Annotated in this window: 53 protein-coding genes and 1 pseudogene (2 of these 54 cut by a window edge); 26 read left to right on the top strand and 28 right to left on the bottom strand. The window is 64.5% G+C overall.

Annotation, left to right across the window (positions count from 1 at the left end; translation table 11 throughout):
- The 8 genes from RBA40_RS09170 to RBA40_RS09135 all read left to right on the top strand — a co-directional run.
- A protein-coding gene (locus RBA40_RS09170) for a MerR family transcriptional regulator (protein ID WP_099881878.1) crosses the window boundary here: on the top strand, positions 1-120 show its 3' end. It extends 273 nt beyond the left edge of the window; 120 of the gene's 393 nt are visible here — the last part of the coding sequence; the start codon falls outside the window, past its left edge; it ends in the stop codon at positions 118-120.
- A gap of 103 nt (positions 121-223) precedes the next feature.
- Positions 224-1,408 (top strand): isovaleryl-CoA dehydrogenase, encoded by a 1,185-nt coding sequence (locus tag RBA40_RS09165; RefSeq protein ID WP_306647626.1) that lies wholly within the window; start codon positions 224-226, stop codon positions 1,406-1,408.
- 91 nt (positions 1,409-1,499) lie between these two features.
- The gene (gene aceK, locus RBA40_RS09160) at positions 1,500-3,326 is read left to right on the top strand and encodes a bifunctional isocitrate dehydrogenase kinase/phosphatase (protein ID WP_306647625.1); all 1,827 of its coding nucleotides are present in this window, start codon (positions 1,500-1,502) and stop codon (positions 3,324-3,326) included.
- Positions 3,319-4,518, top strand: coding sequence for an acetyl-CoA C-acyltransferase (locus tag RBA40_RS09155; protein WP_306647624.1), 1,200 nt, complete (start codon positions 3,319-3,321; stop codon positions 4,516-4,518). The genes aceK and RBA40_RS09155 overlap by 8 nt, the downstream gene beginning before the upstream one ends.
- A 106-nt stretch (positions 4,519-4,624) precedes the next feature.
- Positions 4,625-5,293, top strand: a complete 669-nt coding sequence (locus tag RBA40_RS09150; RefSeq protein WP_306647623.1) for an SDR family oxidoreductase — start codon at positions 4,625-4,627, stop codon at positions 5,291-5,293.
- Positions 5,294-5,312: 19 nt separating this feature from the next.
- Positions 5,313-6,440 carry an acyl-CoA dehydrogenase family protein gene (locus tag RBA40_RS09145; protein ID WP_306647622.1) on the top strand — a complete coding sequence of 376 codons (1,128 nt, stop codon included), beginning with the start codon at positions 5,313-5,315 and terminating at the stop codon, positions 6,438-6,440.
- A gap of 2 nt (positions 6,441-6,442) precedes the next feature.
- Entirely contained in the window at positions 6,443-6,997 is a 555-nt protein-coding gene (locus RBA40_RS09140) for a GNAT family N-acetyltransferase (protein WP_306647621.1), read from the top strand.
- Positions 6,998-7,124: 127 nt separating this feature from the next.
- Entirely contained in the window at positions 7,125-8,174 is a 1,050-nt protein-coding gene (locus RBA40_RS09135; protein ID WP_306647620.1) for an MORN repeat-containing protein, read from the top strand.
- A gap of 159 nt (positions 8,175-8,333) precedes the next feature.
- On the opposite strand, the gene RBA40_RS09130 is transcribed toward RBA40_RS09135, so the two are convergent.
- The 11 genes from RBA40_RS09130 to RBA40_RS09080 form a co-directional block, all read right to left on the bottom strand.
- Positions 8,334-8,900 (bottom strand): type II secretion system protein, encoded by a 567-nt coding sequence (locus RBA40_RS09130; RefSeq protein WP_306647619.1) that lies wholly within the window; start codon positions 8,898-8,900, stop codon positions 8,334-8,336.
- A complete protein-coding gene (locus RBA40_RS09125) occupies positions 8,887-9,270 on the bottom strand; it encodes a type II secretion system protein (RefSeq protein ID WP_306647618.1) in 384 nt (127 codons plus the stop codon). Before RBA40_RS09125 ends, RBA40_RS09130 begins: the two co-directional genes overlap by 14 nt.
- Before the next feature lie 5 nt (positions 9,271-9,275).
- The gene (locus RBA40_RS09120; protein ID WP_267876226.1) at positions 9,276-9,746 is read right to left on the bottom strand and encodes a type IV pilin protein; all 471 of its coding nucleotides are present in this window, start codon (positions 9,744-9,746) and stop codon (positions 9,276-9,278) included.
- Positions 9,743-11,776, bottom strand: coding sequence for a secretin GspD/PilQ domain-containing protein (locus tag RBA40_RS09115; protein WP_306647617.1), 2,034 nt, complete (start codon positions 11,774-11,776; stop codon positions 9,743-9,745). The genes RBA40_RS09120 and RBA40_RS09115 overlap by 4 nt, the downstream gene beginning before the upstream one ends.
- Positions 11,773-12,306: a flagellar biosynthesis protein FlhF gene (locus tag RBA40_RS09110; RefSeq protein WP_306647616.1), complete on the bottom strand. Its 534-nt coding sequence runs from the start codon at positions 12,304-12,306 to the stop codon at positions 11,773-11,775. The genes RBA40_RS09115 and RBA40_RS09110 overlap by 4 nt, the downstream gene beginning before the upstream one ends.
- On the bottom strand, positions 12,303-12,917 hold the full coding sequence (locus tag RBA40_RS09105; protein ID WP_306647615.1) for a type 4a pilus biogenesis protein PilO: 615 nt from the start codon (positions 12,915-12,917) through the stop codon (positions 12,303-12,305). Before RBA40_RS09105 ends, RBA40_RS09110 begins: the two co-directional genes overlap by 4 nt.
- Positions 12,905-13,465 carry a hypothetical protein gene (locus RBA40_RS09100; protein ID WP_306647614.1) on the bottom strand — a complete coding sequence of 187 codons (561 nt, stop codon included), beginning with the start codon at positions 13,463-13,465 and terminating at the stop codon, positions 12,905-12,907. Before RBA40_RS09100 ends, RBA40_RS09105 begins: the two co-directional genes overlap by 13 nt.
- A gap of 1 nt (position 13,466) precedes the next feature.
- Positions 13,467-14,273: a hypothetical protein gene (locus RBA40_RS09095; RefSeq protein ID WP_306647613.1), complete on the bottom strand. Its 807-nt coding sequence runs from the start codon at positions 14,271-14,273 to the stop codon at positions 13,467-13,469.
- Positions 14,260-15,957 (bottom strand): GspE/PulE family protein, encoded by a 1,698-nt coding sequence (locus RBA40_RS09090; protein WP_306647612.1) that lies wholly within the window; start codon positions 15,955-15,957, stop codon positions 14,260-14,262. The genes RBA40_RS09095 and RBA40_RS09090 overlap by 14 nt, the downstream gene beginning before the upstream one ends.
- On the bottom strand, positions 15,954-17,144 hold the full coding sequence (locus RBA40_RS09085; RefSeq protein WP_306647611.1) for a type II secretion system F family protein: 1,191 nt from the start codon (positions 17,142-17,144) through the stop codon (positions 15,954-15,956). Before RBA40_RS09085 ends, RBA40_RS09090 begins: the two co-directional genes overlap by 4 nt.
- 154 nt (positions 17,145-17,298) lie before the next feature.
- Positions 17,299-19,830: a M4 family metallopeptidase gene (locus RBA40_RS09080; protein ID WP_306647610.1), complete on the bottom strand. Its 2,532-nt coding sequence runs from the start codon at positions 19,828-19,830 to the stop codon at positions 17,299-17,301.
- A 748-nt stretch (positions 19,831-20,578) separates the two neighbouring features.
- Between RBA40_RS09080 and RBA40_RS09075 the strand changes: the two genes are divergently transcribed.
- Positions 20,579-21,238 carry a hypothetical protein gene (locus RBA40_RS09075; protein ID WP_157778274.1) on the top strand — a complete coding sequence of 220 codons (660 nt, stop codon included), beginning with the start codon at positions 20,579-20,581 and terminating at the stop codon, positions 21,236-21,238.
- A 29-nt stretch (positions 21,239-21,267) separates the two neighbouring features.
- Here the strand turns inward: RBA40_RS09075 and RBA40_RS09070 are convergent, their stop codons facing one another.
- The 3 genes from RBA40_RS09070 to RBA40_RS09060 all read right to left on the bottom strand — a co-directional run bounded on the left by RBA40_RS09070 (position 21,268) and on the right by RBA40_RS09060 (position 27,062).
- On the bottom strand, positions 21,268-22,320 hold the full coding sequence (locus tag RBA40_RS09070; protein ID WP_306647609.1) for a S66 peptidase family protein: 1,053 nt from the start codon (positions 22,318-22,320) through the stop codon (positions 21,268-21,270).
- 51 nt (positions 22,321-22,371) lie between these two features.
- Positions 22,372-25,200, bottom strand: coding sequence for a TonB-dependent receptor domain-containing protein (locus tag RBA40_RS09065; RefSeq protein WP_306647608.1), 2,829 nt, complete (start codon positions 25,198-25,200; stop codon positions 22,372-22,374).
- A 134-nt stretch (positions 25,201-25,334) separates the two neighbouring features.
- A complete protein-coding gene (locus RBA40_RS09060) occupies positions 25,335-27,062 on the bottom strand; it encodes an ABC transporter substrate-binding protein (RefSeq protein ID WP_306647607.1) in 1,728 nt (575 codons plus the stop codon).
- Positions 27,063-27,224: 162 nt separating this feature from the next.
- Here RBA40_RS09060 and RBA40_RS09055 point away from each other — a divergent pair, with 162 nt between their 5' ends.
- The 5 genes and pseudogenes from RBA40_RS09055 (at position 27,225) to RBA40_RS09035 (ending at position 31,577) form a co-directional block, all read left to right on the top strand.
- Positions 27,225-28,463 carry a spore maturation protein gene (locus RBA40_RS09055; RefSeq protein ID WP_306647606.1) on the top strand — a complete coding sequence of 413 codons (1,239 nt, stop codon included), beginning with the start codon at positions 27,225-27,227 and terminating at the stop codon, positions 28,461-28,463.
- A 14-nt stretch (positions 28,464-28,477) separates the two neighbouring features.
- Complete coding sequence (dacB, locus tag RBA40_RS09050; protein ID WP_306647605.1) at positions 28,478-29,950, top strand: D-alanyl-D-alanine carboxypeptidase/D-alanyl-D-alanine endopeptidase; 1,473 nt, start codon at positions 28,478-28,480, stop codon at positions 29,948-29,950.
- 242 nt (positions 29,951-30,192) lie between these two features.
- A pseudogene (locus tag RBA40_RS09045) lies at positions 30,193-30,303 on the top strand (hypothetical protein); the annotation flags it as partial.
- Positions 30,304-30,921 carry a hypothetical protein gene (locus RBA40_RS09040; RefSeq protein ID WP_306647677.1) on the top strand — a complete coding sequence of 206 codons (618 nt, stop codon included), beginning with the start codon at positions 30,304-30,306 and terminating at the stop codon, positions 30,919-30,921.
- Positions 30,807-31,577: a Fic family protein gene (locus RBA40_RS09035; RefSeq protein WP_306647604.1), complete on the top strand. Its 771-nt coding sequence runs from the start codon at positions 30,807-30,809 to the stop codon at positions 31,575-31,577. The genes RBA40_RS09040 and RBA40_RS09035 overlap by 115 nt, the downstream gene beginning before the upstream one ends.
- Positions 31,578-31,625: 48 nt before the next feature.
- On the opposite strand, the gene RBA40_RS09030 is transcribed toward RBA40_RS09035, so the two are convergent.
- The 10 genes from RBA40_RS09030 to RBA40_RS08985 all read right to left on the bottom strand — a co-directional run bounded on the left by RBA40_RS09030 (position 31,626) and on the right by RBA40_RS08985 (position 41,204).
- Complete coding sequence (locus tag RBA40_RS09030) at positions 31,626-32,027, bottom strand: GNAT family N-acetyltransferase (RefSeq protein WP_306647603.1); 402 nt, start codon at positions 32,025-32,027, stop codon at positions 31,626-31,628.
- A gap of 76 nt (positions 32,028-32,103) precedes the next feature.
- Positions 32,104-32,739, bottom strand: a complete 636-nt coding sequence (locus RBA40_RS09025; protein ID WP_306647602.1) for a M15 family metallopeptidase — start codon at positions 32,737-32,739, stop codon at positions 32,104-32,106.
- A complete protein-coding gene (locus tag RBA40_RS09020) occupies positions 32,712-33,620 on the bottom strand; it encodes a LysR family transcriptional regulator (protein ID WP_306647601.1) in 909 nt (302 codons plus the stop codon). The genes RBA40_RS09025 and RBA40_RS09020 overlap by 28 nt, the downstream gene beginning before the upstream one ends.
- A gap of 18 nt (positions 33,621-33,638) precedes the next feature.
- Positions 33,639-34,433: an N-acetylmuramoyl-L-alanine amidase gene (locus tag RBA40_RS09015; protein WP_306647600.1), complete on the bottom strand. Its 795-nt coding sequence runs from the start codon at positions 34,431-34,433 to the stop codon at positions 33,639-33,641.
- A 26-nt stretch (positions 34,434-34,459) separates the two neighbouring features.
- Positions 34,460-35,395, bottom strand: coding sequence for an N-acetylglucosamine kinase (locus RBA40_RS09010; RefSeq protein ID WP_306647599.1), 936 nt, complete (start codon positions 35,393-35,395; stop codon positions 34,460-34,462).
- Positions 35,392-36,972 (bottom strand): glycoside hydrolase family 10-like protein, encoded by a 1,581-nt coding sequence (locus RBA40_RS09005; RefSeq protein ID WP_306647674.1) that lies wholly within the window; start codon positions 36,970-36,972, stop codon positions 35,392-35,394. Before RBA40_RS09005 ends, RBA40_RS09010 begins: the two co-directional genes overlap by 4 nt.
- A gap of 67 nt (positions 36,973-37,039) precedes the next feature.
- A complete protein-coding gene (locus tag RBA40_RS09000; RefSeq protein ID WP_306647598.1) occupies positions 37,040-38,164 on the bottom strand; it encodes an acyltransferase family protein in 1,125 nt (374 codons plus the stop codon).
- Positions 38,161-39,435 (bottom strand): MFS transporter, encoded by a 1,275-nt coding sequence (locus RBA40_RS08995; protein WP_306647597.1) that lies wholly within the window; start codon positions 39,433-39,435, stop codon positions 38,161-38,163. The genes RBA40_RS09000 and RBA40_RS08995 overlap by 4 nt, the downstream gene beginning before the upstream one ends.
- Before the next feature lie 67 nt (positions 39,436-39,502).
- Positions 39,503-40,384 (bottom strand): N-acetylmuramic acid 6-phosphate etherase, encoded by an 882-nt coding sequence (locus tag RBA40_RS08990; RefSeq protein ID WP_306647596.1) that lies wholly within the window; start codon positions 40,382-40,384, stop codon positions 39,503-39,505.
- Positions 40,385-40,463: 79 nt separating this feature from the next.
- Entirely contained in the window at positions 40,464-41,204 is a 741-nt protein-coding gene (locus RBA40_RS08985; RefSeq protein ID WP_099873080.1) for a GntR family transcriptional regulator, read from the bottom strand.
- Between the two features lie 346 nt (positions 41,205-41,550).
- Between RBA40_RS08985 and RBA40_RS08980 the strand changes: the two genes are divergently transcribed.
- Positions 41,551-42,801: a D-amino acid dehydrogenase gene (locus tag RBA40_RS08980; protein WP_306647595.1), complete on the top strand. Its 1,251-nt coding sequence runs from the start codon at positions 41,551-41,553 to the stop codon at positions 42,799-42,801.
- 71 nt (positions 42,802-42,872) lie between these two features.
- Here the strand turns inward: RBA40_RS08980 and RBA40_RS08975 are convergent, their stop codons facing one another.
- From RBA40_RS08975 to RBA40_RS08965, 3 genes are all read right to left on the bottom strand, one after another.
- The gene (locus RBA40_RS08975; RefSeq protein WP_306647594.1) at positions 42,873-43,109 is read right to left on the bottom strand and encodes a hypothetical protein; all 237 of its coding nucleotides are present in this window, start codon (positions 43,107-43,109) and stop codon (positions 42,873-42,875) included.
- A gap of 103 nt (positions 43,110-43,212) precedes the next feature.
- Positions 43,213-43,479 carry a hypothetical protein gene (locus RBA40_RS08970; protein WP_306647593.1) on the bottom strand — a complete coding sequence of 89 codons (267 nt, stop codon included), beginning with the start codon at positions 43,477-43,479 and terminating at the stop codon, positions 43,213-43,215.
- Positions 43,476-44,426 (bottom strand): zeta toxin family protein, encoded by a 951-nt coding sequence (locus RBA40_RS08965; protein WP_306647592.1) that lies wholly within the window; start codon positions 44,424-44,426, stop codon positions 43,476-43,478. Before RBA40_RS08965 ends, RBA40_RS08970 begins: the two co-directional genes overlap by 4 nt.
- A 153-nt stretch (positions 44,427-44,579) precedes the next feature.
- Here RBA40_RS08965 and RBA40_RS08960 point away from each other — a divergent pair, with 153 nt between their 5' ends.
- From RBA40_RS08960 to RBA40_RS08915, 10 genes are read left to right on the top strand one after another with little or no spacing between them, the layout of a single operon-like run.
- A complete protein-coding gene (locus RBA40_RS08960) occupies positions 44,580-45,005 on the top strand; it encodes a YchJ family protein (protein ID WP_306647591.1) in 426 nt (141 codons plus the stop codon).
- Between the two features lie 12 nt (positions 45,006-45,017).
- Entirely contained in the window at positions 45,018-46,625 is a 1,608-nt protein-coding gene (locus RBA40_RS08955; RefSeq protein WP_306647590.1) for a carboxyl transferase domain-containing protein, read from the top strand.
- Between the two features lie 21 nt (positions 46,626-46,646).
- Positions 46,647-47,432 (top strand): enoyl-CoA hydratase/isomerase family protein, encoded by a 786-nt coding sequence (locus tag RBA40_RS08950; RefSeq protein ID WP_306647589.1) that lies wholly within the window; start codon positions 46,647-46,649, stop codon positions 47,430-47,432.
- Positions 47,433-47,436: 4 nt separating this feature from the next.
- Positions 47,437-48,774, top strand: a complete 1,338-nt coding sequence (gene bioA, locus RBA40_RS08945) for an adenosylmethionine--8-amino-7-oxononanoate transaminase (protein ID WP_306647588.1) — start codon at positions 47,437-47,439, stop codon at positions 48,772-48,774.
- A 3-nt stretch (positions 48,775-48,777) separates the two neighbouring features.
- Positions 48,778-49,959, top strand: a complete 1,182-nt coding sequence (bioF, locus tag RBA40_RS08940; RefSeq protein WP_306647587.1) for an 8-amino-7-oxononanoate synthase — start codon at positions 48,778-48,780, stop codon at positions 49,957-49,959.
- A 1-nt stretch (position 49,960) separates the two neighbouring features.
- A complete protein-coding gene (gene bioD, locus RBA40_RS08935; protein ID WP_306647586.1) occupies positions 49,961-50,773 on the top strand; it encodes a dethiobiotin synthase in 813 nt (270 codons plus the stop codon).
- 16 nt (positions 50,774-50,789) lie between these two features.
- Positions 50,790-51,824: a biotin synthase BioB gene (gene bioB, locus RBA40_RS08930; RefSeq protein WP_306647673.1), complete on the top strand. Its 1,035-nt coding sequence runs from the start codon at positions 50,790-50,792 to the stop codon at positions 51,822-51,824.
- 36 nt (positions 51,825-51,860) lie between these two features.
- A complete protein-coding gene (locus RBA40_RS08925) occupies positions 51,861-53,903 on the top strand; it encodes an acetyl/propionyl/methylcrotonyl-CoA carboxylase subunit alpha (RefSeq protein ID WP_306647585.1) in 2,043 nt (680 codons plus the stop codon).
- Positions 53,904-53,932: 29 nt separating this feature from the next.
- Entirely contained in the window at positions 53,933-54,862 is a 930-nt protein-coding gene (locus RBA40_RS08920; protein ID WP_306647584.1) for a 2-hydroxyacid dehydrogenase, read from the top strand.
- 23 nt (positions 54,863-54,885) lie between these two features.
- Positions 54,886-55,797 carry a hydroxymethylglutaryl-CoA lyase gene (locus RBA40_RS08915; RefSeq protein WP_306647583.1) on the top strand — a complete coding sequence of 304 codons (912 nt, stop codon included), beginning with the start codon at positions 54,886-54,888 and terminating at the stop codon, positions 55,795-55,797.
- A gap of 91 nt (positions 55,798-55,888) precedes the next feature.
- On the opposite strand, the gene RBA40_RS08910 is transcribed toward RBA40_RS08915, so the two are convergent.
- Positions 55,889-56,794: a LysR family transcriptional regulator gene (locus RBA40_RS08910; RefSeq protein WP_306647582.1), complete on the bottom strand. Its 906-nt coding sequence runs from the start codon at positions 56,792-56,794 to the stop codon at positions 55,889-55,891.
- Positions 56,795-56,905: 111 nt separating this feature from the next.
- Here RBA40_RS08910 and RBA40_RS08905 point away from each other — a divergent pair, with 111 nt between their 5' ends.
- A protein-coding gene (locus RBA40_RS08905; protein WP_306647581.1) for a cupin domain-containing protein crosses the window boundary here: on the top strand, positions 56,906-57,140 show its beginning. The gene runs 281 nt beyond the window's last position; the window shows 235 of its 516 coding nt (coding positions 1-235); the start codon lies at positions 56,906-56,908; the stop codon falls past the right edge of the window.

Here is a 57,140-nt window from a genome sequence, read left to right as displayed (position 1 = left end):
GCCCACCAGCGCGAAACGCTGGAGCGCCAGCGCGAGGATATCGACATGGCCCTGGCCGAAATTGCCGCCCATGAAGAAGAATGCCGCCGCATGCTGGCCGAGACCACGGCCAATGCCTGAATAACAAGAGCAATGCAAAAAGTGCGGCTGCTTGACGTTTACGTTAACGTCAAACATGCGTATGATGAACTCTTCCCATTCCGACCCCCGCGAGGACGACACAATGCTGCATCTTCCAGGCTTGACCTTTGACCATGGCGAAGACATCGCCGCGCTGCGCGAAGCAGTTCAACAATTCGCCGCGGTAGAGATCGCTCCCCGCGCGGCGGAAATCGACCGCAGCGACCAGTTCCCGATGGACCTGTGGCGCAAGATGGGCGACCTGGGCGTGCTCGGCATCACCGTCGACGAGCAGTACGGCGGCGCCCAGATGGGCTACCTGGCCCACATCGTGGCAATGGAAGAGATCTCGCGCGCCTCGGCTTCGGTCGGCCTGTCGTACGGCGCCCACTCGAATCTGTGCGTCAACCAGATCAAGCGCAACGGCACCGAAGAACAGAAGATGAAGTACCTGCCGAAGCTCATTTCCGGCGAGTACATTGGCGCCCTGGCCATGTCCGAGCCGAACGCCGGATCGGACGTGGTCAGCATGAAGCTGCGCGCCGACTTCAAGGGCGACCGCTGGGTGCTCAACGGCACCAAGATGTGGATCACCAACGGCCCCGACGCCGACGTACTGGTGGTGTACGCCAAGAACGACCTGGAAGCCGGCCCGCGCGGCATGACGGCCTTCATCATCGAAAAAGGCTACAAGGGTTTCTCGATCGCACAAAAGCTCGACAAGCTGGGCATGCGCGGCTCGCACACGGGCGAACTGGTGTTCCAGGATTGCGAAGTGCCGGCCGAAAACGTGCTGGGCGGCCTGGGCAAGGGCGTCAACGTGCTCATGTCGGGCCTCGATTTCGAACGCACCGTGCTCTCGGGCGGTCCGCTGGGCATCATGGCAGCCTGCATGGATGCGGTGGTGCCCTACGTGCACGACCGCAAGCAGTTCGGCCAGCCGATCGGCGAATTCCAGCTCATGCAAGGCAAACTGGCCGATATGTACTCGACCATGATGGCGTGCAAGGCGTATGTGTACGCCGTGGGCCAGGCCTGCGACCGCGCCAAGACGCCGGAAGCGATCCGCAACCTGCGCAAGGATGCCGCCGGCGCGATTCTGTACAGCGCCGAGAAGGCAACCTGGATGGCCGGCGAAGCGATCCAGACGCTGGGCGGCAATGGTTATATCAACGAGTATCCGGTCGGACGTCTGTGGCGCGATGCGAAGCTCTACGAAATCGGTGCAGGCACCAGCGAAATCCGCCGCATGCTGATCGGCCGCGAATTGTTTGCCGAGACCAAGTAAGCCGATCGCGGCGTGCTGGTGGAGCGGGCACGGCTGTGCCGGCTCCACCATATAGAATAGTCTTCCCACAAAAGACTGATCGAGAAGCCAGATGACACAAGTTGCGTTCCCCAAGCTGCTGTCTTCGCAGATTGCTTTCGACATCGCCCGCACTATCCTCGATGGTTTCGACAAGCACTACCGCCTGTTCCGCCAGACCAGCCAGACTGCCAAGCGCCATTTTGAAACCGGTTCCTGGGCCGTGGCCCAGCAGGCGGCGCGCGAGCGCATCGGTTTCTACGACCAGCGCGTGCAGGAATGCGTGCAAGTGCTGGAAGACGAATACGACAACGGCGAGCTGACCGACGAAGTCTGGCGCGAACTCAAGCTGCACTACATCGGCATGCTCTCCGGCCACAAGCAGCCCGAACTGGCCGAAACCTTCTTCAATTCGGTCTGCTGCAACATCCTGCACCGCACCTATTTCCACAACGATTTCATCTTCGTGCGCCCGGTGGTGTCCACCGAGTACATCGAAACCGACGAGCTGCTGCCGACCTACCGCGTGTACTACCCGGCCAAGGATGGCCTGCGTTTCGCGCTCAAGCGCATCGTCACCAATTTCCAGCTCAACTGCAAGTTCGCCAACCTCGACCGCGACATCGCGCTGGTCGAAGGCCGCCTCAAGCTGATCTTCGGCAGCGAAGCGCTGGAACCGAACCACCAGATCCAGGTGCTGTCGAGCCTGTTCTTCCGCAACAAGGGCGCCTACATCGTCGGCAAGGGCATCAACGGCAACCGCGAATATCCCTTCATCGTGCCGATCCTGCACAACCGCCACGGCGAGCTGATTCTCGACACGGTGCTGTTCGACCACGAACAGATCACGATCCTGTTTTCGTTCACGCGCGCCTACTTCCTGGTGGACATGGAAGTGCCGTCGGCCTACGTGCAGTTCCTGCGCAGCCTGCTGCCGCGCAAACCGAGGAGCGAGATCTACACCATCCTCGGCCTGCAAAAACAGGGCAAGACGCTGTTCTACCGCGATTACCTGCAGCACCTGAAACACACCGCCGACCGCTTCGAGATCGCGCCCGGCATCAAGGGCCTGGTGATGCTGGTGTTCGCGCTGCCCTCGTTCCCGTATGTGTTCAAGGTCATCAAGGATTTCTTCCCGGCGCCCAAGGAAACCACGCGCGCCCAGATCAAGGAAAAATACCTGCTGGTCAAGAACCACGACCGCGTGGGCCGCATGGCCGATACCCTGGAATACTCGAACGTGGCGTTCCCGCTGGAACGCTTCTCGGAAGAGCTGATCGCCGAGCTGATGCATCACGCACCGTCGCTGGTCGAATACGAAGGCGACCGCATCATCATCCGCCACCTGTACATCGAACGGCGCATGGTGCCGCTGAACATGTTCCTGAACAAAGCGGAAGTGGCCGGCAACGATAATTTGATCGAACACGGCGTGATCGAATACGGCAATGCCATCAAGGAACTGGTAGCGGCGAATATCTTCCCCGGAGACATGCTGTACAAAAACTTCGGCGTCACCCGCCACGGCCGGGTCGTGTTCTACGATTATGACGAAATCGAATACATCACCGACTGCAATTTCCGCACGATCCCGGAACCGCGCAACGAAGAAGATGAAATGTCGGCCGAGCCGTGGTACTCGATCGGCAAGCACGACGTTTTTCCCGAGCAGTTCGGCGCATTTTTGCTGGGCAACGCGAAAATCCGCCTGTATTTCATGAAGCACCACGCCGATCTGTTGACCAAGGATTTCTGGCAGTCGCGCAAGCAGCGCATCATGGACGGCCATATCGAAGACGTGTTTCCGTATCCGCAGCAGATCCGGTTCTGTAACCAGACGTCCGCCGACAACCCGGCGGTCTATACCCCATCTTATTTGGAGAACTTACACAATGAATGATCCAGTCGTTATCGTCGGCGCCGCCCGCACACCCATGGGCGCGTTTCAGGGCGATTTTTCTTCCAAGTCCGCCAGCGACCTGGGCGCCGTGGCGATCGCCGCGGCCGTCGAGCGTTCCGGCGTCGACGCCAAGCTGGTCGAACACGTTTACTTCGGCAACTGCCTGATGGCGGGCCAGGGCCAGGCTCCGGCGCGCCAGGCGGCCATCAAGGGCGGCTTGCCGCTCTCCGCCGGTGCGGTAACCCTGTCCAAAATGTGCGGCTCTGCCATGCAGGCGGCCATCTTCGCGCATGATTCCCTGCTCGCGGGCAGCGCCGACATCGTCGTCGCCGGCGGCATGGAATCGATGACCAACGCGCCCTACCTCATTCCGAAGGCGCGCGGCGGCTACCGCATCGGCCACGGCATGATGTTCGACCACATGATGTACGACGGTCTGGAAGACGCATACTCGCGCAACGAGAAGACCGGCGAAGGCCGTTCCATGGGCACCTTTGCCGAAGAATGTGTGGCCAAGTATTCCTTCACCCGCGAAGCGCAGGATGCGTTCGCGATTGCCTCGGTCAAGCGCGCGCAGGAAGCGAACAACGAAGGCTACTTCAAGTGGGAAATCGCGCCTGTCACCGTCACCAGCCGCGCCGGCGACTCCGTGATCGACAAGGATGAAGGCCCGGCCAAGGCCAAGCTCGATAAGATCCCTGCGTTGAAGCCCGCCTTCAAGAAGGATGGCACCATCACCGCCGCCTCGTCGTCGTCGATCAACGACGGCGCCGCAGCCTTGGTGCTGATGCGCGAATCGAAGGCGCGCGAACTGGGCCTGACCCCGATCGCCCGCATCGTCGGCCACTCGACCTTTGCGCAGGAACCGAACCTGTTCACCACGGCCCCCATCGGCGCGCTGCAAAAGCTGTTCGCCAAGACCGGCTGGAAGCCATCGGAAGTGGACCTGTACGAAATCAACGAAGCGTTTGCGGCGGTGCCGATGGCGGCGATGCACGAACTCGATATCCCGCACGACAAGGTCAACATCCACGGCGGCGCCTGTGCGCTGGGCCACCCGATCGGCGCCTCCGGCGCGCGCATCATCGTCACCCTGCTCGGCGCCCTGAAGAAAACCGGCGGCAAGCGCGGCGTGGCCTCGCTGTGCATCGGCGGCGGCGAAGCGACGGCGATGGCGTTTGAAATGATGTAGTTACAGCGGCTCGCTTCCAAGAGCCGTCGTTCCCGCCTGCGCGGGAACGACGGATCGGAGGTTAGCGGCAGGCTTGCGTATACGCGATTCCCAACTAAGAGACTAAATGCCAACAGCACTGATCATCGGCGCCTCGCGCGGCATCGGCCGCGAACTGGTGCGCCAGTACCTGACAGACGGCTGGCGCGTGATCGCCACCGCCCGCAAAAGCGAAGACTGCACGGCGCTCGGCGCCATGGGGGTGCACCCGTACCAGCTCGATGTCACCAGCGCCGACTCCATCGCCGCGCTGGGCTGGAACCTGGACGGCGAACTGCTCGACGCCGCGTTCCTCAACGCCGGCGTGTACGGCCCGCGCCACGACGGCTTTCCAACCCAGGCCGACTTTGACACCGTCATGCACACCAACGTGCTCTCCGCCCTGCGCCTGCTGCCCGTGATCGCGCCGATGGTGGCCGAGGCGCGCGGCAAGCTGGCCGTGATCTCCTCGCGCATGGGGTCGATCGGCGCGCGCAGCAGCGCCTCCGGCACCTTGTACCGCGCCAGCAAGGCGGCGTTAAATTCGGTACTGGTCGACACCAGCATCCGCTTCGGCCCCAAGGGCGCGACCTGCGTGGCCTTCCATCCGGGCTGGGTCCAGACCGACATGGGCGGCCGTGACGCCGACATCACGCCCGAACAAAGCGCGGCCGGCCTGCGCGCCACCCTGGCCAGCATCGATGCTGCCGCCAACGGTGCATTCCTCAATTACGACGGCACGCCAATTCCCTGGTAAGCCCAACCTAGCGAAACCTATGATACTGACCGAAGAACACCAGATGATCCGCGACGCCCTGCGCAGCTTTTCGCAGGAGCGCCTTGCTTCCAACGCCGCGCGCTGGGACAAGGAGCACTACTTTCCCAAGGACGAACTGAAGGAACTGGCCGCGCTGGGCGCCTTCGGCGTGGCCGTGCCCGAGGAACTGGGCGGCGCCGGCCTCGATTACGTCTCGCTGGCGCTGGTGCTCGAAGAAATCGCGGCCGGCGACGGCGGTACCTCGACCATCATCTCGGTCAACAACTGCCCGGTGTGCAGCATCGCCATGATGTATGCGAACGACGCTCAAAAAGAGCAGTGGCTGCGGCCCCTCGCCCAAGGCAAGATGCTGGGCGCGTTCGCGTTGACGGAGCCGCATACCGGCAGCGACGCCTCGGCACTGCACACCACCGCCACGCGCGACGGCGACGAGTACGTCTTGAACGGCACCAAGCAGTTCATCACCAGCGGCAAATACGCCGACGTGGTGATCGTCATGGCGGTCACCGACAAGGCGGCCGGCAAGAAGGGCATCAGCGCGTTCTGGGTGCCGACGGCCACCCCCGGCTACATCGTGGCCGGCCTGGAACAGAAGATGGGCCAGCATTCGTCGGACACCGCGCAGATCCTGTTCGAGAACTGCCGCATCCCCGCCGCCAACCTGATTGGCGAAGAAGGCCAGGGCTACAAGATCGCCCTGTCCGGTCTTGAGGGTGGACGCATCGGCATCGCATCGCAGGCGGTCGGCATGGCGCGCGCCGCGTTCGAGGCGGCGCTGGTGTATGCGCGCGAGCGCGAAAGCTTCGGCAAACCCATTTTCGAGCACCAGTCGGTGCAGTTCAAACTGTCCGATATGGCCACGCAGATCGAAGCCGCGCGCCAGCTGATCCGCCACGCCGCGTCGATGAAGGATGCCGGCCTGCCGTGCCTGAAGGAAGCCGCGATGGCCAAGCTGTTCGCCTCCGAAATGGCCGAACGGGTCTGCTCGGATGCGATCCAGGTGCACGGCGGCTACGGCTACGTGAGCGACTTCCCGGTCGAACGCATCTACCGCGACGTGCGCGTGTGCCAGATCTACGAAGGCACCAGCGACATCCAGAAAATCCTGATCGCGCGGGCGCTGTAAGCATGGCGGGCGACGCGGTCATCCGGGCGGCGGCCAGCGAGGATCTGGACGCCTTCTTCGCCTATCTGAACGACCACCTGCGTGACAATGGCAGCGGCGCCACGGCGCTGTTCATGCCGATGGCGCGCGCCGCCTCGCGCTTCGGGCCCGAGCGCGAAAGCGCCTTTCGCAGCGCCACCACGACCGCCCTTGGGCAGCCCGGATGGCGACGCCTGTGGCTCGCGTTCGACGCGCAGGGCGGCATCGCCGGCCACATCGACCTGCGTGCACGTCCTGAAGGGGCTTGCGCGCATCGCGCGCTGCTCGGCATGGGCGTACAGCGCGACGCCCGCAAGCAGGGCCTGGGGGCGCGTCTGATCGACGTGGCGGCCATCTGGGCCGCCGGCGAGGCGGGGCTCGACTGGATCGACCTGGAAGTTCTGTCGGTGAACGTGCCGGCGCGCGAGCTGTATGCGCGCTGCGGTTTCGTGCGGACCGGCGAAATGGCCGACATGTTCCGCATCGACGGCGAGGCGCTGGCCTACACTTTTATGTCGCGCAAGGTACGCAAGCTCTGATACGCTGGGCGGTCAAGCGATATTCCGGTATCCGATGCCGGCGCGATGGCCTTCCCGTACACTATGGTCTTTAACCGCAGCTGGTTCTGACGGAACCGGCGCGCAGCCGGACAATATGCCTGGGGCCGTGCGGAACCATTCCGGAGCGGCAACTCCACTACCTCATCGTCAATCAATGAAAGAACCCGATATGCCCATGCTGCCCCGCCCGATACCGATCCTGATGTGCGCCCTGATGCTTCCGATGGCCGCCAGCGCAGCGGAAACATGCAAGCTCGGCTACCCGGAAGTGGACAAGGTGACGGTCCGCTGGCAGGGGCCATGCCAGGATGGCTATGCCCACGGCAAGGGCATCATCGAAGCGCGCAAGGACGGCGAAGTGAGCATGCTGTATGAGGGCATGGTCGAGCGCGGCATGCCCAACGGCAAAGGCTACATGACATTAAAGTCGGGCATGGAATACAGCGGCGAGTTTCAGAATGGCCGGGTTCACGGCAAGGCGGTATCGGTCAGCCAGTTGGGCGACCGCTACACCGGCGAGTGGAAAAATTTCAAGCGCAGCGGCAAGGGATCCATCGTCTATACCTTGGGCGGGCGCTATGACGGCGAATGGAAAGATAACGACTTTCACGGTCAGGGGGTGGCGCTCTATTCGAGCGGGCGCCGCGTGGAGGGTGAATTCGTCGCAGGACGGCCAGTCGGCGCACCCCCGCGGCCGGCCCCGGCCGCACCGTCCGGAAAACACAGCCTCAAGGAAGAGGTGCCTCATGTGGGCAGCAATATCCCGCGCACCATCGCCGACGGTTCCGCCATCCCGTTCGACGCCTCGTACGACGCGTTGACCGAGGAACAGCGGCATCTCGTCCGGGGCTGGTATCGCATGCTCGACGATAGCGACGAGCCGCCGTACCCGCTGCGCGGTACTGGAAACATTTTTCGCGCCATCCAAAAACTGAATGCCAAAAATCCGGCCGAGGGCGTGCTGTCGATGGTGGTCATGGTCGATAGCGAAGGCAACGCCGAGACGGCAAATATCCACCTGTCGCCCAACCCTGACATAGCGAAACTGGCAGGCTTTGTCGCCATGAAGGAAAAATATAAACCAGCGCGCTGCTCGGGCAAGCCCTGTTCCATGGCCTTTCCTTACACGATGAGCTTTCGGACTAACCTGAACTGAACGCCCCGGCCCACTCCCTGTGCCATGCCTGGGCGGCGGGCGGGCCATTGTTGCGCACCATTTGCCGCAGGCTGGGTACGGACTGATTCATACGGCACTTCTATAATTTTTCAGAGCTACTTCTTCCGCTGCGGTTTGATGTCCCGTTCCCTCCCGGGGTCAGCGCGGCGCGCCCGGCGTGGGCAAGACGCCGATGCGGAGCGGGCCGCCATTCTTGCCTTCCTCGCCCTCCTGCGGCGCGATGAACATATCGTGCGGGTACACGAACACCCAGTCCGCATAGCGCCCCTTGTTGCGAAAGCCGCTGTCGTGCTCGTCGAAATTATCGACCTTCATGGGCGCGCGCTGCGACAGCGAATGCACGCCCACGATGCGGCCCTCGACCTTGATCAAGCCCCACTCGGCCTTGCCGGTGATCGGGTCGGCGTACAGGCGCCGCAGGTGGCGCCTGGCGTTCGGGAAGCGCGGGTCCTTGATCAGTTCCTGCAGGGTCAATGGATACATCTGCGGCCCGCCCGCGGCGCTGTCATGATAGCGCGCGATGGCGGCGCGAAATTCGTGACCGATGAACAGCAGCTCGCGCTCCTTGTCGCGCCGCACCGAGGTCGAATACAGTTCGCTGGCGATGCTGCTGCCGACCCCCATGAAGGCCACCAGCAGCAGGGTCCAGATGTACGCGAACCCGCCATCGGGTCCGCTCCGAGGTCCGCGCTTACAGCTGCTCATACGGTACGCCCGCGCGCGTCTTGCCGCGCGCGCCGCTGCGGATATCGGCCACGCCCGGCTTGTCCGGATCGAGGGACGCCACCGGCTGCCACGTCACGCTCGATTCGGTGATCGGGTCGACCGGCACCGAACGAAAATACTTGTGCGTCACCAGGTCGCTCAGCGAGGCCGGATACACGCCCTTGTCGCCGTAAAATTTGTCGATCCCGAGGCGCAGCACGTTCAGGTTTTCCTGGAGCGCCACTTCCTTCGACTTGTCGACCGAGCCGAAATAGCGCGGCACGGCAATCGTCAGCAAGGTCGCGATGATGGCCATCACCACCAGCAGTTCGACCAGGGTAAATCCACTGTGTTTTCTTCTCATGTTCATCACCCTCACCACAGCTTGTGCGGCACGCCGTTCAATCCCGTCGCCGCCGAACGCGAGCTGACGTCGAACACGTCCTCGCCCTCCCTCGGATTGTCCGGTGGCGACGAATACGAACGCTTGGCCCAGGTATCGGCCGCGCGTCCCTCGTCCTGGACGGCAAACGGATCGCGCGGCAGGCGCCGCAGGAAATAGATGTTCTTCTTGGCGGGACTAAGCTGGTCGGGCACGCCCTCGACCAGTTCCTCCAGCTTTTTCGGATAGCCCGAATCGCCCACCGCGATCTTGATCCGGCCAAGATCGGCGGCCTTCTTGTACGCTTCGAGTCCCTCGCGGATTTCGATCAGCGCGCTGCGCAGGCTGCGCTCCTTTTCGCGCTGCACCGCCACCTGCGCCATCGGCACCGCCACCACCGCCAGCGTCCCCATGATCGCCAGCGTGATCATCAGCTCGATGAAAGTGAAGCCGCGCGCCTTCACTGGATCACCTTGCGCGGCGCATCGGTGCCGGGCGGCTTGCCGGTTCCGGTTCCGGTTCCGGTTCCGGTTCCGGTTCCGGTTCCGGTTCCGGTCGGGCTGTCGCCGGCGGGCGGCTGCGGCGCCGCTTCATCGCCGCCGGTCATGGGCGACGGCCCCGCTTCCGGCTGCGATGGCTGCGCTGGCTGCGCCGGCGGCGGCGCCTCGGGCGCCTGGGCTGCCGGCTGGGGGCCGGCGGCCGGCGATCCGCCGCCAGGACCCGGTCCGCGCCCGCCCACATTCGATTCGGTGCCCGAGTCGAACTGCGCGGTCATCAGGTCGGGCCGGCGCAGGCCGCGCAAGATCCGCGGCGTGATCGACAGCACGATCTCGCTGCGCGAGGTATCGTCCTTCTGGCTGCCGAACAGGCGCTTGAGCACCGGCAGGTCGCCGAAGCCCGGCAGCTTGTCGGCGCTGCGCCGGTCCTCGTCGCTGATCAGGCCCGCCAGCACCTGCGTCTCGCCATCCTTCAGGCGCAGCACCGTGCCTGCCGTGCGCGCGCCGATCTGATAAGCCTGCGTGCCCAGTTTGCTGATGATTTCCTTGACCACCGTGCTCACTTCCAGATTGATCTTGATCGCCACTTCATCGTCGAGATTCACATTCGGTTCGACATCGAGCTTCAGGCCCACGTCGAGGTAATTCACGCTTTCCGAACTGACGCCATTGTTGGTGGTGACGGTGATCACCGGCACCCGGTCGCCAATGTGGATCTTGGCCTTTTCCTTGTTGCGCACGCGGATGCGCGGGTTGGCCAGGATATTGCCGTCGGTGTCGACCTGGTTGGCGTTGATGGTGGCGCTGCCGATGGCAACGTTGATGCGCCCGCGGTTAATCCCGCCCAGACTGGCGACAGTCAGCGGTGAAAGGGACTCGCCCCCGCTGGCCAGGCTCAGGGTGGCCTTGTCGGGCCAGCGGATGCCCAGTTCCATCAGGCGCGTGCGTTTCACTTCCAGCACCTCGACTTCGAGCATCACTTCCGGGTCGGCCATGTCCTGCATGGCGATGATGCGTTCGGCCATGCGGATCATGTCGGGCGTGTCACGCATCATGATGATGCCGAGACGGTCGTCGGTGACGATGTCCTTGGCCTTGAGCAGGGTCTTGATCGAAAACGAGACAGTCTTCGCGTCGGCGTTGGTCAGATAAAAACTGCGCACCACCAGCTGCTGGTAATCCTTCACCTTTTGCGCCGTGTTCGGGTAGATCGTGATGGCGCGCTCGCCGGTCACGGTCTGTTCGAGCTGGTTGGCCGAGAGCAGCATGCGGATCGCTTCTTCCAGGCTGGTATTGCGTACCGAGATGGTAGTGCGCAGGGCCGGGTCGACGTCGCGGTCGAACACGAAGTTCAGCCCCGAGACCTTGCCCAGGAAGTCGAATACCGAGCGCACCGGCGCGTCGCGGAACTCCAGCGTCACCGGTTTGCGGTAGGCGGCGGCCAGCTTGCCGCTGCCCGCGCCCTTCTTGGCCTGTTCGTCGGCGATGCGGCTTTTCAGCGCCAGCGCGTCGCGCTGGTTGGGGCGCTCCTGCAGCACCACGCGCAGCGTGTCGAGGGCCTGCGCCAGGTCGGCCTCGCCGGCGCGCCGCCACGATGCCTCGGCGCCGGCCACCATCTCCTTGTGGCGCTGTTCCAGCGCGATGGCCTGCATGCCCTGCTGCGCGACCGTATTGGCGGGGTCGATCGCCAGCACCTGGGCCGACAGCTTTTCGGCCTCGGCGAAATTGCCCTGCTGGCGCAGCTGCTCGGCGCGCCCGTTGAAGGCATTGACGATGCTGGCCTTGCGGTTCAACAGGCCAATCCGGTATTCGGCGTTGCCGGGTTCCTGGCGCACGGCTTCTTCCAGCTTGGCCAGGCCCTGTTCGATATGCCCCTGTTCGAGCAGGGCTTTGCCTTCCTTGAAGGTCTGCGGGCCGGCGCAGCCGCTCAGCGCCACGGCTAGTGCAAGCATGCGCAAGGGCGTTCCCGCCAGTTTCTTCGCTAATGTGTGATTCAATTCATCTCCCCTACTGCGAGTGTTTGTTTCTTCCGGAGCGGCAGATACGTGAACGTCAGCGTGTCGTCGCCGGCGCTGTCGAAGGTGTAGCTCTCGTCGATCTTATCGCCCACATAGGCCACCACGTTGCGTTCCTCGACCTGCAGGAAGTACGCCTGCCTGCCATCGTCGAGGAAGCGCCCGAGCAGGCGGATCGGCAGCTCCGGCGCGCCGCCCGCGTTGCCGGGCGCGCTGGCCTGCACCGGCTTGGTGACGGCGCTGTCGGCCGGCTTGACCGGTGCGGCGTCGGTCACCTGCGCCTGCCAGCTCTGGCGCGCAAAGGCGTTGCCCAGCTCCTCGTCCTGCGTGCGCGGGCGGATTTCCAGCAGCGGCGCCTCAGGCTCCACCAGCGGTGCCTGCACCACCACCGCCGGTGCCGGCGCGATGGTGCGCGCCTGGGCCGGCGGGATCATGTCGGTATCGTCGTCGGGCGCGAAATAGCAGGCCAGCAGGGTCGCGCCCAGCGCCACCGCCATCGTCATTTTTTTCATCGGCGTCCTCCTTTTGCCACAGCCGTCCTGACCAGCAGGTTGAAATGCACGCGCGCTTCGACCTCGCCGGTGTCGATCTGCTCGCGCTTGAATGTCACGGAATCGAGCGTCAGGGCCGGCATGTCGCGCAAGGCGCCGACGATGAACGCCTGCACCTTCGCGTAGTCGGCCTTGATCGGCAGGGTGATCTGGTAGCGCATGAACGCGGCGCCATCTTCGGCCTGCGCCTTGTAGTCGGCCTTGGCCAGCACCACGCCGTTTTTGGCGGCCACGTCGACCAGCTGCTTGAGCAGGTCGGGAATCGTGTCGTGCGCCGGCAGGTAGGCGTAGAAGGCCGCCACGCGGCGCGCGCCGTCCGGCAGCGCCACCCGCTGCTGCGCCGGTTGGGCTGTGCGCGCGGCGCTGATTTGCTGCGCCAGGTCGTACTGGCGCGCCTGCAGGCGCTGCGACTGCCATGCGCACAGGGCGGCGGCCGCCAGCGCGCAGGCGCCGGCGGCGGCGCCCCAGCCCAGGCGCGCGCCAATGCGCCGCGCTTCCCAGCCCATGCGCGCGGCCAGCATCGACGGCGCCCCCGCCTGCTGTCCGCTGCTGGCGATTTTTAATCCTGCCATTGCGCCTCCAGTTGAAAACGGTACGGCCGGTTCGGCGCCGCGCCGTTCAATTCATGCTTGACCAGGTACACGGAGGTGAACAGGGCCTGCTCGTTGAGATAGGCGACGTAGTTCATCATGTCGCCCGCGGTTTCGGCTTCGGCCGCGATTTTCAGGCCGCCGGCGGCGCTGCCGCCGCCACCCTGCTGCGCGCCCGCCTCCGGCTTGCTGTTGAGGTCCATGCCGAGCAGCGCGACGTGAATGTCGGCCGGGGCCTGCACGGTTTTGACCAGGCGCGTGACCGGCAGGTTGAGCTGGCGCACGGCGTCGCCGATGATGGCCAGCTGGCGGTCCTGGGCGCGCTGGTCGGCTTCCGACAGGCGCGCGCGCGGCGCTTCGCGCGGCTGCACCAGCGCCAGCTGCGCTTCGAGCGCGCCGGCGTGGCGCGCCTGCAGCACCCAGTCGATGCCGGCCACGGCCAGCGCCAGCAGGCCGCCCGCCAGCAGCGCCAGGCGCCAGCCCTTGGGCGTTTGGGCGCCCTGCACGAAATTGAGTTGGGTCAGCGCCATTTCAGCACCCCATCATCGCCACGGCGGCGTAACCGGGCGCCGGCGCCGGCGGCAGCTTGACCGTCTCGAAATAGTCGGGCAAGGCGTGCAGCGCCGGGCGCTCGTCGAGGCTGACCAGCGCCACCTGCGCGATTTCGCCCAGCTCGGGCGCGCGCAGGGTCCAGCGCTGCCAGGCCTGCGGCAGTTCGCTCTCCCACGGGCCGCGCAGGGCTTGCGCCTGCACCGCGTGAATGCGGCCGTTGGCGGCGGCGGCCAGCACCAGGCGGCCCGGTTCGACCAGCGCGAACGCCTGCGGGTGGCTCGAGGCGATGGCGCGCCAGGTGATCGACAACACCGATTCGATCGCCACGCACGGATGGCCGCACTCGCGCGCCACGTCCTGCAAGCCTTGCAGGAAGTCGCGCTCGATGGCGCAGGCCAGGCGCGGCTGGCCGTACGGCGCGTCGTCGCACACGATGGACCAGGCGCGCGCGGCGTCGCCGTAGATGCCGACGAACTGCGCCTGCTGGAAGCGCTGCGCCGAATCCTGGTGCAGCAACGCGTCGCTCCACGGGATCATGGCCAGCTGGCACCAGCGCGTGGTCAGCGCCACCGAGACCGGCACGCCTTTCAGAGTCACGCCGGCGGTGCGCAGGTAAGCGCCGAAGGCGGCCAGCGCGCCATCCCATTTGCCGTCGGCCTGGTCGAGGGGAATTCGTACTTCGCTGTGGGCGACGATGCGCTTGCCGCTGCGGACCACGGCGGTGAGCAGATCTGGGGCGAGGGCCACGCACACGGTGCGGCTGGAGAAGATTTCAGTAAGTGACACGGTTAAGCTCCATCAATGTAGTTTCTCCCTGGCGCACCAGGTCCAACGCGGCTTCGCGCACCAGGCGCAAGCCGGCGCGCGACGCTTCTTCCTTCATGCGGCTGACCGGGGCGCGCGTGGTGATCATTTCGCGCATGGCGTCGTTGAGCATCAGTACTTCGGCCACCGCCTTGCGGCCCTTGTAGCCGGTGCCGCGGCAGTGACCACAGCCCGCGCCGGCCTTGAAGCGCCAGCCGGCTACCAGTGCTGCCGTCAGTCCGCTGTCGCGCAATTCGTCGGCGTCGGGCGGCACTTCCACCGCGCAGTGTTCGCAATTGAGGCGCAGCAGGCGCTGCGCCACGATGCCGTTCAGGGCCGCGGCAAAGCTGTAGGCGTCCACGCCCATGTGCAGGAAGCGCCCGACCACGTCGAACACGTTATTCGCATGCAGGGTGGTAAACACCAGGTGGCCGGTGAGCGCGGCCTGCACCGCGATCTGCGCGGTTTCGTCGTCGCGGATTTCGCCGATCATGATCTTGTCGGGGTCGTGCCGCAAAATCGAGCGCAAGCCGCGCGCGAAGGTCAATCCCTTCTTTTCGTTGACAGGAATTTGCAGCACGCGCGGCAGCCGGTATTCGACCGGGTCTTCGATGGTGACGATCTTGTCGCGTCCCGTGTTGATCTCGGTGATGGCCGCATACAGGGTGGTGGTCTTGCCCGAGCCGGTCGGCCCGGTCACCAGCAGCATGCCGTGCGGCTTGGCCGCCAGGCGCCGGATCAGCACAATGGCGTCGGCGTTCAGGCCCAGGCTTTCCAGGCGCAGCGACTGGGCCGCTTCGGTCAGGGCGCGCCGGTCCAGCAGGCGCAGCACCGCATCTTCACCAAAAATATTCGGCATGATCGAGACGCGGAAATCGATCTCGGCGCCCTTGACGCGCACCTTGAAGCGGCCATCCTGCGGAATGCGGCGCTCGGCGATGTCCAGGTCCGCCATGACCTTGATGCGCGAGATGATCTGTTCGGCCATCTGCAAGCCGTGCACCTGGCCGGCCTGCACCAGTACGCCGTCGACCCGGTATTTGATAATCAGCTTGTCGCCGTCGCATTCGAGGTGGATGTCGCTGGCCTGGAACTTGAGCGCGTCGTAGATGGTGGAGTTGACCAGCTTGACCACCGGGCTGCTGTCTTCGCTGATGCGCACCAGCGAAATGTCTTCGATGCTCTGGTCCAGGCTTTCGACCTGGTCGGCGTCGCCGGCCATGCCGGCCATGGCTTGCTGCACGTTTTCCTGCTGCGCCAGGTAGGCGGTCAGTTCGTCCGGGTGCGTCAGCGCCACGGAAAAGCCGCCGTGCAGGGCGGCGTCGGCCCACTGCAGGGTATCGTCGGCAAACGGGTCGCCCAGCACCAGCACCGGAACGCCGGCGGGACCTTCCATCAGCACGCACTCGCGCTGGGCGCAGTCGGTGTAGGGCATCAGGCCGAAGGCGGGCGTGCCGGCCTGCAGCGCGCTAATGGTCCATAGCGGATAGGAAAACAGCGCGGCCAGCTGGGCGATGAACACCTCCGGCTCGGCGCCGGTCATCTCTTCGAGCACGGCGAGCATCGGCCGGCCCTGGGCCAGCGCTGCCAGGCGCGCCTGCTGCACCAGCGCGGCCGTGAGCGGCGCGCCCAGCACCGGCTTGTGGGGAAAATCAGGGGCGTTCATGACAGGCTCCCGGCAAGTTCGAAGATGGGCATGTACATCAGCACCACCACGCCGCCGATGACCACGCCGATGAAGGTCATCAGCAGCGGTTCGAGCAGGCGCGAGGCCCAGTCGACCCAGCGCGCGAATTCTTCATCGTGAAAACGGGCCGAGCGCTCCAGCATGTCGCCCAGGCGGCCGGTGTTTTCGCCCACTTTCAGCAGCGATTGGGCGACCGGCGTGGCCAGCTGGTTCTGTTCCAGCGCGCTGGAGAACGGCAAGCCTTCCTGCACCGCGCGGCGCGCGGCGTCGAGCTGCTGCTGCTGGCCGGGGAGGAGCATGGCCGAGACCATCGCCAGCCCTTTCGACAAGGGAATGCCCGCATGCAGCAGCAGGCTCAGCGCGCGGTAAAAGCGCGCCAGCCGGAATTCGGCCGCGCGCGAGGACAGCACCGGCAGGCGCAGCAGTGCGAGGATCAGGCGCTGGCGAATGGCCGGGTGGCCGAGGGCAAACACCAGGCCGCCCACCAGCGCGGCCAGCGCTCCGAGAAACAGGAAGGGATGGGCCGACATGACCTGGCCGAAGCCGAGCATCATTTTCGAGGCCCAGGGGATATCGCGCCCCGAGGTTTCGTACACCACGCTGAACTTGGGCACCACGTAGCCGAGCAGGAACAGGGTGACCAGGCTGCCGACCACCAGCAGCATGACCGGGTAGATGGCGGCCGACACCAGCTTCTTGCGGATCGCCTCGAACTGCAGCTGGTAGGCGACAAAACGGCCGAGGGCTTCGGGCAAATTGCCGCAGCGCTCGGCCGCGTGGACGGTGGCGACGTAAATTTCGGGGAAGATGGCGGGGAAGTCGCCCAGGGTATCCGACAGGCTCTTGCCCTGTTGTAGGGTTTGCAAGATGGCGCCGATGGTGGCGCGCGTGCCGGGCTGGGTTTCCTTGTTGTGCAAGGTGGCGATGGCTTCGGTGAGGTTGAGCCCCGCTTCCAGCAGTGCCAGGAGTTCCTGGCTGAACTGCATCAAGGGAAACGCGTGCTTGCGGCGCGGTTCGGCCGGCGCCTGCGGGCGCTCGATCGCGAGAACGCGCCAGCCCTTGCGCGCGGCAATGCGGATGGCATCGGCTTCGCTGGGGGCATCGATGGCGATGTGCTGGCGGCTGCCTGCGGCGGCAGCGGCCTGGACCTGGAGTTGAAACTGCATGGTTGACCCTTTGTACTGATTGACTCCTTGCTTCGCATTCGGCCTGGTTATCCAGGTGACATCACGGCTCCTTAAAAGAAAAATAGCCCCGGCCGAAGCCGGAGCTGAAAAAAGAGGACGGACAGCCAGCCATCCTCTTGTGGGGTCACCCGGTTTATTGGGTAAGCAGGCTTACCTTGTCGACCACGAACGAGGTTTGCAGCGACGAGTCTTCACGCGCCGAGAACGACAGGGTCACGGTCTGGCCCTTGTACGGCAGCAGGTTGAAGGTACGGACCTGGTAACCGGCAGCCTTGTTCAGGTTGGTGTAGGTTGCCAGGGTGCCCAGGGTGGTGCCGGCCGCATTCTTGACCGTGACAGTCATCCTGTCGTAGACCACGTTTTCGTTTTCCGCCGTATCGATGTGCAGCGCGAAGCTCAGCGAAGCCGAGGTGGCCGCGGCCGGAATCGCGACCGACTGGGTGATCGTTTCGGTGCGGGTCACGCCATTACCGCCCAGCCATGCGTAGCGTGCGCCTTCGTAGGCGGACTGGCCGCTGAAGGTACCGATGGCACCGGTGGTGCCGGCCCAGCCGTTGGTCCCCGACTCGAAGCCGCCGTTGACGATGCGCTCGGTGGTACCGCCGCCGCCGCCGCCCACCGTCAGCGTCGCATTCGAGCTGGTGGCGGTGGTCGGGCTGGTGGCCGAATCGGTCACGCGCACGCTGAACACGGCGCCGCTGTCGGCGGTTTGCGCGGTCAGGCTGTAGGTGGCCGAGGTGGCGCCGGCAATGGCCGTGCCGTTACGCAGCCACTGATACTTGTACGGTGCGGTGCCGCCGGTGGCGGTGACCGAGAACGTCGCGGTCGCGCCGGCTGTCACGGTGACGCTCGACGGTTGCGAGCTGATCGTGACGCCGCCGCCCGGCGTGGTGGTTTCATCGATGTCGGCGCCGACATTGATGGCCGCGTAAGCGCGGGTGACGGCAATGGCTTCCTTGCTGCCCACGCCATACAGTTCCTGGGCCGCGGCGAGCACCTTGTTACGCGCATCGGCGTAGTTGGTCGAGGCGGTGAACTTGGTGGTGGCGGCCTTGAACCAGATGCGGAAAGCCTTGTCGGTGCCGATACCGGTCATCGCGGCCGGGCTCTTGACCAGGTACTGGCTGTAGTAGTCGGACGAGGAGGTGGCGTTCGAACCTTGCGACAGGAAATAGAACATGCGGTTGTTCGGGCCGCTGTTGTAGTGGACGTCGAGGTTCTTGATGGTGCTGCTCCAGGCGTTCGGGCTCTTGCCGTCCAGGCTAGGCTTGTACATGTAGCGCAGCGGGTTGCCCGATTTGGCGATTTCCTTGCCCATCATCCAGTCGTTGCCGGTATTCGGAATGACCGAGCCGGTGCCGCCCGCGCGCGCATAGGCTTCCACCACTTCGCCGGTGATGTCCGAGCTCGACTCGTTCAGGCCGCCCGATTCGCCGGAGTAGGTCAGGTCGGAGGTGGCGTTGGTCACGCCGTGGCCCATTTCGTGGCCGATCACGTCGATCGAACCGAGGCTGGTGAACATGCTGCCGCCGTCGCCGATGAACATGCACTTGCAGGCATCGCTGTAGTAGGCGTTGTCATAGTTGCTGTTGACGTGGGCGGCGATGTAGGTCGAGGTGTTGTTGCCATCCAGCGATTGCCAGCCGAGCACGTTTTTCAGCGTGTCGTAGGTGTTCATCAAGCCCCACATGGCGTTCACGGCCGCGGTCTGGCCGTTGGCGTTGGTGGTGCTGCCGCCGTTGTACTGCAAGCCGTCGCCCCAGTCGTTGGTGGAGTTGGTGTAGACCGCGCCGGCGCTGGTGCCCTTGTTGGCGTTGGTGATCGCCATCATGCCGTGGGTGCCGCCGGTGCCGCGCGACGGATCTTTCAGCGAGTAGGTGCTGCCCGACAGGCTGGTGTTGAGCGGCACGGTGCCGTTGTACTGGCTCTTGCCGGTGCCGGCCACGGTCTGCAGCGCTTTCCATTGCTTGATCACGCGGCCGTCGGCGGCGCTGACGATGGTGTCGTAGTAGACCGGATGGATTCCTTCCATCATGCGCGTCTTGACCAGGTAGGCCAGCTCGTAGCCGCTCACTTCCTCGACCAGGTCGAGGGCGTTGAGCTGGGCTTCGGACTTGTTCAGGGCGCCGGGAGCGCGCTTGGTCACGACGGTCGGATAGATGATCAGTTCGGCGCTTGGCGGCGCATGGTGTACACCGTTCGGCGACACTTTTTTGACCACCGTGTCGATCGCGGCGGCGCTCTGGATTTGCGGCACCACATTCAAGCCGGCGCTGCGCGCGCGCAGGGCGGCATTGCCGCCGCTGCCCTGGCCCAGGCCCGAACGGCGGTCGGAAATCGACTCGCTGACGATCTCGCCGGCATCGTTGGTCACCACCACCGACTCGGACTGGAATACACGCACGCCTTTGTAGGTGTGGGCGGCGCGGCTGATGCGCGTGCCGATCACGCCAGGGTGCTGCACGGTAATGGAGAAACCGTGGTCGGCATCGAGGCCGTGGGTGGCGCGGGTGGCGGCCAGCTTGGCGACCAGCGCCTGGCCCTGTTGCGGCGAATGCAGGGCGGTCGGCCCGGCCATGATCGGTGCGCTGGCGAGCGCCTGACCAACCATCATCAAGGGTAAAGCAGCAATCGACGCAGCGAGCAATGTTTTGCGGAAGTTCATTATTTCTCCATTGATAGTTCAGTGATTGAATGAGATAACTGCTGGCCACGTATGCTGTGGCGGCCACCCGAGCGCGCCGATGAGTTGGTCCGGTGAACGCGAGAGAATGCACACTACTCCTGTTTCTTAAGCCAAGTCAAAAAAATGGGTGATTTGGTCGTATGCACACCAAATGTTCAGTTTTAGACATTCTTTTCCAGAAACGTGACGGTCCTTAATGCAATTGCCTGAAGAATGTATTGTTGACCTAGATCAATGTGACGCATTTTTCCTACATCCGCGAGAATTAGACGGCGTACTCTAAGACGTGCGGAAATGTAACAATTCGCACTGTCAACAGCTTCAATTCGATTGCGTTTTAACGGGGATGCGGTCTACACTCGTTCTCAGTTGCCGGGAAAAACTCTCAGGGGACATGGATTAAAGCGCACGGGGCACACTCCGGATAAAGCGCAATCAGTTAACGGGAAAATCATGACGTCACACTTCACCTTCGCATGGGCATGTTTGTCTCCTCCCCCGGTGCTGTTGCCCAAGCCCGATCCCCAGGGACCTCAGTCGACCTGACGATTCACCGACAGCGCACCCGCAGCAGGAACTGGCAACAGGCAGTAGTGCCCAGTAGGGAAATCCAAGAGAACCCATTCACGGTAACAAAGCGACAAACATGCACCGCAGACAGGGCTTGGTCCCGAGTACGTCGCGCGGCTGGATGGGCGGCGGCTACCCAAGTGAGGACCGGAGAGAGATGCTTTCGATCGCGACCAAAGTAGAGCAAATAGTGTCGGAATCGGCGTTCCTGACGGAAGGGATATCGCTCGGGCTGATCAACCTGTCGGAGCTGGCGCGCCAGCTGCGGCCCCAGCTCGAATCGGATTTGTGGAAACCGGTGGGGCAGGCGGCGGTGGTGATGGCGCTGCGCCGGCTGTCCGAGCGGCTGCCGCAGGCGACGGCCTCGCCGCCGATCGTGCTCTCGCCGCGCACCAGCGAGCTGACCACGCGCACCGATCTGACCCTGGTGACCTACCGGCTCTCGGACAACAGCAACGAATGCCAGCGCGAACTGCTGGCCCTGGCCGAGCGCCATCCGGGCAGTTTTGTCTCCGTCACGCGCGGGGTGCATGAAATGCTGGTGGTGTGCAGCCGGCCGCTGATCCACATGGTGGAATCAGCTTTTGCCAGCGAGCGCCATATTGCCCGGGTGGAAAACCTGACGGCGCTGACCCTGCGCCTCAATCCCGACGCCCTGAAAACGCCCGGCATCTATCACGGCGTGCTGAAAAAATTGGCCTGGAACAAAATCAACGTCGTCACCATGATGTGTACCTTCTCGGAGCTGACCGTGCTGCTGGAGCAGCCGCAGACCGGGCCGGCATTTTCGGTGCTGTCGCAGATCGTGTCGCACTGAGCGGCTGAGCGGCCGCTCTGCTCAGCTAATCAGGATACCGCGCTCTCGAGCAGGGTCACCGTCTGGCGCGCCGTATCGAGCCGGGCCATCACGCCGACCGGCAGGGTGAACTGGTGGCGGATATGCCCGAACGAATACCCGCTCACCGCCGGCACCACCAAGGGTTTCAGGTGCTGGTCCAGCGTTTCGTCGAGCGTGAGCGAGGGTTCTTCATCTTCCGGTACGCAATGGTCGCAAATGCCGATCATGACCGCCGCCGCATTGCCCAGGCCAACGGCCAGGTCGAGCTGGGTCAGCCAGCGGTCGATCCGGTAGGGCGCTTCATTCACCTCTTCCAGGAACAGAATCGCTTTGCGGAAGTCGGCCGCGTAAGGCGTGCCCACCAGTGCGCTGACCAGGCTCAGGTTGCCGCCGATGAGCGGGCCGGTGGCTTGCCCGCTGGTCACGGTGCGCAGGGCGAAATGCGGTTCCAGCAGGGCGCGCCGGCTGTTTTCCAGCGCCATCGGGATGGTGTAGCTTTCCTGCGGGTGCATCAGCACGGCCAGCATGTGCTCGGTCGAATACTCCGACACACCCGACGAGGCCACCGGCCCGTGGAAAGTCACCAGCCGCGCCTGTTTCAGGATGGCCAGCTGCAGCGCGCTGATGTCGGAGTAGCCCAGCAATATTTTGGGATTGGCGCGGATCAAGGTGTAATCGATGTGCGCCAACAGCGAAATGCAGCCCGAGCCGCCGCGGATGCACCAGATCGCCCTCACCTCGCGGTCGGCGAACATGCTGTGCAGGTCGTTGACGCGCTGCTGCACCGCGCCGGCATAGCCGCCATGCACGGCGCGCAGATTCGGCCCCAGCCGCACCCGGAAGCCCAGCGCTTCGATGCGCGCCACGGCATAGGCGATGCTCTCGTCATTGGTGCGTCCGCCCGGGGCAATCAGGCCGACCACGTCGCCCGCGCGCAGGCGGGGTGGTTTGATCAGGCTTCGCGGCATGGGACGTGGCGCATGGTGGGCTCCGGCTGGCAGCATGACGGCCGCCGCCAGCGTGGCAAAGGCACGCCGGCTGATCTTGTCGCTACTGGACATGGCTGCTTTCGGGAAAGGCGGCACGGCATAGCCGCCCGCCCGCCTGGTGAATCAAAGGAACTTGTAATTGGCCATCAGGGTCAGCGAACGCCCGCGCGGATCGGCTACCCGCGGTTCCCATGAACTGCCGGCCCCGGTGTTGCCGTCGTAGGTGATCGCAAATGGCGGATCCTTGTCGAACAGGTTCTTGATCCCGGCCGTGAAGCTCAGGTTTTTCACGCCAGTGTAGCTCAGGCTGGCATGAAAGATGGAATACGCGTCGACCTTGGCGTTGTAATTGGACGGCACGATGCGCCCGCTCGCCACGCCCGGCAGCACCTGGTCGGTGTAGCCGCTGCGATACACGTTCTGGAACATGGCGCTCCAGTCGCCCCTGGCAAACGTCACGTAGGCGGTGTGCTTCCACTTCAGGCCCAGGTCGCCGGTGAAGCTGAACACGCCGACTTCATCCTTGCTGTAGGGCGCGGTTTCCAATGGCTTGCTCTTTTTCTTGAGCAAGTAGGAACCATCCACCCCGGCCGCCCAGTTGCCAGCCCACAATTTTCCATTGGTGCGGGCGCCGATTTCGATGCCGCGCGTAATTGCCGCGCCCGTGTTGAGCCAGCGCCGGTCGATCACCGCCAGGTTGCCGTCGGCATCGCGCCCAAATTGGTTTTTAAACAGTTCGTAGTTGGCCAGCATGACCGGCAGATCGACTTCCTTGATGGTGTCGAAGCGCCGCACTTCCCAGATATCCATATTTGCCGAGAAACGCGGGGAGGGCTCGAACACCACTCCGACCGTTCCCTGTTTCGACGTTTCCGGCCCCAGGTTGGCCCTGCCGCCGGTGTAGACGATCGGCATGATCGATTCGCAGCCGGGCTTGGAGGTGTCGACCTTGCCGCTGGCGCACTTGCCCGGATCGGCCAGGTCCTTGCCCGCGTAAGTCGATTCGGTAATGCCGTTGAATAACTGGTTGAACGCCGGTGCACGGAAACCTTCGTTGTAGGAACCGCGGAACAGCACTTGCGTGGTTGGCTGGTAGCGGAACGATACCTTGGGGTTGAGCGTGTTGCCGAAGCCCGAATAATGATCCTGGCGCGCCGCCACCGTCACGTCCAGCTCCCTGGTCACCGGCACCAGCACTTCGGCGTAGACGGCGCGGATGTCGCGGCTCACTTGGGGCAGCACATTGACGTCGTCGAAGGGCGCGTTGAGGATGGCGCGCCGCTCGGAGAGGTTGCGCAGGTCGCCATTGAATTTGTACTCTTCCTTGCGGAGATCGGTGCCCAGCGCGGCCATGATCGGGCCGGCCGGCAGCGTGTATACCTCGCCCGACAGCGAGGCATCAAGGGCCGTCAGGGTGGTCTTGCCGCCGTACAGCACGACGCCGGCGGCCGAGGTGCCGCGGATCAGGTCCAGCGCCTGCTGCGACTGCTTCTCGCCGGCTGTCAGGAACGGATTGATGAGGCCACTGCCGAGCGCGGCCGCCAGCGGAGCGGTGTAGTTGTAGCCATTGCCCAGGGTCGATTCCGATTCGCTGGTGGCGCGCGTCAGGCCGACCTTGTAGTCGTATTTGCCAACCTGGCCATCGGCGCCCAGTTGCAGGCGGCCGGCACGGCTTTCGGTGGCGATTTCGCGGTCGCCGCACTCCATGCAGCGCCAGCGGTAGGCGATCGGCAAGCCGCGGTTGGCCTCGATCGAAGGAAATTCGGCCACCAGGGCATTGAACACCTCGTTGTAGGCCGCGCCCGTGCCCGGATAGAACGAGCTGGCCGGGAAGGTGGCTGCGCCCGGCGAGACCTGGTTGGGCGAGAAGCGCTTGGCCACCTCGGTCTTGGCGCCCACCAGCTCGGCGAAGAATTCGTGCCCGCCGCGGCGCATGGTGGCGCGCGTGACGAAATTGCTGTTTTTCACAGGTTGCTGCAGCACGGCCGCACGTCCGGTATCCCATGCGCAGCCCAGGCCGCCCGACGGCGTGTCCCACAGCTTCTCGTCGTAGGCGCCCATGCCATCGATGGAATTGCAGCCGGCGCCGCCCGGCAAGTCCAGCAGGCTCACGCCCGAATAGGCTTGCGTGGTGCCGCGCCGCACCGGTCCGGTATTGCTGGCGCGGCTGAAAATGGTGTTGCCCAGGCTGGTCGCGAACACATTGGCGAACGGCGTGCCGCGCGTGTCGACCGAGACGCCGCGCTCGGGCTGGAAGGTGTTGACAAAGTCGCGCTGGTCGCCGCGCAAGGCCTTGTTTTCGCCCGTGGAAACGGCGAACAGCAGGTTGAAACCCTGCTCCTGCAAGTCGCCAAAGCCGCCCGTGACCTGGTAGCGGGCGATATTGCCGCCGCCCGCTTCGGTGACATCGGTGAACGCCTGCGCTTCCAGGCCCTTGTAGTTTTTCTTGAGGATAAAGTTGATCACGCCACCGATGGCGTCGGTGCCGTAGATGGCCGAGGCGCCGTCTTTCAGCACTTCCACCCGCTCGACCGCCGCGAAGGGAATCGAATTGAGGTCGACCGCCGAGCCTTTCATGCCGTGGGTGGCCACGCGCCGCCCGTTGAGCAGCACCAGCGTGCTGTCGGCGCCCTGGCCGCGCAGGTTGGCCGAGGACGCGCCGTTGTTGCCGCGCTGCGAGCCGGACGTGACGTCGGCATTGCTGGCCAGGTTGTCGGACCCATTGCCGTTGATGTTCAGGGTGGCGATCAGTTGCTCGGCGTTGACGATGCCCTGGGCTTCGATCTGCTTGCGCGAAATCACTTCGACCGGCAGGGCGCCTTCCTTGGCGATGCGCTTGATGCTGCTGCCGGTGATTTCCACGCGCGCCATCGGCTGGTCCGCCGCCTGCGCCGCAGCCGGACCGGCCACGCACATCAGGGCAATCAGTTGCGCTAGCTTCTTTAACTCCACGGTTTCTCCTTTGTTTTTCTTGGCAAGACGTCATCAATCGAACGAGCGTACGCGGTCGCCGGTAGGCCAGCTAATGAAATTTCCTGAGGCAACTATAACTTCAGGGCATGGCCTGTGGCGCTATTCACCCTGCATTAACGTGCCATTTTACTGGCGCGTTCGCGCTGTTCCGGATCGATGTCGAGGTAGCGCCACGTGGTGAATTCGACAGGATGGCGCTTGTAGTTTTTTAACCACGGATGCTGCAGGTCGGCCGACAGCGGGTGGGTCAGCGGCACCCACGGGTTGTAGGCGTGGATCAACTGATTCATTTCGCCATACAGCTTCTGGCGCGCCGGCGAGTCGCCCAGCTGGCGCGCCTGTTCGTAGCGCTCGTTATAGGCCGGCAAGTTGAAGCGCGCGTAGTTGGCGCGGCCGCGGTTGGCGCCGTACAGCAACTGGTAAAAATTGTCGCCGTCCGGAAAATCGGCGATCCAGTTGCTCTCGAACATTTGCACCTTGCCCAGGCGCGAAGCCTTGATGATCTCGGTCTTCTTGTCGGTCCGAAATACCACGCGCAAGCCGATGGCGTTCAGGTTCTTGCGCCACAGCTCGTCGCGCAGGCGCCCGACGACGGTCGCCTCGCTGTGCATGGTCAGGGTCAGCGGCTTGCCGTCCGGAGCGCGCCGAAACCCGTCCGGGTCGCGCTGGCGGTAGCCGAAGCGCTCCAGCAGCGCCTGCGCCAGCGCCTTGTTGTACGGCACCGGGGTGCGGTAGGCGGGGTCGTAGCCGAGCACATTCGGCGGCAGCGGCGACTCGGCGCGCAGGGCGAAGCCTTTCTTGAGCAGGCCGATATCTTCCGCGCTGTCGTAGCTGAGCGCAATCGCCCGGCGCAGGGCCACCTTGCCGTTGCCGTAGCCGCCCAGCACCGGGTCTTCCATGTTCATCCACATATAATAGGTTTGCAGCACCGGGAAGCGGTTCAGCATGATGCCGCGTGCCGCCAGCGCGGGTTTGAGCTGGCCGTTGCGGATGACCATGTCGGTCAGCGATTCCGGCACCTGCTCCAGATAATCGTACTCGCCGCCCAGGAAACCGAGCATGCGGCCCTGGAATTCCTCGGCGATGCGCACCTCGACCCGGTCCAGCAGCGGCAGGGGCCGGCCGTGCCGGGTGATACCCCAGTCGTGGTTGGCCAGCAACACGATCTTGTCGCTGCGCTTCCACTCACCCAGGCGGAACGGGCCGCTGCCGACCGGATGGTTGCCGGCCTGGCCCGGCCAGGCCTCGATCACTTCGCGCGCCACCACACCCGAGGCCGGCGTCGCCAGGTAAAACAGAAAATTCTTGTCCGGCGCGGCCAGGGTGATGCGCAGGGTGTGGCGATCAGGCGCTTGCAGGCCGGCAATGTCGGCGGCATGGTTGAAGCCGCTCTTGAGCGCGGCGTCGCCCTTGATCTTGCCATCGAACAGGAACAGCCAGGGCGACTTGAGGGCCGGATCGTACAGGCGCTTGAGGCTGTACACATAGTCGGCCGCCGTCACCTCGCGGCGCTGGCCGCGGAAGGCAGGATCGGCGCTAAACAGCATGCCGGGACGCAGGCGGAAGGTATACACCAGGCCATCGGCGCTCACCTCCGGCAGCGCGGCGGCCGCGTTGGCGCGCAGGGCCACCGGCCGGGCGTCGTAATCGTAGCGCAGCAGCGGGTCGAACAGGTTTTCCAGCAGGCTCAGGGTGGCGATGTCGGACGCCACCGCCGGGTCGAGCCCGGTTTCGCTGGTGGTCAGCAAGGTATGCAGGACCTTGCCGGCCGCCTGCGCCGGGCACGGGGCGGCGAGCAGCAGCGCGGCCGCAGCGGCGGCAAGAAGGCGGAAAATCGTCATGGCGGGTCCAGGCGGGTCTGGTACATATCGATGCGTATGATAGGCGAGGATGGCGCGCGCACGTTTTTTACATAGTCAAGCTGCATGGTTTCATTATTTCGCGGTAACCTGCGCCTATACTCTCGCTGCAACATCGGCTCCCTAACGCGAAACGAATACGATATGGCATTAAATTACATCTGGTCCGGCTTTTTCCTGGTCGGCTTCCTGGCGGCGCTGGCGCAGTGGATTTTCCTCGGCGATACCGAGATTTTCAAGAAAATCGTCGACGGCACCTTCGAGTCGGCCAAGATGGGCGTGATGGACATTGCCCTGCCGCTGGCGGGCGTGATGACCTTGTGGCTCGGCATCATGAACATCGGCGAAAAGGCCGGCGCCATCGGCTGGCTGGCCAAGGTGATCTCGCCCTTTTTCTCGCGCATCTTCCCCGACGTGCCGAAGGAACACCCGGCCACCGGCCACATGGTGATGAATTTTTCCGCCAACCTGCTCGGGCTCGACAATGCCGCGACCCCGTTCGGGCTGAAGGCCATGGAAAGCTTGCAAACGCTCAATCCCGACAAGGATACGGCCAGCAATGCCCAGATCATGTTCCTGGTGCTGCACACCTCCGGCCTGACCCTGATTCCCCTGGCAATCATGGCCCAGCGTGCCATTCTCGGCGCCAAGGACCCGTCCGACATCTTTATTCCCTGCATGATCGCCACCTACGTGGCCACCCTGACCGGCATTATCGTGGTGTCGATCAAGCAACGCATCAACCTGCTCAACCGCGTCGTGCTCGGCTGGCTGGGCGGGATGACGGCCGCCATCTGCGCCCTGATCTTCTTTTTCACCAATTACCTGACCAAGCCGGAAATCGAACTGGTGTCGCGCGTGTCGAGCAACCTGATCCTGTTCTCGATCATCATCATCTTCATCCTCGGCGCCATGCGCAAGCAGGTCAACGTGTATGAAGCCTTCATCGAAGGCGCCAAGGGCGGCATCCAGACCTCGCTGACCATCATTCCCTACCTGGTGGGGATGCTGGTGGCGATCAGCGTGATCCGCAATTCGGGCGTGCTCGGCTTTGTCGTGCGCGGGCTGGAGTGGATCTTCATCAGCCTCGGCATGCCGACCGAATTCACCCCGGCGCTGCCCACCGCGCTGATGAAGCCGCTTTCGGGCAGCGGATCGAAGGCGATGATGATCGATGCCATGACCACCTACGGCGTCGATTCCTTCGTCGGGCGCCTGGCCTGCATCTTCCAGGGTTCGGCCGACACCACGTTCTACATCGTGGCGCTGTATTTTGGCTCGGTGGGCATCCGCAAGACGCGCTATGCGATTTCGTGCGGGCTGATTGCCGACTTCGCCGGCATCGTCACGGCCATCTGCGTCGCTTACCTGTTCTTCGGCTGATCGGGAGCATGGCCATGCTACGCCCACTCGCCCTAGCCGTCCTGCTGGCCTTTGCCGGCGCCGCCAGCGCCCAGCTGCCCGCGCCGGTCAGCCAGTTGCTGTTTGATGCCAGCATTCCCGAAGATGCCATGAGCGCGCTGGTGCTGCGCGGCGATGCGACGCTGCTGTCGCATCTGGCCGAGCGTCCGCTCAATCCCGCCTCGACCATGAAACTGGTGACCACGATGGTCGCGCTCGACCAGCTGGGGCCGGCCTTCCGTGGACGCACCGAACTGCGCGCCGGCCCCAGCGTCAGCGGCGACGTGCTGCGCGGCGACCTGGTGCTGCGGGGCGGGGCCGATGCCGACTTCAGCGGCGAGGTGCTCGAACGCATGCTGCAATCGCTGCGCAATCAGGGCATCCGCAAGATCGAGGGGCGCCTGGTACTGGACCGCCAGCTGTTCAACCCGGCCCGGCCCGACATCGGCGCGCCGCAGTTCGACGAATCGCCCGAGGCCTACACCAACGTGATTCCCGACGCGCTGATGGTCAACAAGAACATGCTCGAACTGGACCTGCGCTCGGGGTCGCGCACCCTGGCGGCGGTGGCGTATCCGGAGCTCGACGGCGTGACAATCAGCGCGGCCATGACCCTGGTCGACGCCGACTGCGGCAGCTGGGCCAATGGCTGGAAGCAACCCGACGTGCAGCGCGACCGGCTCGGCAAGATTACGGTGCTGCTCAAGGGCAGCTTTCCAAAGCACTGCACCAAAACCTACCGCGTCAACGTGCTGGACCGCCAAGATTACCTCGACCGCCTGTTCCGCGCCACCTGGAAACGCCTGGGCGGCGTGCTGGTGGGCGAGACCATCGAAGCGGCCAGTCCGCCGGCCACGCGCCTGCTGGCCGAGCATGCGTCGCGCACCCTGCCCGACATCGTGCGCGACTACAACAAGAGCTCCGACAATACCCTGGCGCGCACCGTGTTCCTGACCCTGGGCAGCCTGGAAGCGGACCCGGTGGTGGGCAGCCGCGCGCTGGCCACCATCCCCGGCGAAACCACGGTGGCGCGCGCCGACCGCACCGTGCGCGACTGGATGCGTGCGCGCGGCATCGACGATACGGGGATGGTGCTGGAAAATGGATCGGGCCTGTCGCGCATCGAGCGCATCAGTGCGGTGCAGATGGCTGGCGTGCTGCAAGCGGGGCTGCGCAGCAACTGGTCGCCGGAATTCATGAGCAGCCTGCCGATTGCGGCGGTCGACGGCACCATGCGCCGGCGCCTGGCCGACAGCCCGGCGGCGCAGCGCGCGCGCCTGAAAACCGGCACCTTGCGCAACGTGGTGGCGGTGGCCGGCTACGTGCGCGATGCCACGGGTCAGCAATGCGTGGTGGTGGCCATGATCAACAGCGAGCTGATCGGCAACGGCAAGGGCCGCGCCGTGCTCGATGCGCTGGTGGACTGGGTGGCGCGGTCGGGCTCTACTAATCAGAGCCTGTCTCAGTAGAGCAGGGATGCGAGCCGCACGGGCCTGGTCTACGCTGGCGGAACAAATTTCGCTACGTCGTGCATTGCCCGACCCGCACAAATCGAGCTGATATTCTGAAAATGAGCCGATACTTAAAAATTGAGCCGATGCTCAAAAAGTGAGCCAATACTCAGAAAATGAGCCAATACTCAAAAATTGCGCCGATACTCACCAACGATGCTCAATTTAGCTAAAATCGGCTCATACTATCGGCCCAATTTATGCAAGGTACGCTCCCCCCGACCCTCGTAGTTCTGCTGCAAGCCCTGAGCCGTATGGCCACGGGTGGGAACGGGTTTGTCTCATCGTCTCAGCTCGTCGACGCTACTGGATTGAACAAGTCTTCGGTCAAGCGAATGTTGTCCAGCTTGGTATCGGCCGGGAAGGTTGAGGTCACCGGCAAGGCCCGCGCTACTCGATATCGTCTCCGGCCAACAGATGCTCCTGTTGTCGGTGAACAAGTGGAAAAACAGGTGCCCGCCGTAGCCAAGTCCCCCGGAGTTGGGCCGCGCTGGCGTACCGCAAGCCTTCAGCTCCGGCAACAACTGACAATGCCTCTGGCTGCACGTACACCCGTCACGTATCGTCGGGAATTTGTTGACGACTACAAGCCCAACGAGACGTTCTTGCTGCCACCGGAGCTCGCAGATGAACTGGTGGCGCTCGGTCGTCTTCCGGGCCAACTTCCGGCGGGCACCTATGCTCGGAAGGTGCTGGAGCAATTACTCATCGACCTTTCATGGTCATCCTCTCGCCTCGAAGGCAATCGCTACACCCTTCTCGATACGGAAGAGCTGTTCAAAGCGGCGCTGCCGCTACCGACAGCGATGCTGTCATGCTGCTCAATCACAAAGCTGCCATTGAGTTCATTGTGGATGCTGTTCCCATACAAGGGCTCAACACCGGTTTGGTTCGCAATGTACACGCCGTACTCATGCATGACCTGTTAGTTGATGTTGCGTCACTCGGCGCAATTCGCACGAAAGTAGCCAACCTCAGCGGCAGTACCTATATTCCGAACCAGGTTCCGGCGGTGTTGGAAGAGATGTTCGAGCGCATTATCGTCAAGGCACAGCACATCAAGAATCCTTTGGAGGCAGCCTTTTTCCTCTGGGTAAACTTGGCGTATCTCCAGCCTTTTGAGGACGGCAACAAGCGGGTGAGCCGGGTCGCCGCCAATATTCCACTGATGCTGTACAACCAGGCCCCGCTGTCGTTTCTCGATGTCGACCGTGACGATTATGCGCTGGCGATGATGGGTGTCTACGAAGCTTGCGATGTCTCGATGGCGGTGGACCTCTTCGATTGGACGTATCGACGCTCCCAAACCAAATACAAGGCTATATCGGGATCCCTGGATTCACCAGACCCGTTCCGCGTCAAGTACCGCGAAGCACTCAGCGAAGCGGTGGGATCGGTGGTCCGACGCCGTCAATCAATGGCCAATGCAATAGATTCCCTTGAATTGCCTGCCGAGGACACGCCAAGGTTCCAGCAATTGCTCGCGCAGGAACTGAACGTCCTGGCAGAGTTTAACTGTGCGCGGTACCGGCTCGGCATGAAAGAAACACAGGCCTGGATCGATGACGGACGCCCTGGGCAGTAGCTATCGGCAGTGCTTCGCCGCTATTGCCCACCGGCTGAGGTACGCAGATTAATGTTCGGTGCCGGCGTAGATCCACATTGGCGCGGTGCGGCCGGCGCGGGTGAAGCCCAGCGATTCGTAGAAGGCGATGGCGTCGCCGTCGGCCGTGAGCATCTGCTGGTGAAAGCCGGCGTAGCGCGCGCACAAGGCCTGCATCATCAGGCGCCCGATGCCCTTGCGCTGGTGCGCCGGGTCCACCAAAAAATGCGGGTAGTAGACCACCAGATGGCCATCCGAGATCGCGTTGCCGATGCCGACCAGCACACCATCCTCGCGCGCCGTCACCAGGCTGTGCGAGTTGCGCAGCGCGGCCATCAACTGCTCCGGCTTGTCGGCGGATGACCACGCGTTGGCGCGGTACAGGGCAATGACTTCGGCGTCGCCGATCTCGTCGTCCAGGCTGATATTCATGGGCAGGAAGCGGCGTGCGCCGGGCGTTGAAGGTGCTTTATGGTAACAGGCAGCGAGTCGGCGCGCTGGCGCCGCCTTACAGCACGCGCTGGAAGGTCTGCCGCACCCAGTCGCGGTCGCCGCAATCGAAGTGCCACCATTCGCTGGAAATGCCCACGAAGCCAGCCTGCGCCATCGCTGCGCGCAGCAGTTGCCGGTTTTCCACCTGCGGCAGCGTCAGTTCGCCGCGCGCCAGCAGCAGCGCCTCGCGCGCCGGGTGCGAGCGCTCGCTCATGTCGTCGAAGACGGTGCCCATGTCGAGTTCATGCCCGTGTTCGTCGAGCAGGGTGATATCGAGCGCCATGCCGAAGGAGTGGATGGAACCGCGCTCCGGTGGCGCCAGGTACATGCGCAGGCCGGTGCCGTTGAGCGCGTCCCACAGCGCTTCCTGCACCCGCTGCGGGCGCAGCGCGTCGAGGATCAGCGCGCTGCAGCCGGGCCGCTGCAACGCCAGCCAGGCCACGACGCGCTCCAGCGCCGCTGCGGCGTCGCGGTGCAGCCAGGCGCAGTCGAATGGCGAGTACAGGTCGCGCCCGGTGAAGTTGTCGACGCTCGCATAGCGCAGATCGACGGCGATCCCGCCAATGCTGGATAAATGCCGGAAGTCGGCGCACTGGCCAAGCTGTTCGATCGGCAAGCCCTCGATCATGACGGCGCCCCGTGCGCCAGGCATTGCCGCGCCGCCGCACCGATGCTGGCGACCAGCTCGCGCGCGCCATGCGAGAGCGGCGCATGGCTGGCCGTGAGCAAAAACAATTGCACCGGAATGGCTGGCGCCCAGGCGCGCCGCTGCACCTTGCCATCGTGCGCCGAGGCGGCCGTAAATGGATCGACCACCGCCATGCCGGCGCCAGCCTCGACCAGCGAGCGGGCGATCTGGTAAGTCTGCACCACCGTATGGAACACCGGATGGACGCCCTGCGCCTCGCACGCGGCCACCAGCAGCTGGCCGAGCGGATCGTTGTCGGCGTGGCCGATCAGTTCTCCGCTGAGGCCATCGGCCGAGACCGGCCGGCCGCAGGCTTCCTCGCTCCAGCTGCCGGCCGGGGCGATCACCGTCATCACGCCTTCGGCAATCACTTCGGCCACGATGCCGGGGTGGCGCGGGTCTTGCAGCGACAGGGCCAGGTCGGCTTCGCCCAGGCGCAGGGCATGGACGATCTCGCTGGTGTGGTGGGTGGCCAGCTCGCAGCGCGTGTGCGCGAACGCCTTGCGCCACACCGTCATCGCCTGCGGCAGCACGCTGATGGCAATCGTCGGCGTGGCCACCAGGCGGATGGTTTCGACCGCGCGGCCCTTGAGGCTGGCCGCGAGGCGGCGGATGCCTTGCAGGTCGCGGTGCAGTTTCTCGGTTTCGGCGAACAGGCGGTGCGCCTCGGGCTTGGGATAGAGCTTGCCGCGCACGCGCTCGAACAGCGGCATGCCCAGCTGCAGCTCGCAGTGCTGCAAGACCTTGGTCACGGCCGGCTGCGAAATGTGCAGCACTTGGGCCGCGCCGCTGATGGTGCCCACCTGCATGATGGCGTGGAACACTTCGATGTGGCGCAGGCGCATGGTGCGGTCCCGGTCCTGTTATGCCGCTGGTTTCACGGCCGGGGCGGTCAGCGCGTCGAGCAGGGCCGCCGTTTCGGCGTCCGGGGTGCCGTCGATGGTGGCCGGGCGGTATTTCATCTGGAAGGCGCCGATGACGTTGCGGGTCGCTTCGTCGAGCAGGCCGGTCTGCGGCACCGCGTAGCCGAAGGTGGCCAGGCGCGCCTGGAACCAGGCCACGTCCGGCAGCAGCAGGTCGTACACGGGGCGCGCCGCAGCCACCTTGGCGGCGTCGGGCCAGGCCACCAGGCCGTGCTGGGCCAGCTGGAACCACGGGAACATCGGGCCCGGGTCCTGCTTGCGCTGGGGGGCGATGTCGCTGTGGCCGAGGATGTTTTCGGGCGGGACGTTGTGGCGTTTGACGATGTCTTTGAGCAGCACGATCAGGCGGTCCACCTGCGCTTGCGGGAAGGGGTACCAGATGCGGCCGTTGGGAGTTTCGGTGAAGCCGGGGTTGACGATTTCGATGCCGACCGAGCTGCCGTTGAGCAGGGTGTAGTTTTTCCAGTGCGATACGCCGGCGTGGTTGGACTGGCGCGTTTCATCGACCAGTCCGTAGACGATGGGGGATGTTTCGTCGGTCAGCAGGTAGTGGCTGCTGACGGTCTGCTCGGTCAATACCTTGATCGATTGCGGCAGGTTGATGGCCGTGTAGTGCAGGATGACGAACTTGACGCGGCTGCTCTGGCCCTTGGCCGAGTAGGTGCGGTCGATGGTTGGGCCGGTGGCGCAGCCGGAAAGCAGGGCGATCAAGAGCGTGGCGAGCAGGGTTTTCATCGGCAAAAGTAGAAGTAACGGTAGCGTTAAATTTTCCCCGTCGCTCCCGCCTGCGCGGGAGCGATGGAGGCGGTGGTGGCGGCTAAACGCGCCGCTGCATGATGAGCGCGGGCCGTCGTCTGCGTCAAGCTTAGCGCATCCGGCAAGCCGGCGCGCATCGTGTTCACAATCAGGGGATGCAGCGCGGCGGCGCGCCCGGCCAGCACCACCGGGCGCGCACCAAAACGCGCCGTCAAGGCCAGTGCCAGGCGCGCCAGCTCGCGTCCCGCTTCCGCAAGAATCGCGGCCGCCACCGGATCGGCCTCGGCACTCGCAGCGACGGCCAGCGCCAGCCGGCCCATCTCGCCGCGTTCCTGCCCGTACATGAACTGGCGCGACAGCGCCCAGTCGTCGCCGCCGATCTGCGCGAACACGGCCTGCGCCATGGGCGACCCTCGCCAGCGGCCCGGTTCTTCATCCTCATTGCGCCAGATGTGGCGCAGCGCCTCGCGCGCGATCCAGAAGCCGCCACCGCCATCGTCGAGCATCACGCCACGCCCGCCCGCGCGCTGGAACACGCCATCGGCATCGATCCACGCGCCGATCGAGCCGGTCCCGGCATACACCAGGTAACCCTCGCCCGGCGCAAAGCTGGCCAGGTAAGCAATCTCGATATCGCTGCACAGCACGACCTTTTCATCCGGCAAGCCGAGCGGGCCGGCCAGCCACTGCTGCAACTGCGCGCCATCGCCACCGAAGCCGGTCAGCCCGGCGCGCACCGCCCGCGGACGGCCATGGGCAAGCACGGTGGCCGCGAGCGCCGCGAAACTGGCTTGCACGCTGGCGCGGCCAGCCGCGCTGCCCATCTGCAAGGCGGACAAACCGGCCACGTCGCCCTCGGCCACGATGGACCCGTCGGCCGCCGCCAGCGCCCAGCGCGTGCGGGTGCCGCCGGCATCGATGCCGAGGCCCAGGCCACTCATGGCTTGAGGACGGAGATGCGTTCGCCCTCGTTACCCAGGCGGTCCACCGCGCTGACGAACACGGCGCTGGCCGGGCCGAGTCTGGCGTCGTCAAGCACGGTCCAGTCGGCGTGTGAAGCGGGCACGACAGCAAAGCGCCATTCGCCGCCATGGCGCGACCAGATCGCATAGTGCGCATTGGCCTTGCCGGCCGTAAGCTTGAGGGCCACGCCGTTGCCCTCGCGCCGCGCGGCGACTGTCGGCAGGCCCGGCGCGTCGTTACCCAGCCACGGCGACGCCGGCACCAGCGCCGGGGCGACGTAGTGGCCGGTCTTGAGCTGGTCGCTGAGGCCCTGGCGGTTTTCCATCAATGCCACCATGCTGAAATGCACGTGGCCGCCGGCGCCCGGACGGCTGCGCGTCACGCCGATCTGCTGCACGATTTCCCTGGCCTGGAAGCCCTTGCTGGCGGCGCCGATGCGGCTGGTGAACAAACCGGGCCAGATATGGCGCCGCTTGCCGTTCTGTCCCACCCAGTAATCGAGCAGCACGTCGTACGCTTGCGGGGCCTGGCCGATGGCCCAGTACAGCTGGGGCGAAAGATAGTCGAGCCAGCCGTTGGCGAGCCACAGTTCGGCGTCGGCATAGAGCTTGTCGTACTGGCTGAAACCGACGATGCCGCGCGGGCGCCGGTCTGGACGGCCGATGCCGAAAGGGCTGATGCCGAGCCGGACCCAGCTTTTCTCGCGGTGGATGCCGTTGTACATCGCCTCGATCAGCTTGTTGACGTTCTGGCGGCGCCAGTCGGCACGCGTGAGCGTGCCGCCGGAGAGCAGGTAGCGCTGCCAGGCCGGCTGGTCGGGAAAATCCAGCTCGGCCTTGGGCACGTAAGCGCCGTCGAGCGCCGCCGTTTCCGCGCCGCTGGCGCCGGGCGCCTCGATCGGATACGGATAGAAATAGTCGTCCAGGTGCACGCCGTCGATGTCGTAGCGCCGCACCACGTCGAGAATCACGTCCAGGGTGTGCTTGGACGCCGATTCTTCGCCCGGGTCCATCCACAAAAAGCGCCCGTAACTCTTCACGGCCGCCGGATTGGCCGTGGAAATATGGTCGTGCGCGGGTGGCGACTTGGCCGTGGCGTGGCGCGCGCGGTAGGGGTTGAACCAGGCGTGCAGTTCCAGCCCGCGCGCATGGGCCTGGGTGACCCAGAACTTGAGCGGGTCGTACCACGGCTGCGGCGCCTGGCCCTGGGTGCCGCTCAGGTACTCGGTCCACGGTCCCAGCTTGGACGGATAGATGGCGTCGGCGCTGGGCCGCACCTGCAGCACGATGGCGTTCAGGTTCATGGCCTTGGCGCGGTCGAGGATGGCGATGGCCTCGGCTTGTTGTTTTTCGGCCGACAGGTTGGCGCGCGAGGGCCAGTCGATATTGGCCACCGTCGACACCCAGGCGGCGCGAAATTCGCGCGGCGCCACCGGCGGCACGGTCTCGCTGCCGCCCTGGATGGTGGCCGGGCTGGGCACCACGCCCACGGGCCCTCCGGTCCCCGCCACCGGCGTGGCCGTGGTACACCCTGTCATCAACCCGCCCAGCGCCATGGCGCCGGCCACCCCTGCTAGCACGAATGCGCGTCTTGTCCTGTTCGGCTGCAAACCATTCCCCAATTTAAACTTTTACAAACCATTTCTTGCGCCACATCCACCATGCAAGCAAGAACATCGCCGCATTGAACAGCAGAGCATAAAGCAAAGAGCTGTTCACAGGCGACACGCCAAGCGCACTCACCTGTGAATACAGCCGTTGCGCCAGGGTCACACCGCCGACCTCGATAAAGCCCAGCATTTTAGACACCAGCCCGGAAAACGCGAAAATGAACAGGGCATTCATGCCGTAGATAATCAACGGCGTGCTCCAGCGCGCGGCGGCGCTGCGCAGCGGAATGTGGGGATTGGCATCGAGCAGCCAGTAAAAGCTGGAAAACACGATCAGCGCCCAGCCCGTCATGAACAGGCAAAAGGACGGTGTCCACAGACTTTTGTTGATCGGCAGGAGCACGACGTCGAGCATGGCACCGATCCACAGCAGGGCCAGGCCGGCCAGCAGCATCCAGACGGTCTGTTCGGTGCGCGAGTGGCTTGAGAGCAGCCAGCGCCCCGCCAGCACGCCCAGCAGCTGGCTGCACAGGGCCGGAATCGTCGAGAGCAAGCCTTCCGGGTCCCAGGTCTTGGACTGCGGCCACAGGTGGCCGTCGAGCAGCAGGCGGTCGATGTAGGCGCCGACATCCTGGCCCGGTTCGAGCACGCCGGCGCCGATGCCGGGTACCGGTACCCACAGCATCAGCACGCTGTAGAGCGCCAGCAGGCCGGCGATCCACAGCACTTGCTGGCGCCAGCTGAAATACAGCACGATGGGTGCGGCCAGCAGGGTGCAGATGGCGATGCGCTGCAGCACGCCGGGAATGCGCACGGTGGACAGATCGAATCCCGGAATCAGGTTCAGCGCCAGGCCGAGCAGGAAGATGATGGCGGCGCGCACGGCCAGCTTGCGCAGCAGGGTCGGCTTGTCGGCCCCGGCCGCGGCCAGGCGGCCCAGCGAAAACGCCATCGATACCCCGCCGATGAACAGGAAGAAAGGAAAAATCCAGTCGGTGAAGGTCCAGCCATGCCACTTGGCGTGCGCCAGCTGGGAATACAGGTGGCTCCAGTCGCCCGGATTGTTCACCAGGGTCATGGCCGCGATGGTGAAGCCGCGGAAGGCGTCCAGCGATGCAAGGCGGGCCGGCGCCGTCATTTATCGGTCTTCTTGCCGAATTCCGGATCGATCTTCACCAGCGCCGCCATGATAAAGGCGGGAATGGTCATCACGCACACGTAGATGAAGAAATGCTGGTAGCCCAGGTATTCCTGGATTTTCCCGCTGAACATGCCCGGCACCATCATGCCGAGCGCCATCAACCCGGTGCAGATGGCGTAGTGGGCGGTCTTGTGTTCGCCGTCCGAGATCATGATCATGTACAGCATCATGGCGGTGAAACCGAAACCGTAGCCGAACTGTTCCAGCGCGATGCTGGAGGCGATCAGCACGAAATTCTGCGGCAAGGCAGTGGCCAGGTAGACGAACACGACGTCGGGAAGGTGCACCGCGAACACCATCAGCCACAGGCAGCGCTTCAGGCCCAGGCGCGAAATGAGGAAGCCGCCCAGCAGCCCCCCAAGGGTCAGCGCGATGATGCCGATGGTGCTGTAAGCGAGCCCGACCTGCTCGGTGGTCATGCCCAGGCCGCCCTTGATGACGGGATCCTTCATGAAGGGAATCGCCAGCTTGAGCAATTGCGATTCGCCCAGGCGGAACGTGAGAATGAAGCCGAGGATCAGCCAGATATCGCGCTTGCCGAAAAAAGTGGCAAAGGTGGCGAAGAATTCGGCCAGCTTGTTCTCGCCCCCAAGCACGGTCTTGTCCTCGGCCGGACGCCCCAGCACCACGCTGTGATAGGCGAACAGCGCGACGAACAGGGCGGCCAGCACGAAGAACACGACCGACCAGGCAAAGCCGACGTCGCCCGTGCTGGTGGTCAGATGGCCGGCCATCATGGCCATCGCGCCGCCGCCGACAATCGTGGCCAGCCGGTAAAAAGTGCTGCGCACGCCGACAAAGGCGGCTTGCTGGTATTGCTTCAGGCCCAGCATGTAGAAACCGTCGGCGGCGATGTCGTGGGTGGCGGAAAAGAACGCCATCACCCACAGCACGGCCAGGCTGATCTGGAAGTACGCGGGCAGGTGCATGGTGAAGCCGACCGCGGCCAGCGCGGCGCCGATCGCCAGCTGCAAGGTAACGATCCACCAGCGCTTGGTGCGCACCATGTCCACCAGCGGCGACCAGAGCGGCTTGACGACCCACGGCAGATACAGCCAGCTGGTATAAAAGGCAATGTCGTCGTTGCCGACGCCGCGGTCCTTGTACATCAGGACCGACAGGGTCATCACCACCACGTAGGGAATGGCTTGACCGAAGTACAGGGAGGGTACCCAAAGCCAGGGGCTTTTATCTTGCGCTGTTTGCATAATTCTTTCGTGATCATGCAGGCCGGGCGGCCGCCGCCGCCGCTCCGCGCAAGACACGGAAAGACAGTCAGGCGGCCAGTGCCTGGCGCACGCTGCCGCGCGCGCTCTCAAGCAAGACCCTGGCCTGGGCGATACTGGTTTTTTTGGTCAGGGCCACGATGGCGACCTTGACATGGAAATCGCATTGTTCCAGCACCGCGCGGGCGGCCGCCTCGTCGGCGCCGGTGGCAAACATCGTCAGCCGGACCGCGCGCAGCACCAGCTTGGCATTGGTTGGCTTCAAGTCTACCATCAGGTTGCCGTAGACCTTGTGTAAACGCACCATCAGGGCGCTCGAAAAGGTGTTCAGGGCAATTTTCTGGGACGTGCCGGCCTTCAGCCTGGTGCTGCCGGAAATGACTTCCGGACCGGTATCGAGGGTGATGCCGATCTGCGCCTCGCGCACCACGGGCGCGTCCGGATTGTTGGCAAAGCCGATCGTCAGGGCACCGGCCGCGGCGGCGGCGCGCAGGGCCCCCAGCACGTAGGGCGTGGCGCCGGAAGCGGCCAGCAGCAGCACCACGTCGTCGCGCCCCGGGTTGAGCGCGCGCAGGTCGGCCGCGCCCCGGGCGCTGTCATCCTCGGCGCCTTCGACGGCGACGAACATGGCGTCGATGCCGCCGGCCAGCAGCGCCAGGGCGCGTTCGTGCGGCCAGGAAAAGGTGGGATACAGTTCAACGCTGTCGAGCACGCCGAGCCGGCCCGACGTGCCGGCGCCCACATACATCAGGCGCCCGCCGGCGTCGATGCGCGGCAGGGCGGCCGTGACGGCGGCGGCGATCTGGCTCGAGGCCGCCTGCACCGCGCGCACGGCGTGAAACTGGTCGCCGATGAGGGTATCGACCAGTTCACCGGTGGGGTACAGGTCCAGGTCGGCATGCTGCCGGTCGGGGGTTTCTGTGTTCAACATGGCCGCTCCGCTGCTTCGATGCGGCTAGTGTAATGCCAAACGGGCGGCGTTCAGTATGAAAGGGACAAGAACGACAGCATCAGGCGACGCGGCGCATCTCCGCCACGAAATCGTAATGGTCGCTGCGGCAATACGAGTGGGTCAGCTCGACCGCCTGGCCCGACTCCAGATAGCCGACGCGCGTGATGTACAGCACCGCCTGGCCTTCCGGCACCCCGAGCTGGCCGGCCAGCACGGCCCCGGCATTCATCGCGCGGATATGTTGCAGTGCACGCACGGGGGTGTGGCCAGTGGTGGCCAGGTGCTCGTACAGGGAGTTGCCGACCGCTTCCGGCTTGGGCAGCACGCTGGCCGGAATCACGCTGACCTCGTACGCCATGACCACATCGTCGGCCAGGCGCAGCCGTTCGAGGCGGGCCACGCGGGCATTCGGCGACAGGCCCAGGCTCAATTGCTCGTCGGCGGAAGCGACCACCACCGAGCGGCTGAGCCATTGCGAGCCGGGACGGTAGCCGCGCTGCTGCAGCTGCTCGGAAAAGCTCGACAGGTTCGACAGGGGCTGCTCGATGCGCGGCGCCACGTAGTTGCCCGAGCCGCGGCGGCGCACCACCAGGCCCTGCTCGACCAGCTGGTCGATGGCCTTGCGCGCGGTCACGCGCGAGACGTCGAGCTGCTCGGAGAGCAGCCGTTCGGACGGCAGCGCCTGGTCGACCTGGTAGCGCCCGTCGCGCACATCCTGGATCAGCTTGCGCGCCACTTGCATGTAGAGCGGGGAATTGTCGTTCAAATCGACCTTGAAATCGGTGTGGGTAGTGCTCATTACGGTTCCGCTCATGGTCATCGATCCTGTGCTGCCGCCATGCTGGCGTGCGCATCAGTGTAATCGTCATGCCGCCGTCGGTCAGCAGGCGCAGGCATGAAATTATCCATGGTGCGCATACCGGGACGTTATGGCGGCATTCGTCTTGCATTCTAGCCTGATTGGCCGCCCGGCTCGTGCCGACATCGAGGAAATTTTATGCCATGCTGGCAAAGGCGCCAGACTTATTAGCGCATAGACAAGAGATATGAATCGGGGTTATGGGCGCTGGCGTGGGATTCATTGGCGCGCGCGGCGGCCTGTGCGTAAGCTGCTGCCATGGGTCTAGCGAGAGAGGTGAAGCGGCATGCGGGAAGTGATCGTGATCGGCGGCGGGGTGGTGGGACTGGCTTCGGCCTGGTGGCTGCTGGAGGCCGGCTTCGGCGTGACCCTGCTCGAACGCGACGCCCTGCTCGGCACCGGGGCCAGTTTCCGCAATGGCGGGCAGCTCAGCTACCGCTACGTGGCGCCGTTCGCCGATGCCGGGGTGCCGCTCAAGGCGCTGCGCTGGCTGTTGCAAAAAGATGGACCGCTGCGTTTCCGGCCCGAAGCCGACCGCCGCCAGTGGCGCTGGCTGGCGCAGTTCATGGCGCACTGCGATGCCGGCATCCATCGCCGCACGACGGCGCGCCTGCTCCAGCTGGGCGAACTGAGCCGCACGGCGATGGGGCAGCTGGACGATATCTTCCCGCGCGCGCAGTATGGCTGGCGCGAAGCCGGCAAGCTGGTGGTGTACCGATCCGGCAAGCTGTTCGACGCGGCTGCGGCGCGCGCCGAGGCGAGCGCCGATGCCGGCGCCGAGGTGCTGTCGGCGGCAGCTTGCGTGGCGGCCGAACCGGCGCTGGCGGCGGCGCAAGCGGTGCTGGCCGGCGGCGTATTCAACCGGGCCGAAGCGGTGGCCGACTGCCATGACTTTTGTACCGGGCTCGGAGAGCGGCTGCGCGCGCATCCGCGCTTTCGCGGCATCGTGCGCGCCGAGGCGCGCGGCTTCCTGCTGGAAAAGGGCAGGGTGGCCTGGCTCGACACCAGCGCCGGCATGCTGGCCGCTGACGATTATGTGCTGGCGGCGGGCATCCGCAGCCGCAGCTTGGCGGCGACGGCGGGCATTTACCTGCCGCTGTATCCGCTCAAGGGGTACAGCCTGAGCGCGCCGGTGCGGCCGGGGGACTGTCCGCCCGCCATCAGCGTGACCGACTTCGAGCGCAAGGTGCTGTATGCGCGCATCGGCGACCAGCTGCGCGTGGCGGCCATGGTCGACATGGTGGGGGAAGATGTTTCGCTCGATGCGGGCCGGATCGCCGGGCTGCTGCGCCAGGCGCGCGCGGTGATGCCGCGGGCGGCCGATTACGAACAGTTGAGCGCGTGGGCCGGCCTGCGTCCGGCCACGCCGGGCAGCGCGCCGATCATCGGGGCCACGCCCTTGGGCAACCTGTGGCTCAACGTGGGGCACGGGCCGCTGGGTTTTACGTTTGCGTGCGGAACGGCCAGCATCCTGGCCGCGGTGATGCGGGGCCAGGCGCCGCCGATCAGTTTGGAGGGACTTGCGCTGCGTGGCTGACGATGGATGGGCTGGCGCGCAAGGTGGGGGCGGGCCGGCCGCCACGGTTCGATCCGAACGCGGCCGCTAGGTCAGGATTTCGATTCCGAAAGGCGTCCGGCAGCATCGAAGTCCATATAAATATCCGCGCCTTCATAATCGATGAGGTCGTACAGACGCACCATTTTTTTGACGCAGCCAGATGTGTTTTCTCCCGGGTGATCGGGAAGACTCAGGTACGCAACCGGGCTGTCCTCTTCTGGATCGTGGTCCGGATCCTCATCAAGATCCGTTTCAGCGATTTTCAATTCAATTTTTCCGTTGGCCATAATTACTTTTCAAGCTACAAATTAACAATGCGGCACTCGCAGCCGGGTTGGCATCCGAACGATCGTTGTGAACATTTACCGGACGACTTGCCATGCTCCGACATCATTTGACGGGCGTGGCCTCGCCGCCCTTGCGGTGCCTGGCTTCCACAATCGCAGACATCTTGTCGTAGAAGGCCTGTGCGCCGGGAGAAATCGGCCTGCTGATGGTTGCCAGCGCACTCTCGCCATGCAGAACGTCGGCCTGGTACATCTGGTTAATGATATGAGCGTACCAGTGCATGTCCCAGCCCTTAGGCTCGCCGTCGTCTTCATGCCGGCTACGCGGTTTCGCCTTAAAACGATTTTTACGTAGTGATGTTTTCTTCATGACAAACGCTCCCATAATGCAGCCGGGTTCGCATCCGAACTGTAACCGTCCACCTTCGCAGGCAGGCTGCCCGTTGACAACGCGCCCAGCGAAGCCCATTGCAAGTCCCTCCCGGCGACCGTGTCAGTCCATGCTTTATAGTAGTTCAAAACCGGTTCATTCGCATGGCCGTCGAAAATCAGATTGATCGGCACATAGCGTCCCGTTTGGATGAATCGGCGCAGCGCCCTTCTGGCCGCTTCGACCCGGTCAAGCAACATTACCGTCAAATGGACCCGGTACCCGGCTTTGATAAACGACTGGCGCAGTGTTTTAAGACCAGATTCCTTGCTTCCGACCACAGACACGACGACATTCAATTTCTTCGACGTACAATATTCAAAAAGCGATGGTGTTCCGGATCCATCACCAAAAACGAGCATGTTCGGCTCGTCGTGCACCATGCTGGCACCCGCAAGCGCATGGTCCAATTCGGGCAGCTTGCGCTTTGCAAAATCGGAGTCGAGTACCATTGCGCCAAGCCGGTCCGACAGCATGCTGACCAGCGCGGACTTGCCCGACGCCGGCAACCCTGTCACCAGATACGCGGCCGAACCGGTTTGCGCTTGCTTTCCTTGCGGCTTTGCGCCCCCGTGCCCCAAACGAATATGCTCATCGAAATCAAGCCTGTCGTTCACGATCAGTTCGCCGATGATCCGATCACGCACGATGGCGCGTGCCGCATCGCTCCGGTATTCCGGCACCCGGTTGCGTCCACTCGAGAGGGTGGAGGAGGCGTGAGCCGCTCCCACGGCACTCTCCGCATCGCGGATGCGCTTGCACAGTTCATGTAACGGCACACGGCTGCCGTTGTCGAGCAGCAGCTCGTGCGTGATTCCCAGACACCTGACCAAGAAGGCTTCGATCGTTTCATGGTCCAAAAGTGCCCTTGCAAAAAGACTTGTCATGTAGCCGCCCTGTCAACGCGAGATGTTATTTGGTAGCCTTCCAAACTACCATCGCGCCACGGCCACGGTCTGTCCGCACGCAAGTGCATACGCCGCCCCGCCAATGCCGGCAATATGGCGGATAATTGCAAGATTCCGTTTTTGCAAACAATCATGCCCTCACCCTCCACCTGCCCCTGCGGCGGCGCCACCTTCGCCACCTGCTGCGCCCCTTTCCTCGCGGGCGAGGCGGTGCCGCCGAGCGCCGAAAGCCTGATGCGCTCGCGCTACAGCGCCTATACCCTGGGCAACGAGGCCTACCTGCGCGCCACCTGGCACCCGAGCACGGTCCCCGCCGAGCCGATCGTCGGCGAAAACGAACAAACCCGGTGGCTCGGGCTGGAGATTAAATCCGCTTTACGTTTACGTAAACGTCAAGCAAACCTGCTAGAATCGCCGGACGCCGATACCGTAGAATTCGTCGCCCGCTACAAGATTGGCGGACGCGCGCACCGCCTGCACGAAGTGAGCCGTTTCGTTCGCGAGACCCACGACGGGGTGGCGCGCTGGTACTACCTGGACGGCAGTTTCCCGGACTAAAAAAGGATCGCAATGCCCCATATCGACAGCAAACTCAATCCGCGCAGCGATGACTTCAAGGCCAACGCCGCAGCCATGCAAAGCATTGTCGACGACCTGCGCGCCAAAGTCACCGCGGCGGCCGCCGGCGGCGGCGCCGCCGCCAGCGCCAAGCATGTCGCGCGCGGCAAGCTGCTGCCGCGCGACCGCGTGCAGATGCTGCTCGATCCCGGCACGCCCTTCCTCGAATTTTCCCAGCTGGCCGCGTACGAAATGTACGACGGCGCCGCGCCCGCCGCCGGCATCATCACCGGCATCGGCCGCGTGTCCGGCCAGGAGTGCGTGATCGTCTGTAACGACGCCACCGTCAAGGGCGGCACCTACTATCCGATGACGGTCAAGAAGCACCTGCGCGCCCAGGAAATCGCCGACCAGAACAACCTGCCCTGCATCTACCTGGTCGACTCGGGCGGCGCCAACCTGCCGAACCAGGACGACGTCTTCCCCGACCGCGACCATTTCGGCCGCATCTTCTTCAACCAGGCCAATCTGTCCGCCAAGGGCATCCCGCAGATCGCCGTGGTCATGGGTTCGTGCACCGCCGGCGGCGCCTATGTGCCGGCCATGAGCGACGAGTCGATCATCGTCAAGGAACAGGGCACCATCTTCCTGGGCGGCCCGCCGCTGGTGAAAGCGGCTACCGGCGAAGTGGTCACGGCCGAAGACCTGGGCGGCGGCGACGTGCACACGCGCCTGTCCGGCGTGGTCGACCACCTGGCGCAGAACGACCTGCACGCACTGTCGCTGGCACGCACCATCGTCTCGAACCTGAACCGCGTGAAACCGGCCCAGATGGCGCTGCGCGAGTCCGTGGAGCCCAAATACGCGCCCGAAGAACTGTACGGCGTCATTCCCGTCGATACCCGCAAACCGTTCGACGTGCGCGAAGTAATCGCCCGCATCGTCGACGGCAGCGACTTCGACGAATTCAAGGCGCGCTACGGCACCACCCTCATTTGCGGCTTCGCCCATATCTACGGCGTCAAGGTTGGCATCATCGCCAACAACGGCATCCTGTTCTCGGAGTCGGCCTTGAAAGGCACGCATTTCATCGAACTGTGCTGCCAGCGCAAGATCCCGCTGGTGTTCCTGCAAAATATCACCGGCTTCATGGTCGGGCGCAAATACGAAAACGAAGGCATCGCCCGCAACGGCGCCAAGATGGTCACGGCCGTCGCCACCGCGGCGGTACCGAAGTTCACTGTCATCATCGGCGGCAGCTTCGGGGCCGGCAATTACGGCATGTGCGGCCGTGCATTCTCGCCGCGCTTCCTGTGGATGTGGCCTAACGCGCGCATCTCGGTGATGGGCGGCGACCAGGCCGCGTCGGTGCTGGCCACGGTCAAGCGCGACGGCATCGAAGGCAAGGGCGGCCAGTGGTCGCCGGAAGAAGAAGCCGCCTTCAAGCAGCCGATCAAGGAACAGTACGAACACCAGGGCCACCCTTACTACGCCACCGCGCGTCTGTGGGACGATGGCGTGATCGATCCGGCCGACACCCGCATGGTGCTGGGCCTGGGTCTGTCGGCCGCCCTCAACGCGGAGATTGCCGACACGAAGTTCGGCGTCTTCCGCATGTAAAGCAATAGGTAAAGGAATCGCATGGACTATCAGACACTCGCCGTTTCAATCGCCGACCGGGTCGCCACCGTCACCCTGAACCGCCCCGACGTGCGCAACGCGTTCAACGAAATCACCATCGCCGAACTGTCGCTGGCCTTCGATGAACTGGGACGCAGCGACGATATCCGCGCCATCGTGCTCGATGCGAACGGGCCGGCCTTTTGCGCTGGCGCCGATCTGAACTGGATGAAGAAAATGGCCGGTTACTCGCATGCCGAAAACAGCGAGGACGCCGCCAAGCTGGCTGAAATGCTGCGCGCGATCTACCTGTGCCCGAAACCGGTGGTCGCCAAGATCCAGGGCGACTGCTACGCCGGCGGCATGGGCCTGGTGGCCGCGTGCGACATCGCGGTGACCGTCAACAGCGCCAGCTTCTGCCTGTCCGAAGTCAAACTCGGCCTGATCCCGGCGACCATTTCGCCGTACGTGATCCGCGCCATGGGCGAAAACGCGGCGCGCCGCTACTTCCTCACGGCCGAAAAATTCAGCGCCCAGGAAGCGCACCGCATCGGCTTCGTGCACGATGTCGTGCCCGCCGACGCGCTCGACGCGCATGTGGCGGCGATCGTCAACGCGCTGGTGACCAGCAGCCCGAACGCCGTGCGCGAAGCGAAGGTGCTGGTGCGGGAGGTCACCGGCAAACCGGTCGACGCCGCGATGGTGGTCGATACCGCCGAGCGTATCGCCAATGTACGCGCGTCGGATGAAGGACGCGAAGGCGTCGCTTCCTTCCTCGAAAAACGCAAGCCTTCGTGGCTGGTGTGACGTGATGGCGGACATGCCCCAGGATTGGGTAGCGCGCAGCCTGCGCAGCGTATGGCACCCGTGCACGCAGATGCAGCACCATGAAAGCGTGCCGCTGATCCCGGTCAGCCACGGGCGCGGCGCGTGGCTGTACGACCATGAAGGCAAGCGCTATCTGGACGCGATCAGTTCGTGGTGGGTCAACCTGTTCGGCCACGCCAATCCGGTTATCAACGCGGCCTTGAAGGACCAGCTGGACCGGCTGGAGCACGCCATGCTGGCCGGCTTCACGCACGAACCGGTGGTGCGCCTGTCGGAGCAGTTGTCCGAGATGACCGGCAAGGTGCTCGGCCACGCGTTCTACGCGTCGGACGGCGCATCGGCGGTCGAAATCGCTCTGAAAATGAGCTTCCATGCTTGGCGCAACGCGGGCCTGGCCGACAAGCAGGAATTCGTCTGCCTGCAGGGCAGCTACCACGGCGAAACCATCGGCGCGCTGGCCGTCACCGATGTGGCGCTGTTCAAGGATGCGTACGGCCCGCTGCTGCGCGCAGCGCGCGTGGTGACTTCGCCGGACGCGCGCAATGCCAGGGAAGGCGAAAGCGCCCAGGACGTGGCGCGCCGCGCCGCGGCCGACGTGGAAAAGCTGTTCGAGGAACGCGCCGCGCAAATTGCCGCCATCATCATCGAACCGCTGGTGCAGTGCGCGACCGGCATGGCGATGCACGATCCGCTGTATCTGACCCTGGTGCGCGAGCTGTGCGACCGCTTCCAGGTGCACATGATCCTCGATGAAATCGCGGTCGGCTGCGGACGCACCGGCACCTTTTTCGCCTGCGAGCAGGCCGCCATCTGGCCCGACTTCCTGTGCCTGTCGAAGGGCATCAGCGGCGGCTACCTGCCGCTATCCCTGGTGCTCACGCGCGACGAGGTGTACCAGGCGTTCTACAGCGCCGACGTCACGCGCGGCTTTTTGCATTCGCACTCGTACACCGGCAATCCGCTGGCCTGCCGCGCAGCGCTGGCGACCCTGCAGATCTTCCAGGACGACGACGTGTTGAACCGCAACCGCGCGCGCGCCACGCGCCTGACGACCGCACTGGCGCCGTTGGCCGAACATGAACGCGTGCGCAATTTCCGCCAGCGCGGCATGATCTGGGCATTCGACGCGGTCGAACCCGACGCCGCGCGCGCCGCCACTTTTTCGCGCCGCTTCTTTGCCAGCGCGCTGGAAAACGAACTGCTGCTGCGCCCCATCGGCCGCACCGTTTACCTGATGCCACCGTATATCCTCTCCGACGAGGAAAGCGACGGCCTGGCCGAGCGCACCCGCGCCGTGTTCGACACCGTGATCGCGAGCTGACCGATGAAGCTGATTGATGCAATCGAGCGCCAACTGCGCCAGTTGGACGAGCAAAGCCTCACGCGCGAACGGCGCGTGGTCGACACGCCCTGCAAGCCGCGCCTGATGGTGAACGGCCGCGCGCTGCTGGCCTTTGCCAGCAACGACTACCTGGGCCTGGCGGCGCACCCGCGCGTGGTCGATGCGCTGCGCGAAGGCGCGGACCTGTACGGCGCCGGCAGCGGCGCCTCGCACCTGATTTCGGGCCACAGCGTGGCGCACCAGCGGCTCGAAGACCGGCTGGCCGAATTCGTCGGCGAGCATCTGGAATCGCCGCGCGCGCTGAGCTTTTGCACCGGCTACATGGCCAACCTGGCGATCCTCACCGCCCTCGGCGCCGATGGCGACGCCCAGATTTTTTCGGAGTCGCTCAACCACGCCTCGCTGATCGACGGCGCCAGACTGGCGCGCGCCGCGGTCAAGGTATATCCGCACGCCGACCTCGCTGCCCTGGGCGCGCTGCTGGCCGCCAGCAATGCGACGGCCAAGCTGGTGGTCACCGACAGCGTGTTCAGCATGGATGGCGACATCGCCCCCCTGCCGGAACTGCTGGCGCTGTGCGAGCAGCATGACGCGTGGCTGGTGATCGACGACGCCCACGGCTTCGGCGTGCTGGGCGCGCACGGTCGCGGCGCGCTCGAACACTTCAATCTGCGCTCGCCGAATATCGTCTACATGGGCACCCTCGGCAAGGCCGCCGGCGTCGGTGGCGCTTTTGTCGCGGCGCACGCCAGCGTGATCGAACTGATGATCCAGCGCGGCCGGCCCTACATCTACACCACCGCGGCGCCGCCGGCGCTGGCGCATGCGCTCTTGACCAGCATCGGTATCATCGGCGGCGACGAAGGCGCCTCGCGCCGCGCGCACCTGCAGTCGCTGATCGCAGCCTTCGATGAACAGATCGACCTGAAACGCTGGCAGCGCGTACCCTCGAGCACCGCGATCCAGGCGATCGTCATCGGCACCAACGAAGAAGTGCTGCGCATCGGCGCCGGCCTGCACGGGCACGGCCTGTGGGTGCCGGCGATCCGGCCTCCGACCGTGCCCGAAGGGACGGCCCGCCTGCGCGTGACCCTGTCGGCCGCGCACACGCATGAAGAAGTCGCGCAGCTCGCCGCTGTGCTCAACGACCTGGAAAGGACGTGAGATGAGCCTCAATGATCCCATCGTACCCGTGGTGACCGAACCGGTGCTCGATGCCGCTATCGATGCTGTGCTGGTTCCCGAACCGCAGCCGTCGCTGGCGGCCGAAGGCCTGCCGTCGCGCTTTTGCTGTTTTGTTACCGGCACCGACACCGAAATCGGCAAGACGCTGGTCTCGGCTGCGATCCTGCACACGCTGGTGGCCGGCGGCGTGCGCGCCTGCGGCATGAAGCCGGTGGCCGCCGGCGCCACCATGCGCAACGGCGAGCTGCATAACGACGACGCCGACATGCTGGTCGGCGAAAGCAGCGTGCACCTGCCGGTCAACATCACCACCCCGTACATGCTGCGCGAAGCCTGCGCGCCGCACATCGCGGCCAAGATCGATGGCGTGACCATCGAACCGGTGCCGATCATCGCCGCCTATGCCGAAATCGCGGCCGCCTCGGATGCCGTGGTAGTCGAGGGCGTGGGCGGTTTCCGAGTGCCGTTCTCGGACCATTTCGACAGCGCCCAGCTAGCCGAACAACTCAACCTGCCGGTGATTTTGGTGGTGGGTCTGCGCCTTGGCTGCATCAGCCATGCGCTGCTGACGGTCGAAGCGATTATCGCGCGCGGCCTGGTGCTGGCCGGCTGGGTCGTCAACGAGATCGATCCCGACATGCGCTTCGCCGACGAAAATGTCGAGGCGCTGGCGGAACGCATCCCTGCGCGACTGCTGGGGCGCATCCCGTACCTGGACCAGCCGAATGCTGCCGACGCGGCCAAATTTATTGATCTCGCAGGGCTGCCAGGCTGGCCGTCCGCGCGCGACTGAACCTGAAGGAACCATGATGTCCCAAACCCAAGCTGTCTCTTTCCACCCGCCCGCGGCCGCGATCACCTTGCCTGACGCGGCCACCTGGCCGCTGGCGGACGTGCTGGCGCTGTTCGAGCTGCCGTTCAATGAACTGATGTTCCAAGCGCAGACGGTGCACCGCAAGCAGTTCCCGGCGGGCGACGTCGAACTGGCCACGCTGTTGTCGATCAAGACCGGCGGCTGCGAGGAAGACTGCAGCTACTGCCCGCAGGCGGCGCGCTACGACACCGGCGTCGAAGCGAAGAAGATCCTTGGCATCGAGACGGTGTTGGATGCGGCACGCCAGGCCAAGGCCAACGGCGCCACCCGCTTCTGCATGGGCGCCGCATGGCGCAGCCCGAAAGAGCGCGACATGGAAAAGGTCGAAGAGATGGTGCGCGAAGTCAAAGCGCTGGGCCTGGAAACCTGCGCCACCCTCGGCATGCTTGAAGAAGGCCAGGCCGACCGCCTGAAAGAAGCGGGCCTGGACTACTACAACCACAATCTCGACACGGCGCCCGAGTTCTACAGCAACGTGATCTCGACCCGCGAATACCAGGACCGCCTGGACACCCTGGGCCGCGTGCGCAACGCCGGCCTGAAGGTCTGCTGCGGCGGCATCGTCGGCATGGGCGAATCGCGCCTGCAGCGCGCCGGCCTGATTGCGCAACTGGCGAACCTGAATCCGTATCCGGAATCGGTGCCGGTCAATCACCTGGTGCAGGTCGAAGGCACGCCGCTGCACGGCATGGACCCGCTCGACCCGTTTGAATTCGTGCGCACCATCGCAGTTGCCCGCATCACCATGCCGCAGGCGCGCGTGCGTTTGTCGGCGGGCCGTCGCCAGATGGGCGAAGCGGTACAGGCGATGTGCTTCCTGGCCGGTGCCAATTCGATTTTCTACGGCGACAAGCTGCTCACCACCGACAACCCGGAAGCCGAAGACGACCGCACCCTGCTGGCCAAACTGGGCCTGGTGACGCGCGCATCGACCCTGGAATCGGCACCCAAGGCCAGCTGCGGCGGCTGATCCACCTTTTAGAAAAATATCGATCGAGACCCACGCATGTTCACAAAAATCCTCATCGCCAACCGTGGCGAAATCGCTTGCCGTGTAGCCGCTACCGCGCGCCGCATGGGCATCAGGACTGTCGCCGTGTACTCCGAGGCGGACGCGAACGCCAAGCATGTCGCGGTATGCGATGAAGCTGTGCTGATCGGCCCTGCCGCCGCCAAGGAAAGTTATCTGTGCGGCGACAAGATCATCGCCGTGGCGCTGGCCACCGGCGCTGAAGCGATCCACCCCGGCTACGGCTTCTTGTCGGAGAACGCGGAATTCGCCGACGCCTGCGCCGAAGTGGGCCTGGTGTTCATTGGCCCGCCGGGTTCGGCCATGCGTGCGATGGGTTCCAAGTCGGCTGCCAAGTCGCTGATGGAAAAAGCCAATGTGCCGCTGGTGCCGGGTTATCACGGCGACGAGCAGGACCCGGACTTTTTGCAGAAGCAGGGCGACCGCATCGGCTACCCGGTGCTGCTCAAGGCCAGTGCCGGCGGTGGCGGCAAGGGCATGCGCGTGATCGAAAAATCGGAAGACTTCAAGGCGGCGCTGGCCTCGTGCAAGCGCGAGGCGATCAGCTCATTCGGCGACGACAAGGTCCTCGCCGAAAAATACCTGCTGCGTCCTCGCCATATCGAGATCCAGGTATTCGCCGACACCCATGGCAATTGCGTCTACCTGCACGAGCGCGATTGCTCGGTGCAGCGGCGCCACCAGAAGGTGCTGGAAGAAGCGCCGGCGCCAGGGATGTCGCTTGAGCGCCGCGCCGCCATGGGCGAGGCCGCCGTGGCCGCAGCGCGCGCGGTAGGTTACGTGGGCGCGGGCACGGTCGAATTCATCGCCAACCAGGATGGTTCGTTCTACTTCATGGAAATGAACACGCGCCTGCAGGTCGAGCATCCGGTAACCGAAATGATCACCGGGACCGATCTGGTGGAGTGGCAGCTGCGCGTGGCCAACGGCCAGCCGCTGCCGAAAACGCAGGCCGAACTGGGCATCCGTGGCCACGCGATCGAGGCGCGCATCTACGCCGAAAATCCTGAAAAGGGCTTCCTGCCGTCGATCGGCACCTTGCGCCATATGGATACGCCGGGTGCGGTCAGCTTCGAACTCGGTGGAACGCCGGGCGGTTCGCCGGCGGCGGTGCGCATCGATTCCGGCGTGCGCGAGGGCGACGCCATTTCGCCGTTCTACGACCCGATGATCGCCAAGCTGATTGTCTGGGGCGCGGACCGCACGCAAGCGCTGGCGCGCATGTCGCAGGCGCTGGCCGAGTTCCAGATCGTTGGTCTGGCCACGAATATCGCGTTTCTCAAGCGTTTGGTCGAAGGGGCCGCGTTCGCAACGGCCGATCTGGACACGGGCCTGATCGAACGCAATGCGGACACCTTGTTCCCGCTGCCAAAAGCGGCGCCCGTCGGCGCGCTGGCGCTGGCCGCGGTGGCCTTGACCAGCGCCGAGAAGCAGGCGTCAACCGGCCAGTCGCACAATCGGTCAGACCCGTGGGGGAACGCGCTCGGCTGGCGCCTGAACAGCGCCTACCAGCGCCAGCTCTCGTTCACCGACGAGTATTCGGCGGCGAAGGAAGGCAAGGGGTACAACGTCGGCCTGACGTATCGCCCGCATGGGTGGGATTTGACGGTCAATGGCATCGACGCCGAGCTGGCGGTCACCGCGCAGGATGGCGCCGAGCTGTCGATCAAGCTTGGTGCGACCTCGATCCACGGCGCCGTGCGGGTTGACGGCGACACCTTCCACGTATTCACGGGCGGCCGCCACTTTGTGCTGGTCTATAACGATCCGATGGCGCATGCCGGTGAAGCCGAAGCCGCTGGCGGGCGCCTGACCGCGCCGATGCCGGGCAAAGTGGTGGCGGTACTCGCCACCAAAGGACAGCAAGTCAAGAAGGGCGACCCGCTCGTCATCATGGAAGCGATGAAGATGGAACATACCATCGGCGCGCCAAGCGACGGGCTGGTGGAAGAAATTCTGTATCAGGTAGGAGACCAGGTCGCCGACGGCGCACCGCTGTTGGCATTCAAGGCTGCATAAAAAAACAGAAAAACATAGTGGAGACAAGCATGCGCATTCTTCTACATCGAGCCGACGGCGTTACCGAGCCGTGGGTCCGCGATTTCGCCAGCGTGCTGCCCCAGGCCGAGGTGGTGCTCTGGCAGGAAGGCGTGCCCTGCGCGCCTTGCGATTACGCTGTTCTTTGGTCGCCACCGGCGGCGCTGCTCGACCACCTGGCCAAGGTCAAGGCGATTTTCCTGACCGGCGCCGGCGTAGACGCCATTCTCAAGTTCGGCGACGCGCTGCCGCCGGTCCCCATCATCCGCCTGGGTGACGCCGGCATGGCGATCCAGATGGCCGAATACGTGGCTCATGCGGTGCTGCGCTACTACCGCCGCTTCGACGAATACGAACGCCAGGCCCGCCGTGGCGTCTGGGCGCCGCTGCCGCAGTTCGACAAGGCGCAATTCACGGTCGGCGTGATGGGCATGGGGATGCTGGGACGGCGCGTGCTCGACTCGCTGGCCCAATTCGGTTTTCCGCTGCGAGGCTGGAGCCGCAGCCAGAAGGACATCGATGGCGTCACCTGTTTTTCGGGCGATGACGGCCTTGATGAATTCTTGCGCGGTACGCGGGTGCTGGTGTGCATGCTGCCGCTCACTCACGACACCACCAACCTGCTGGCGCGCGCCAATCTCTCGAAGCTGCCCGAAGGGGCGTATGTGGTCAACGTGGCGCGCGGCGCGCACGTGGCCGAGCCGGATTTGCTGACCCTGATCCGTTCGGGCCACATCGCCGGCGCCACGCTTGACGTATTTCGCAACGAGCCGCTGCCCGGACCGCACCCGTTCTGGGACGAGCCGCGCATCACCATCACGCCGCATATTTCGGCACTGACCTTGCGCAGCGAAAGCGTGGCGCAGATCGCCGGCAAGATCGGCGCGCTCGAACGCGGCGATCCAGTGGCCGACGTGGTCGACCGCGCACGCGGGTATTAACGTTACATGAACAAGGAACCGACATGAGCACCCTGCCGCAGAAAGTCAAGATCGTTGAAGTCGGGCCGCGCGACGGCCTGCAAAACGAGAAGGAGTCGGTCAGCGCCGCCGTCAAGATCGAGCTGGTCGACCGCCTCTCGCGCGCCGGCTTCGCCAATATCGAGGCGGCGTCGTTTGTGTCGCCCAAGTGGGTGCCACAGATGGCGACCAGCACCGAGGTGATGGCCGGGATCACGCGCCGTACCGGCGCCATTTATTCGGCGCTCACGCCGAATATGCAGGGCTTCGATGCCGCGCTGGCCGCCAAAGCCGACGAAGTTGTCATCTTCGGCTCGGCCTCGGAAGCGTTCTCGCAAAAGAACATCAACTGCTCGATCGCCGAATCGATCGCGCGCTTCGAGAGCGTGGCCAAGGCGGCCAAGGACCACGGCCTGCGCCTGCGCGGGAGCATCAGCTGCGCGTTCGGCTGCCCGTACCAGGGCGAGGTCTCGCTCGACGCTGTTGCCGACGTGGTGGGCCGCATGCGCGAGCTGGGATGCGACGAGATCGACATCGCCGACACCATCGGCGTATCGACCGCGCGCAAGACGCAGGCGGTGATGCTGCGCGCGGCGCAGGAGTTTCATCTGGACCGGATCTCCGGCCATTTCCACGACACGTACGGGCAGGCGCTGGCCAATATCTACGCCAGCCTGGAAGTGGGCGTATCGATCTTTCATTCGTCGGTATCGGGCCTGGGCGGCTGCCCGTATGCCAAGGGCGCAACGGGGAATGTGGCCACCGAGGATGTGCTGTACCTGATGCAGGGCCTTGGCATCGAAACCGGGATCGATCTCGATATGGTGGTCGATGCGGGGCAGTTCATTTCGCAGCACTTGGGGCGCAAGGGTTCCAGCCGCGCGGGCAATGCGCTTGCGGCCAAGCGCGCAGGTTGAATCACAGGTTCGGAACCCGTAACCTTAAAACCGTCTTTCCTGCCACTAGCAGAAAACACTTCCCGCGCAGGCGGGAACGACGGCTTTAAAGTTAACGGTCGTAAGACTGTTTGTGGCCGATGAAGTCGCGCAGGAAGGCGATGAACATCCCCACCTTGGCCGGCAGATGGCGCGTGTTCGGATAGACCGCGTACACGCCCTGTTCGGGCAACGCATACCCGGGCAGTAGCCTTAGCAGACGTCCCGCAACCAAATCCTCTTGCACCAGCCACTCAGGCAAAATCGCCACGCCGGCACCGGCCAGCGCGAAGCTGCGCATGCCGGCTGCGTTGTCGGTGACGATGCGCTGGCGCGGATGCGTGGTGGCGACGATCTTGCCGCTGGCCGTGTGCGTCCAGCTTAACGGTCCTTCAAAACGCGTGTGGAAGATGCCATCGAGCGCTTGCAGCTCTTGCGGCGTAGCGGGCGCCTGGTGGCGTGCGAGGTACGCGGCACTGGCGACGGGCACGGTGCCAAAGCGCTCCATCAGCGCCGCCCGATACGTCGAGTCGCGCAGGCTGCCCAGACGCAGGGCCAGGTCGAAGCGGTCCGATACCAGATCCGCCAGACCGGGGGACGCCGAAAAATCCACTTTCAATCCTTCGTGCCGCTGCGCGAACGCGGCCAGCGCGGGCACCGCCATGTGCGCGCCGTATTCGGCGGTCGAGGTCACGCGCAAGGTACCTGTGAGGGCCGCATGGCTGCTGCGGGCGGCGTCGATCGCGGCCTCGGCCTGCGACAGCACCTGCACGCAGCTGCCGAAGAAGCGCTGGCCGGCGTCGGTGACGGCGATACGGCGCGTGGTGCGGGTCAGCAGCGACACGCCGAGCTCGCCTTCGAGCTGCTTCAGGTTGAAGCTCAGCATGGCCTTGGTGACGTCGAGGCTGGCCGCGGCCTTCGTGAACGAGCCGGTCTCGACGATAGCAACGAACATCTGCAGCCGGTTCAGGTTCAGCATAAATAGGCCATCGATTGTCAATTCAATTTGACAGTGTATTACGGTTGCCGCTGTTTTTCTTCCTGTGCCGCACTCCTATAATGGCTTATCAATTAAGCAAAGGAGAGCTGCATGCCCCATCCCATCATCAACCTCGATCAACTCGCGCCGCAGGAGTCGCCGCCGCAGTATGCGGCCACCGGCCCGGCCGCCGACCGGTTTGCGCCGCGCATGGCAATGATTGGCGAACTGGTCGGCATGCGCGCGCTGGGCTGCAACCTGACCGTGCTGGCGCCGGGCAAGCGCGCCTTCCCTTTTCATAACCACAGGGTGAACGAAGAAGTGTTCATCGTTGTCGAAGGATGTG

The organism is Massilia pseudoviolaceinigra (assembly GCF_030846505.1).
In the GTDB taxonomy this organism is placed as follows: Bacteria; Pseudomonadota; Gammaproteobacteria; order Burkholderiales; family Burkholderiaceae_D; genus Telluria_A; species Telluria_A violaceinigra.
The sequence above is the reverse complement of the archived record's forward strand: the minus strand, read 5'-3'. Positions and strand labels throughout refer to the sequence as shown.

Coding starts and splice junctions, on each gene's coding strand:
- RBA40_RS08970 (WP_306647593.1), bottom strand. CDS start 43,479: ATGAAGAAAACATCACTACGTAAAAATCGTTTTAAGGCGAAACCGCGT.
- bioD (WP_306647586.1), top strand. CDS start 49,961: ATGAGCCTCAATGATCCCATCGTACCCGTGGTGACCGAACCGGTGCTC.
- RBA40_RS09145 (WP_306647622.1), top strand. CDS start 5,313: ATGATACTGACCGAAGAACACCAGATGATCCGCGACGCCCTGCGCAGC.
- RBA40_RS09155 (WP_306647624.1), top strand. CDS start 3,319: ATGAATGATCCAGTCGTTATCGTCGGCGCCGCCCGCACACCCATGGGC.
- RBA40_RS09060 (WP_306647607.1), bottom strand. CDS start 27,062: ATGACGATTTTCCGCCTTCTTGCCGCCGCTGCGGCCGCGCTGCTGCTC.
- RBA40_RS09005 (WP_306647674.1), bottom strand. CDS start 36,972: ATGGCGCTGGGCGGGTTGATGACAGGGTGTACCACGGCCACGCCGGTG.
- dacB (WP_306647605.1), top strand. CDS start 28,478: ATGCTACGCCCACTCGCCCTAGCCGTCCTGCTGGCCTTTGCCGGCGCC.
- RBA40_RS09075 (WP_157778274.1), top strand. CDS start 20,579: ATGCTTTCGATCGCGACCAAAGTAGAGCAAATAGTGTCGGAATCGGCG.
- RBA40_RS09035 (WP_306647604.1), top strand. CDS start 30,807: ATGCTGCTCAATCACAAAGCTGCCATTGAGTTCATTGTGGATGCTGTT.
- RBA40_RS09070 (WP_306647609.1), bottom strand. CDS start 22,320: ATGTCCAGTAGCGACAAGATCAGCCGGCGTGCCTTTGCCACGCTGGCG.
- RBA40_RS09080 (WP_306647610.1), bottom strand. CDS start 19,830: ATGAACTTCCGCAAAACATTGCTCGCTGCGTCGATTGCTGCTTTACCC.
- RBA40_RS08965 (WP_306647592.1), bottom strand. CDS start 44,426: ATGACAAGTCTTTTTGCAAGGGCACTTTTGGACCATGAAACGATCGAA.
- RBA40_RS08975 (WP_306647594.1), bottom strand. CDS start 43,109: ATGGCCAACGGAAAAATTGAATTGAAAATCGCTGAAACGGATCTTGAT.
- RBA40_RS09025 (WP_306647602.1), bottom strand. CDS start 32,739: ATGCCTGGCGCACGGGGCGCCGTCATGATCGAGGGCTTGCCGATCGAA.
- RBA40_RS08915 (WP_306647583.1), top strand. CDS start 54,886: ATGAGCACCCTGCCGCAGAAAGTCAAGATCGTTGAAGTCGGGCCGCGC.
- RBA40_RS09100 (WP_306647614.1), bottom strand. CDS start 13,465: ATGGCGCTGACCCAACTCAATTTCGTGCAGGGCGCCCAAACGCCCAAG.
- bioF (WP_306647587.1), top strand. CDS start 48,778: ATGAAGCTGATTGATGCAATCGAGCGCCAACTGCGCCAGTTGGACGAG.
- RBA40_RS08925 (WP_306647585.1), top strand. CDS start 51,861: ATGTTCACAAAAATCCTCATCGCCAACCGTGGCGAAATCGCTTGCCGT.
- RBA40_RS08980 (WP_306647595.1), top strand. CDS start 41,551: ATGCGGGAAGTGATCGTGATCGGCGGCGGGGTGGTGGGACTGGCTTCG.
- RBA40_RS08955 (WP_306647590.1), top strand. CDS start 45,018: ATGCCCCATATCGACAGCAAACTCAATCCGCGCAGCGATGACTTCAAG.
- RBA40_RS09110 (WP_306647616.1), bottom strand. CDS start 12,306: ATGAAAAAAATGACGATGGCGGTGGCGCTGGGCGCGACCCTGCTGGCC.
- RBA40_RS09105 (WP_306647615.1), bottom strand. CDS start 12,917: ATGGCAGGATTAAAAATCGCCAGCAGCGGACAGCAGGCGGGGGCGCCG.
- RBA40_RS09015 (WP_306647600.1), bottom strand. CDS start 34,433: ATGAAAACCCTGCTCGCCACGCTCTTGATCGCCCTGCTTTCCGGCTGC.
- RBA40_RS08910 (WP_306647582.1), bottom strand. CDS start 56,794: ATGCTGAACCTGAACCGGCTGCAGATGTTCGTTGCTATCGTCGAGACC.
- RBA40_RS09030 (WP_306647603.1), bottom strand. CDS start 32,027: ATGAATATCAGCCTGGACGACGAGATCGGCGACGCCGAAGTCATTGCC.
- RBA40_RS09010 (WP_306647599.1), bottom strand. CDS start 35,395: ATGAGTGGCCTGGGCCTCGGCATCGATGCCGGCGGCACCCGCACGCGC.
- aceK (WP_306647625.1), top strand. CDS start 1,500: ATGACACAAGTTGCGTTCCCCAAGCTGCTGTCTTCGCAGATTGCTTTC.
- bioB (WP_306647673.1), top strand. CDS start 50,790: ATGTCCCAAACCCAAGCTGTCTCTTTCCACCCGCCCGCGGCCGCGATC.
- RBA40_RS09020 (WP_306647601.1), bottom strand. CDS start 33,620: ATGCGCCTGCGCCACATCGAAGTGTTCCACGCCATCATGCAGGTGGGC.
- RBA40_RS08995 (WP_306647597.1), bottom strand. CDS start 39,435: ATGCAAACAGCGCAAGATAAAAGCCCCTGGCTTTGGGTACCCTCCCTG.
- RBA40_RS09140 (WP_306647621.1), top strand. CDS start 6,443: ATGGCGGGCGACGCGGTCATCCGGGCGGCGGCCAGCGAGGATCTGGAC.
- RBA40_RS09125 (WP_306647618.1), bottom strand. CDS start 9,270: ATGAACATGAGAAGAAAACACAGTGGATTTACCCTGGTCGAACTGCTG.
- RBA40_RS08960 (WP_306647591.1), top strand. CDS start 44,580: ATGCCCTCACCCTCCACCTGCCCCTGCGGCGGCGCCACCTTCGCCACC.
- RBA40_RS08985 (WP_099873080.1), bottom strand. CDS start 41,204: ATGAGCACTACCCACACCGATTTCAAGGTCGATTTGAACGACAATTCC.
- RBA40_RS09055 (WP_306647606.1), top strand. CDS start 27,225: ATGGCATTAAATTACATCTGGTCCGGCTTTTTCCTGGTCGGCTTCCTG.
- RBA40_RS09130 (WP_306647619.1), bottom strand. CDS start 8,900: ATGAGCAGCTGTAAGCGCGGACCTCGGAGCGGACCCGATGGCGGGTTC.
- RBA40_RS09165 (WP_306647626.1), top strand. CDS start 224: ATGCTGCATCTTCCAGGCTTGACCTTTGACCATGGCGAAGACATCGCC.
- RBA40_RS08990 (WP_306647596.1), bottom strand. CDS start 40,384: ATGTTGAACACAGAAACCCCCGACCGGCAGCATGCCGACCTGGACCTG.
- RBA40_RS09150 (WP_306647623.1), top strand. CDS start 4,625: ATGCCAACAGCACTGATCATCGGCGCCTCGCGCGGCATCGGCCGCGAA.
- RBA40_RS09000 (WP_306647598.1), bottom strand. CDS start 38,164: ATGACGGCGCCGGCCCGCCTTGCATCGCTGGACGCCTTCCGCGGCTTC.
- RBA40_RS08920 (WP_306647584.1), top strand. CDS start 53,933: ATGCGCATTCTTCTACATCGAGCCGACGGCGTTACCGAGCCGTGGGTC.
- RBA40_RS09085 (WP_306647611.1), bottom strand. CDS start 17,144: ATGCAGTTTCAACTCCAGGTCCAGGCCGCTGCCGCCGCAGGCAGCCGC.
- RBA40_RS08950 (WP_306647589.1), top strand. CDS start 46,647: ATGGACTATCAGACACTCGCCGTTTCAATCGCCGACCGGGTCGCCACC.
- bioA (WP_306647588.1), top strand. CDS start 47,437: ATGGCGGACATGCCCCAGGATTGGGTAGCGCGCAGCCTGCGCAGCGTA.
- RBA40_RS09090 (WP_306647612.1), bottom strand. CDS start 15,957: ATGAACGCCCCTGATTTTCCCCACAAGCCGGTGCTGGGCGCGCCGCTC.